50 protein-coding genes (2 of these 50 only partly in view) are annotated in these 56,854 nt (G+C 64.9%); 26 read left to right on the top strand and 24 right to left on the bottom strand.

The window, feature by feature from the left end; translation table 11 throughout:
• On the top strand, positions 1-1,507 hold the 3' portion of the coding sequence (locus tag ACN9M1_RS25860; protein WP_426399714.1) for a phospholipase D-like domain-containing protein. It extends 263 nt beyond the left edge of the window; 1,507 of the gene's 1,770 nt are visible here — the last part of the coding sequence; its start codon lies beyond the left edge, outside the window; its stop codon occupies positions 1,505-1,507.
• Between the two features lie 15 nt (positions 1,508-1,522).
• On the opposite strand, the gene ACN9M1_RS25865 is transcribed toward ACN9M1_RS25860, so the two are convergent.
• Positions 1,523-3,016 (bottom strand): acyl-CoA synthetase, encoded by a 1,494-nt coding sequence (locus tag ACN9M1_RS25865; RefSeq protein ID WP_426399715.1) that lies wholly within the window; start codon positions 3,014-3,016, stop codon positions 1,523-1,525.
• Positions 3,017-3,175: 159 nt separating this feature from the next.
• Positions 3,176-3,895 carry an IclR family transcriptional regulator gene (locus ACN9M1_RS25870; RefSeq protein WP_426399716.1) on the bottom strand — a complete coding sequence of 240 codons (720 nt, stop codon included), beginning with the start codon at positions 3,893-3,895 and terminating at the stop codon, positions 3,176-3,178.
• Positions 3,896-4,065: 170 nt separating this feature from the next.
• On the opposite strand from ACN9M1_RS25870, the gene ACN9M1_RS25875 reads away from it, so the two are divergent.
• The 7 genes from ACN9M1_RS25875 (at position 4,066) to ACN9M1_RS25905 (ending at position 11,832) form a co-directional block, all read left to right on the top strand.
• Positions 4,066-4,764, top strand: coding sequence for an RraA family protein (locus ACN9M1_RS25875; RefSeq protein ID WP_426399717.1), 699 nt, complete (start codon positions 4,066-4,068; stop codon positions 4,762-4,764).
• Entirely contained in the window at positions 4,764-5,711 is a 948-nt protein-coding gene (locus tag ACN9M1_RS25880) for a hydroxyacid dehydrogenase (protein WP_426399718.1), read from the top strand. Before ACN9M1_RS25875 ends, ACN9M1_RS25880 begins: the two co-directional genes overlap by 1 nt.
• A gap of 5 nt (positions 5,712-5,716) precedes the next feature.
• Positions 5,717-6,664, top strand: a complete 948-nt coding sequence (locus tag ACN9M1_RS25885) for an SMP-30/gluconolactonase/LRE family protein (RefSeq protein ID WP_426399719.1) — start codon at positions 5,717-5,719, stop codon at positions 6,662-6,664.
• Between the two features lie 50 nt (positions 6,665-6,714).
• Positions 6,715-8,094: an MFS transporter gene (locus ACN9M1_RS25890; RefSeq protein ID WP_426399720.1), complete on the top strand. Its 1,380-nt coding sequence runs from the start codon at positions 6,715-6,717 to the stop codon at positions 8,092-8,094.
• Positions 8,095-8,173: 79 nt separating this feature from the next.
• Positions 8,174-9,499 carry an MFS transporter gene (locus ACN9M1_RS25895; RefSeq protein ID WP_426399721.1) on the top strand — a complete coding sequence of 442 codons (1,326 nt, stop codon included), beginning with the start codon at positions 8,174-8,176 and terminating at the stop codon, positions 9,497-9,499.
• A gap of 2 nt (positions 9,500-9,501) precedes the next feature.
• Entirely contained in the window at positions 9,502-10,434 is a 933-nt protein-coding gene (locus tag ACN9M1_RS25900; protein WP_426399722.1) for an amidohydrolase family protein, read from the top strand.
• Positions 10,435-10,527: 93 nt separating this feature from the next.
• Entirely contained in the window at positions 10,528-11,832 is a 1,305-nt protein-coding gene (locus tag ACN9M1_RS25905; RefSeq protein ID WP_426399723.1) for an O-acetylhomoserine aminocarboxypropyltransferase/cysteine synthase family protein, read from the top strand.
• A gap of 19 nt (positions 11,833-11,851) precedes the next feature.
• Here ACN9M1_RS25905 and ACN9M1_RS25910 read toward each other — a convergent pair whose 3' ends face one another.
• The 5 genes from ACN9M1_RS25910 to ACN9M1_RS25930 all read right to left on the bottom strand — a co-directional run bounded on the left by ACN9M1_RS25910 (position 11,852) and on the right by ACN9M1_RS25930 (position 18,797).
• Complete coding sequence (locus tag ACN9M1_RS25910; RefSeq protein WP_426399724.1) at positions 11,852-13,228, bottom strand: amino acid permease; 1,377 nt, start codon at positions 13,226-13,228, stop codon at positions 11,852-11,854.
• Between the two features lie 128 nt (positions 13,229-13,356).
• Positions 13,357-13,848 carry a hypothetical protein gene (locus ACN9M1_RS25915; protein ID WP_426399725.1) on the bottom strand — a complete coding sequence of 164 codons (492 nt, stop codon included), beginning with the start codon at positions 13,846-13,848 and terminating at the stop codon, positions 13,357-13,359.
• A 22-nt stretch (positions 13,849-13,870) separates the two neighbouring features.
• The gene (locus ACN9M1_RS25920) at positions 13,871-15,835 is read right to left on the bottom strand and encodes a S8 family serine peptidase (RefSeq protein ID WP_426399726.1); all 1,965 of its coding nucleotides are present in this window, start codon (positions 15,833-15,835) and stop codon (positions 13,871-13,873) included.
• Between the two features lie 282 nt (positions 15,836-16,117).
• Complete coding sequence (locus ACN9M1_RS25925) at positions 16,118-17,134, bottom strand: helix-turn-helix domain-containing protein (RefSeq protein ID WP_426399727.1); 1,017 nt, start codon at positions 17,132-17,134, stop codon at positions 16,118-16,120.
• 145 nt (positions 17,135-17,279) lie between these two features.
• Positions 17,280-18,797 (bottom strand): sensor domain-containing diguanylate cyclase, encoded by a 1,518-nt coding sequence (locus ACN9M1_RS25930; protein ID WP_426399728.1) that lies wholly within the window; start codon positions 18,795-18,797, stop codon positions 17,280-17,282.
• Between the two features lie 267 nt (positions 18,798-19,064).
• On the opposite strand from ACN9M1_RS25930, the gene ACN9M1_RS25935 reads away from it, so the two are divergent.
• The 4 genes from ACN9M1_RS25935 (at position 19,065) to ACN9M1_RS25950 (ending at position 24,707) form a co-directional block, all read left to right on the top strand.
• A complete protein-coding gene (locus ACN9M1_RS25935; protein WP_426399729.1) occupies positions 19,065-19,253 on the top strand; it encodes a hypothetical protein in 189 nt (62 codons plus the stop codon).
• Positions 19,254-19,463: 210 nt separating this feature from the next.
• Entirely contained in the window at positions 19,464-22,097 is a 2,634-nt protein-coding gene (gene mprF / locus ACN9M1_RS25940; protein ID WP_426399730.1) for a bifunctional lysylphosphatidylglycerol flippase/synthetase MprF, read from the top strand.
• Entirely contained in the window at positions 22,094-23,866 is a 1,773-nt protein-coding gene (locus tag ACN9M1_RS25945; RefSeq protein WP_426399731.1) for a virulence factor family protein, read from the top strand. Before mprF ends, ACN9M1_RS25945 begins: the two co-directional genes overlap by 4 nt.
• A 121-nt stretch (positions 23,867-23,987) precedes the next feature.
• The gene (locus tag ACN9M1_RS25950) at positions 23,988-24,707 is read left to right on the top strand and encodes a glycine-rich domain-containing protein (protein ID WP_426399732.1); all 720 of its coding nucleotides are present in this window, start codon (positions 23,988-23,990) and stop codon (positions 24,705-24,707) included.
• Here ACN9M1_RS25950 and ACN9M1_RS25955 read toward each other — a convergent pair.
• The 4 genes from ACN9M1_RS25955 to ACN9M1_RS25970 form a co-directional block, all read right to left on the bottom strand.
• Entirely contained in the window at positions 24,704-26,419 is a 1,716-nt protein-coding gene (locus tag ACN9M1_RS25955; RefSeq protein WP_426399733.1) for a SulP family inorganic anion transporter, read from the bottom strand. The genes ACN9M1_RS25950 and ACN9M1_RS25955 overlap by 4 nt on opposite strands.
• Before the next feature lie 103 nt (positions 26,420-26,522).
• Positions 26,523-27,029: a signal peptide protein gene (locus tag ACN9M1_RS25960; RefSeq protein WP_426399734.1), complete on the bottom strand. Its 507-nt coding sequence runs from the start codon at positions 27,027-27,029 to the stop codon at positions 26,523-26,525.
• A gap of 240 nt (positions 27,030-27,269) precedes the next feature.
• Positions 27,270-28,478 carry an NHL repeat-containing protein gene (locus ACN9M1_RS25965; protein ID WP_426399735.1) on the bottom strand — a complete coding sequence of 403 codons (1,209 nt, stop codon included), beginning with the start codon at positions 28,476-28,478 and terminating at the stop codon, positions 27,270-27,272.
• A gap of 483 nt (positions 28,479-28,961) precedes the next feature.
• Positions 28,962-29,885, bottom strand: a complete 924-nt coding sequence (locus tag ACN9M1_RS25970) for a LysR family transcriptional regulator (RefSeq protein WP_426399736.1) — start codon at positions 29,883-29,885, stop codon at positions 28,962-28,964.
• A 123-nt stretch (positions 29,886-30,008) separates the two neighbouring features.
• Here ACN9M1_RS25970 and ACN9M1_RS25975 point away from each other — a divergent pair, with 123 nt between their 5' ends.
• Positions 30,009-30,758: an SDR family oxidoreductase gene (locus ACN9M1_RS25975; protein WP_426399737.1), complete on the top strand. Its 750-nt coding sequence runs from the start codon at positions 30,009-30,011 to the stop codon at positions 30,756-30,758.
• 35 nt (positions 30,759-30,793) lie between these two features.
• On the opposite strand, the gene ACN9M1_RS25980 is transcribed toward ACN9M1_RS25975, so the two are convergent.
• The 3 genes from ACN9M1_RS25980 to ACN9M1_RS25990 all read right to left on the bottom strand — a co-directional run bounded on the left by ACN9M1_RS25980 (position 30,794) and on the right by ACN9M1_RS25990 (position 35,897).
• Positions 30,794-33,010, bottom strand: coding sequence for a TonB-dependent siderophore receptor (locus ACN9M1_RS25980; RefSeq protein ID WP_426399738.1), 2,217 nt, complete (start codon positions 33,008-33,010; stop codon positions 30,794-30,796).
• A gap of 553 nt (positions 33,011-33,563) precedes the next feature.
• A complete protein-coding gene (locus tag ACN9M1_RS25985) occupies positions 33,564-34,370 on the bottom strand; it encodes an oxidoreductase (RefSeq protein ID WP_426399739.1) in 807 nt (268 codons plus the stop codon).
• A gap of 66 nt (positions 34,371-34,436) precedes the next feature.
• On the bottom strand, positions 34,437-35,897 hold the full coding sequence (locus ACN9M1_RS25990) for an efflux transporter outer membrane subunit (RefSeq protein WP_426399740.1): 1,461 nt from the start codon (positions 35,895-35,897) through the stop codon (positions 34,437-34,439).
• A 97-nt stretch (positions 35,898-35,994) separates the two neighbouring features.
• On the opposite strand from ACN9M1_RS25990, the gene ACN9M1_RS25995 reads away from it, so the two are divergent.
• From ACN9M1_RS25995 to ACN9M1_RS26025, 7 genes are all read left to right on the top strand, one after another.
• Positions 35,995-36,609, top strand: coding sequence for a TetR/AcrR family transcriptional regulator (locus ACN9M1_RS25995; RefSeq protein ID WP_426400739.1), 615 nt, complete (start codon positions 35,995-35,997; stop codon positions 36,607-36,609).
• Positions 36,610-36,697: 88 nt separating this feature from the next.
• Positions 36,698-37,813 carry an efflux RND transporter periplasmic adaptor subunit gene (locus ACN9M1_RS26000; protein ID WP_426399741.1) on the top strand — a complete coding sequence of 372 codons (1,116 nt, stop codon included), beginning with the start codon at positions 36,698-36,700 and terminating at the stop codon, positions 37,811-37,813.
• Positions 37,810-40,932 carry an efflux RND transporter permease subunit gene (locus ACN9M1_RS26005; RefSeq protein ID WP_426399742.1) on the top strand — a complete coding sequence of 1,041 codons (3,123 nt, stop codon included), beginning with the start codon at positions 37,810-37,812 and terminating at the stop codon, positions 40,930-40,932. The genes ACN9M1_RS26000 and ACN9M1_RS26005 overlap by 4 nt, the downstream gene beginning before the upstream one ends.
• Before the next feature lie 145 nt (positions 40,933-41,077).
• Entirely contained in the window at positions 41,078-41,722 is a 645-nt protein-coding gene (locus tag ACN9M1_RS26010; RefSeq protein WP_426399743.1) for a helix-turn-helix transcriptional regulator, read from the top strand.
• An 8-nt stretch (positions 41,723-41,730) separates the two neighbouring features.
• A complete protein-coding gene (locus ACN9M1_RS26015) occupies positions 41,731-42,699 on the top strand; it encodes a threo-3-hydroxy-L-aspartate ammonia-lyase (RefSeq protein ID WP_426399744.1) in 969 nt (322 codons plus the stop codon).
• Positions 42,696-43,085 carry a RidA family protein gene (locus tag ACN9M1_RS26020; RefSeq protein WP_426399745.1) on the top strand — a complete coding sequence of 130 codons (390 nt, stop codon included), beginning with the start codon at positions 42,696-42,698 and terminating at the stop codon, positions 43,083-43,085. Before ACN9M1_RS26015 ends, ACN9M1_RS26020 begins: the two co-directional genes overlap by 4 nt.
• A 144-nt stretch (positions 43,086-43,229) precedes the next feature.
• On the top strand, positions 43,230-44,102 hold the full coding sequence (locus ACN9M1_RS26025) for a flagellar brake protein (RefSeq protein WP_426399746.1): 873 nt from the start codon (positions 43,230-43,232) through the stop codon (positions 44,100-44,102).
• A gap of 14 nt (positions 44,103-44,116) precedes the next feature.
• Here the strand turns inward: ACN9M1_RS26025 and ACN9M1_RS26030 are convergent, their stop codons facing one another.
• Positions 44,117-45,007, bottom strand: coding sequence for a LysR family transcriptional regulator (locus tag ACN9M1_RS26030; RefSeq protein WP_426399747.1), 891 nt, complete (start codon positions 45,005-45,007; stop codon positions 44,117-44,119).
• A gap of 114 nt (positions 45,008-45,121) precedes the next feature.
• Here ACN9M1_RS26030 and ACN9M1_RS26035 point away from each other — a divergent pair, with 114 nt between their 5' ends.
• Positions 45,122-45,559: a multidrug/biocide efflux PACE transporter gene (locus ACN9M1_RS26035; RefSeq protein ID WP_426399748.1), complete on the top strand. Its 438-nt coding sequence runs from the start codon at positions 45,122-45,124 to the stop codon at positions 45,557-45,559.
• Positions 45,560-45,682: 123 nt separating this feature from the next.
• A complete protein-coding gene (locus tag ACN9M1_RS26040) occupies positions 45,683-46,321 on the top strand; it encodes a response regulator transcription factor (protein WP_426399749.1) in 639 nt (212 codons plus the stop codon).
• Position 46,322: 1 nt separating this feature from the next.
• Here ACN9M1_RS26040 and ACN9M1_RS26045 read toward each other — a convergent pair whose 3' ends face one another.
• From ACN9M1_RS26045 to ACN9M1_RS26075, 7 genes are all read right to left on the bottom strand, one after another.
• Positions 46,323-46,541 carry a DUF1059 domain-containing protein gene (locus ACN9M1_RS26045; protein ID WP_426399750.1) on the bottom strand — a complete coding sequence of 73 codons (219 nt, stop codon included), beginning with the start codon at positions 46,539-46,541 and terminating at the stop codon, positions 46,323-46,325.
• 126 nt (positions 46,542-46,667) lie between these two features.
• Positions 46,668-47,198: a DUF3455 domain-containing protein gene (locus tag ACN9M1_RS26050; RefSeq protein WP_426399751.1), complete on the bottom strand. Its 531-nt coding sequence runs from the start codon at positions 47,196-47,198 to the stop codon at positions 46,668-46,670.
• Positions 47,199-47,250: 52 nt separating this feature from the next.
• The gene (locus ACN9M1_RS26055) at positions 47,251-47,649 is read right to left on the bottom strand and encodes a DUF488 domain-containing protein (RefSeq protein ID WP_426399752.1); all 399 of its coding nucleotides are present in this window, start codon (positions 47,647-47,649) and stop codon (positions 47,251-47,253) included.
• A gap of 40 nt (positions 47,650-47,689) precedes the next feature.
• On the bottom strand, positions 47,690-48,718 hold the full coding sequence (locus ACN9M1_RS26060) for an ABC transporter substrate-binding protein (RefSeq protein ID WP_426399753.1): 1,029 nt from the start codon (positions 48,716-48,718) through the stop codon (positions 47,690-47,692).
• A gap of 290 nt (positions 48,719-49,008) precedes the next feature.
• A complete protein-coding gene (locus ACN9M1_RS26065; RefSeq protein ID WP_426399754.1) occupies positions 49,009-49,902 on the bottom strand; it encodes an ABC transporter permease in 894 nt (297 codons plus the stop codon).
• On the bottom strand, positions 49,892-50,677 hold the full coding sequence (locus ACN9M1_RS26070) for an ABC transporter ATP-binding protein (protein WP_426399755.1): 786 nt from the start codon (positions 50,675-50,677) through the stop codon (positions 49,892-49,894). Before ACN9M1_RS26070 ends, ACN9M1_RS26065 begins: the two co-directional genes overlap by 11 nt.
• 54 nt (positions 50,678-50,731) lie before the next feature.
• Entirely contained in the window at positions 50,732-51,454 is a 723-nt protein-coding gene (locus tag ACN9M1_RS26075; RefSeq protein ID WP_426399756.1) for a GntR family transcriptional regulator, read from the bottom strand.
• 222 nt (positions 51,455-51,676) lie between these two features.
• Between ACN9M1_RS26075 and ACN9M1_RS26080 the strand changes: the two genes are divergently transcribed.
• Genes ACN9M1_RS26080 through ACN9M1_RS26095 form a run of 4 tightly spaced genes read left to right on the top strand, consistent with a single transcriptional unit; the run spans position 51,677 to position 55,395 of the window.
• Complete coding sequence (locus ACN9M1_RS26080) at positions 51,677-52,726, top strand: ABC transporter substrate-binding protein (RefSeq protein WP_426399757.1); 1,050 nt, start codon at positions 51,677-51,679, stop codon at positions 52,724-52,726.
• An 11-nt stretch (positions 52,727-52,737) separates the two neighbouring features.
• A complete protein-coding gene (locus ACN9M1_RS26085; protein WP_426399758.1) occupies positions 52,738-53,652 on the top strand; it encodes an ABC transporter ATP-binding protein in 915 nt (304 codons plus the stop codon).
• Complete coding sequence (locus ACN9M1_RS26090; RefSeq protein WP_426399759.1) at positions 53,649-54,437, top strand: ABC transporter permease; 789 nt, start codon at positions 53,649-53,651, stop codon at positions 54,435-54,437. The genes ACN9M1_RS26085 and ACN9M1_RS26090 overlap by 4 nt, the downstream gene beginning before the upstream one ends.
• Positions 54,430-55,395, top strand: coding sequence for an ABC transporter substrate-binding protein (locus ACN9M1_RS26095; protein WP_426399760.1), 966 nt, complete (start codon positions 54,430-54,432; stop codon positions 55,393-55,395). The genes ACN9M1_RS26090 and ACN9M1_RS26095 overlap by 8 nt, the downstream gene beginning before the upstream one ends.
• A 187-nt stretch (positions 55,396-55,582) precedes the next feature.
• Here ACN9M1_RS26095 and ACN9M1_RS26100 read toward each other — a convergent pair whose 3' ends face one another.
• The gene (locus ACN9M1_RS26100; RefSeq protein WP_426399761.1) at positions 55,583-56,227 is read right to left on the bottom strand and encodes a methionine ABC transporter permease; all 645 of its coding nucleotides are present in this window, start codon (positions 56,225-56,227) and stop codon (positions 55,583-55,585) included.
• Positions 56,220-56,854, bottom strand: the 3' portion of a protein-coding gene (locus ACN9M1_RS26105) for a methionine ABC transporter ATP-binding protein (RefSeq protein ID WP_426400740.1). Its footprint extends 247 nt past the window's final position; the window shows 635 of its 882 coding nt (coding positions 248-882); the start codon falls outside the window, past its right edge; it ends in the stop codon at positions 56,220-56,222. Before ACN9M1_RS26105 ends, ACN9M1_RS26100 begins: the two co-directional genes overlap by 8 nt.

Consider the following 56,854-nt stretch of genomic DNA (forward strand, 5'->3'; position numbering starts at 1 on the left):
GCCGCACGCGGCCGGGCAATATACCTACACCGTGCATGCGCGCTACTTTGCGTCCACCAACCCCGTGCAGCTGGAAACGCGCGCCACACGCAGCATCAACGTGACGCTGCAGCAGCCGATGAGCGACTGGGCCACGGTGGGCATGGTGCGCGGCTATGTGTCGTCGCAGGCGTTCATTGACCACTACGGCGGTAACACGGCACTGGCGCCGGACAAGCGCGCGCTGACCAAATCGCCGCTGTTGTATGACACCCAGCCGTATCAGAACAAGTACGCCTACCTGGGGGCCACCGGCCGCCGCCTCATCATCGATCTGCTCAGCCAGTGCAAGGCGTCCGATGGTTATGGCATCGACGTGCTGGCCTATGACCTGGACGAACCGGACATCATCCGTGCCATCGCGTGGCTGGCGCAGAACGGTCGCAAGGTGCGCGTCATTCAGGACAACTACATCGGCACTGGTGCACACCCGACGGGCCACGGCACGCCCGATGCATTCGAGACGCAGGCTACGAGCTACTTCGAGCAGGCCGGCGCGGAAGTCCGCCGCACGCACCTCGCACGTTTCCAGCACCACAAGGCGATCTTGCTGCGCGATGCCGCGGGCAAGCCGGTCCGCGTGCTGGCCGGCTCGGCCAATTTCTCACTGCGTGGGCTGTATGTGCAAGCCAACAGCGTGCTGGTGTTCGAGCAGGCTGCCGCGCAGCTTTACGCGCAGGTGTTCGAGCGCATGTGGGGCCTGATCGGCCAGTACGGTGAGGATTCCGCCGGCAGCCGCAAGGTGGCCACGGCCTTCCGCGCCGATCCGTTGTCCGCCAACTGGCAGCCCGTGCCGCAGGGCGGCACGCCGCGTGCGCGCTTCGCATTTTCTCCGCATCAGACCGACGCGCTGCTCGCTGAAGCGGCGGACCGGGTCAAGGGCGCGTTGTCTTCCGTGCTGTTCGCGGTGATGGCCACCGATGGCGGCGGCGAGATGGTCGACACGCTCGAACACATCGTGCCGCAGAAGGCCGGGCTGCTCTCACTGGGTGTGATCGACAAGGCCAATGGGGTGAGCGCCTTCGCGCTTGGCCGTGATGTGCCATCGCAAACCGTTTCGTTCGCGTATCTGAAGGACGAGGCACCCGCGCCGTTCAAGCAAGAGGTAGATGCCGGCACCGGCCAGCACATCCATCACAAGTTTGTCGTGTGCGATTTCAACGGGGATGAGCCGGTCGTGTTTTGCGGGTCGTCCAACCTGTCGAAGGGTGGCGAGGAGCAGAACGGCGATAGCCTGATCGCCATCTACGACCCGGCCATCGTTACGGCGTATGCGATCGAGGCTATCCGGCTGTTCGATCACTATCGCTTCCGTGCGAGCGAATCGAAGGCCACGGCGGCCAATCCGCTGGTGCTGAAGACGACCGGCGCGTGGGCGGACCCGTACTACGATCCGCAGAACATCAAGTTCACGGAGCGTACGCTGTTTGCGAAATCGGGCACGACCAAGGCGGTCGCGGTCGCTTGACGGAAAGCGCGGCGGCTACACGCGCCGCTGCCGATCTCCCCACCATGCATCGCGCAGGCGGCGCTTGGCGATCTTGCCGTTATCGTCGCGCGGCAGCGTGGTGGTGAATTCGATCTGGCGGGGGATCTTGTAGCCGGCAATCTGGCCGCGCAGCCAATCGATGACCGGCTCAGCTTGCAGGCCAGCGCGTTCGGTCTGCACCACGGCGATCAGCCGCTCGCCGTATTCATCATCGGGCACGCCGAAGACCGCGCAGTCCACCACGTCGGGATGGCGCAGCAGCGCATGTTCGATCTCGGCCGGGTAGATGTTCACGCCGCCCGAGATGACCATGTCTGACGCGCGATCGCACACATACAGATAGCCATCGGCATCGAGATACCCCATGTCGCCGAGCGTAACCAGGCCGTCGCGTTCGATCTTGCGGCGTGCTTCATCGTTGCCGCGGTAGGTGAAATCGGGGTAGGCCGGCTGCCGGCTGTAGATCAAGCCGACTTCGCCGGTGGCGCAGGGTGTGCCGTCTTCGCGCAGGATGCGCACCTGCGCGCCGCATACCGGGCGGCCGGCGCTGCCAGGGCGCGCTGCCGCGTCGCGTGGGTCCATCACCGTGATCATGCCGGACTCGCTCGATGCATACGTCTCGTAGATGACGGGGCCGAGCCAGTCGATCATGCGGCGCTTGATCTCGGGCGAGCATGGGGCACCGGTGGACGCCACAAAGCGTAACGACGACAGGTCGTAGCGGCTCCGTTCCTCTTCTGTCAGCTTGAGCAGGCGCACATACATGATCGGCACGAGGTAGACGGTGTCGATGCGGTAGCGCTCGATCTGCTCCAGCACGTGCAGCGGGTCAAAGCGCGCATGCAGCACCAGCACTTCTGCCATCTGCGCGGCCTGCTGCGCGAACAGGCTGGGCGCGCTGTGATAGAGCGGCGCCGGCAGCAGCGCACGGCAGCCCGGCACGATGCCGAAGGTGGCAGCGACGACGGCGCGCGCCTTGTGCAGATGCGCGTCGAGTTGGTCCAGCGGCACCGCCTGGCGGACGACGCCCTTGGGTCGGCCCGTGGTGCCAGAGGTGTAGGCCATATGCCCGCGAGGCGACACCACCGGGCCGTCGTACGGCGTTTGCAGTGCGAGCCAGTTGGCGTAACCATCTGCACGGTCGGTGCCTTCGGCATCCACGCGCAGCAGTTGCACGTGGGGCGGCAGCAGCGGCTCCACGGCGTCCACCAGGTCACGATGGCCAATCAGTACCTTGGCACCCGAATCGCGCACGAGAAACTCCACCTCAGCCGGCGTGAAGTGCCAGTTGATCGGGCAGAAGTGGCAGCCCGCGATGCGGCACGCATGCATCACGTCAATGTACGCGGGTGCGTTGCGCAGTAGTACGCCGATCACGTCGCCTTCGTGCACGCCCATGCGGCGCAGCCCACCCGCCAGGGCGGCACCGCGTGCGAGCAGGGTGTCGGCGTCGGTGGCGTGGTCTTCAAAGATGAGGTCGGCGGGCATGCGTGTCTCCGGCGGGGGTGTCGTTATTGGACTGCGACTCAGATCAGTCTATGCAGCATGCCGGATCGGATTGCGCTGAACAATCTGCGTGCGATTGCGCACACTGTTGAATGCCGTTGGACAGCGCCGCGTGGAGCCGTCCCTGCCTTAAGTGCACGTTCAGCCCGCCACAACCCCATAAAGCCGCTCACACAACCCCGCACTGGCGCCGAGTTTGCGAGACAGATCGGATGCCGCTTGCAGCTGCTTCATGACGCAATCCCCAGAGGTGCGCGCCGCTTCAAGCCGGGACGCCGCGCCCGATAGCGTCAACGCAGCCATGAACTTGTCGCCCGAGCCGAACACGGGCGTAGCAAATGCGGCGGTGTGCTGATCGCGCGCGCCCGAGGTGAAGAGCGGCAGCGCTGGCGCTTCGTCATACAGCGCTTCCCCCAGACCCCAGTAGCGCAGCACGTGGCTGATGGCGGTGTCATCCAGCGGCAGCGACGTGCCGGGCAGACGCGTCTCGCGTAGGCCTTCTGACGGCTCGGCGCGGAACAGGCAAAGCCGCCGGCCGTGATCGATGACGTAGTACGATGCGCTCTCCCGCGTGGCCGCCGCCAGCGCATGCAGCACCGGTTCCACCACCGTCGATAGGTGGAACGACTGCTCGTAGAGCTTGCCGAGATACAGCAGGCGCGGCCCGAGCGAATACACGCCCGACTCCGAGCGAATGACATAGCTCATGCGCTCCAGCGAGTTCATCAGCCGGTACACCGTGGTCTTGTGCATGCCCGAGGCTTGCGCCAGGGCCGCCAGGGTTAGCGCTTCCGCCCCCGGCTTGAAGCAATCCAGCAAGGCCAACGCCTTTTCTACCGCGGCAACGCCGTCGTTTCCCATTCCCAACTCCCTGAACTGATGGACGGCATGATTGTACTGTGTACAACGCGGTTGTATATGGCGGACGGGTAAACGCTAGTGGATGGCTTCGGTTGCTCTGGCTATAGTGGTTTCACTGAGTACACCACTGTTGTACATAGTACAACTATAAAGACTGAGGCACGATTCCCATGAGTACCCCTTCGCATACCACTTCCACCATCGTTCGCGACATCGAGCGCGTTTCCCCCCACCTCGTCGAGGCCGCTGCCCGCTTCCAGGCCGCCATCCTGGCCGACGTGGCTGGCCGCCGCGGCACATTGAATGGCCGCGTCAAACCGCTCGCACCGACCATGAAAGTGGCGGGCCCCGCCGTGACGGTGGAAGTCCGCCCCGGTGACAACCTCGCCATCCACGCGGCCATCGCCGTCGCCAAACCCGGAGATGTGATCGTGGTGGACGGCAAGGGCGACCAGAGCTGCGCGCTCATCGGCGAGATCATGGCCACGCAGGCGCATGCGACGGGCATCGCCGGGTTTGTGATCGACGGCGCGGTGCGCGATTCGCACGAGTTGGCGCACGGCACGTTCCCGGTCTTTTCCGCCGGGCTTAACCCGTGCGGCCCGACCAAGAGCGTGGCGGGGCGTGTGAACCTGCCGGTGTCCGCTGCCGGCGCGACGGTGCACCCCGGTGACCTGGTGGTGGGCGATGCGGATGGCGTGGTCGTCATCCCGCGTGAAGACGTCGAGCGCATCCTTGTGCTCGCGCAGAAGAAGGTGGATGCGGAGGCCGCTCGCATCGCCGCCATTCGCAAGGGCGACACGCGCCCGGGTTGGCTGGAGAAGGAATTGCGCGCCGCCGGTATGCTGGCCGAAGGTGAGGCACTGTGATGAGCGTGTCTGCACACAAGCCCGTCGTACTGGTGACGGGTAACGACTTGGCGCCCCAGGCGCTCGACATGCTGGCTGACTTCGAGATCGTGTTTGCCGGCAAGCAGCCCACCGAGGAAGACCTCGTCACGCTCTGTACGCGGCACAAGCCGGTGGCGATCATCGTGCGCTACGGCAAGGTCAACGCCCGCATCATGGATGCGGCCGGCAACCTGCAGGTGATTTCCAAGCATGGCAGCGGGATCGACGTCATCGATCAGGACGCCGCCGCCGCGCGTGGCATTGCAGTGCGTGCTGCTGTGGGTGCCAATGCGGCAGCTGTGGCCGAGCACGCCTGGGCGCTGATCCTCGCATGCGCCAAGGCCGTGCCGCGGCTTGATGCACGCATGCATGCCGGCCATTGGGATAAGGCTGTTCACAAGTCGGTCGAGCTGGATGGCCGCACGTTGGGTCTGGTCGGCCTGGGCGCGATCGGGCGCCGCGCGGCCGCCATCGGCGTCGCGTTCGGCATGAACGTCATCGCGTTTGACCCATATGCCAAAGAGGCACCGGCCGGCGTGAAGCTGGTCAGCCTGGGTGAGCTGTACGCCCAGTCAGACGTGGTCTCGCTGCACTGCCCCCTGACCGCCGAGAACCGCAAGATGCTGAACCGCGATGCGTTCAGTTGTTTCAAGCCGGGCGCGATTCTCGTCAACACGGCACGCGGTGGGCTCATTGACGAGCCAGCGCTAGTTGAAGCGCTGGCAAGTGGCCGCTTGCGCGCGGCCGGGCTGGACAGCTTTGATGTGGAGCCGATGACTACGCCGCATCCGTTTCAGGGCATTGCGAACGTCATCCTGTCACCGCACATCGGTGGCGTGAGCGACGCGGCTTACGTCAACATGGGTAAGGGCGCGGCGGCCAACGTGCTCGCGGTGATCGAAGAACGCGCGCGCACCGCGGCGTGATGCCTATGTTCCTGCTCTCGCCACCCGTGGTGCGTGAAGCCGTAGTCTTCACGCGCATGCCGGCTAAGTTTCGCAAGCCTGACGTCCAGACGGACTGGGCACGCGCCAATCGCGGCGGCCAGGCCACCGATTCCTTCCTCGAAGGGCCGGTGTGGAGCCCGGACGGTCGCGGACACGGCCATCTGTACGTGACAGATATTCCGCATGGCCGGATCTTTCGTATCTCGGCTGCGGGCGACTGGGAACTGGTGGCCGAGTACGACGGCGAGCCCAACGGCATGAAGCTGGTCGACGATGCGCATCTGCTCATCACCGACTACCGCAACGGGCTGATGCTGCTCGACATCCCGCGTGGGGAAGTCACGCCTTATCTGGAGCGGCGCAATTCGGAGCGCTTCAAGGGCGTGAACGATCTGACGTTCGATTCCAAGGGCAACCTGTTCTTCACCGATCAGGGGCAAACCGGGCTGCATGATCCGACGGGCCGCGTCTATCGCCTGTCGGTGGGCGGCAAGCTCGACATGCTGCTCGGCAACTGCCCCAGCCCGAACGGGCTTGTGCTGTCGCCTGACGAGAAGGTCTTGTACGTCGCCATGACGCGCGGTAACTGCGTGTGGCGCGTGCCGCTGCAGGCCGATGGCTCCGTCAGCAAGGTGGGGCAGTTCTTCACCTCGTACGGCCCGAGCGGGCCCGATGGTTTGACGATCGATACGGCAGGGCGGCTGTTCGTGGCCAACCCCGGCCTCGGCCGTGCGTGGGTGCTGAACCATCGCGCGGAGCCCGAGGTGATTCTGACCAGCCCCGAAGGCGCTTCGCTCACGAACCTGTGCTTTGGCGGCGCTGAAATGAAGACGCTCTTCATGACGGAGTCGGTGTCCGGCACCGTGCTGAAAGCCGAGATGGACATCGCCGGCCCGCTGCCGCATCGGGCAAAGCCCACGCACCAGCACTAGATCATCGATACGCAACCCCTAGCGCTCACAGAAGCGCGATGGAGGAGACCATGCAAATGTCACACACCTTAGGCACGGTGAATGCCACCACGCCACCGCCTGGCGCGGATGTGCGCGCCGCGGCCACGTTGCCGGATGCGGATTACCAGGCGAGCGAACGCACACTCGGCAAGGCGTTCCGTCGCATCCTGCCGTTCATCTTCGCTTGCTATGTGATCAGCTATCTCGATCGCACCAACGTGGGTTTTGCCGCGCTCACCATGAACAAGGACATCGGCCTGACCGCCGAGCAGTTCGGGTTCGGGGCAGGGCTGTTCTTCATCGGCTACTTCCTGTTCGAGATTCCGAGCAACCTGATCATGCAGAAGGTAGGTGCGCGCATCTGGATCGCGCGGATCATGATCACGTGGGGCATCTTCTCGATGGCCACGGCGTTTGTGGTCGGGCCCAAAAGTTTTGCCGCTGCGCGGTTTCTGCTGGGGCTGGCCGAGGCGGGCTTCACGCCGGGCATCTACCTGTATTTCACGCACTGGTTTCCCGGCAAGTGGCGCGCCAAGGTGACGGCGGCATTTCTGGTGGGCATTCCGGTCGCGAACATGATCGGCTCGCCGATTTCCGGGGCGCTGCTGGAACTTGGTGGGCTGCATGGCTTGCGCAGCTGGCAATGGCTGCTGCTGATCGAGGGGCTGCCTGCCGTGGTGCTTGGTATCGCGTGCTTGTTTGTGCTGGCGGACCGGCCCGAGAAAGCCACGTGGCTGACCGACGAGGAGAAAGCCGTGCTCGCGCGCCGCCTGGCCATGGAACAGCGCGATATCGCCAGCAAGCACGGCGCCACCCTGCGCGATGCAATGACCAACTGGCGCGTGTTCGTGCTGGCGTTCATCAACTTCTGCGGCATCGTTGGCTCGATCGGCGTGGGGCTGTGGATGCCGCAGATCATCAAGCAGTTTGGTGTCGAGCATGCGGTGGTCGGCTGGCTGACGGCCATTCCCTACGCGATTGGCGCCGTGGTCATGCTGTGGTGGGCGCGGATGGCAAATCGCGCGCAGAACCGCATTCCGTATGTAGCCACCGCGCTGGTGGTTGCAGCGGTAGCGCTGGCGGCCAGCACGGCGCTGGATGCGCCCGCACTCAAACTCGCGGCGCTGTGCCTGACGGTGAGCGGCATCCTCGCCTTCCAGGCCACGTACTGGGCCATTCCGTCGAGCTTTCTGACCGGCCGTGCGGCGGCCGGCGGCTTGGCGCTGATCGTGTCGGTGGGCAACCTGGGTGGCTTTGTCGGGCCGTCGATGATTGGCGCGATCAAACAGTTCTCACACAGCTTCACGGCGCCGCTGATGGCGGTGTCTGCGGTGCTGCTCATCGGTGCGCTGTCGATCGCCTGGTTGGGCGATCCAGGCGCGGATGCTGGAGAAGCGGCCACCCATTGACCCGCCAATCGCAGTACCTTTCTTCGTAGACACCCCATACCTATAGCGCTGCGGCACACGACGGCGCCAGGAGACACACATGCAAGTGACGAGCCGTACCGGTGTCACCGATCTCGAACAGCGGACCCTGCGCAAGGTGGTCTGGCGGCTCGTGCCTTTTCTCATGGTCTGCTACCTGTTGGCCTTCATCGACCGGGGCAACGTGGGCATGGCCTCGCTGCAGATGAACCATGACCTCGGGCTGACAGCCAGTGTGTTTGGGTTCGGCAGCAGCCTGTTCTTCGTGTCGTACTTCTTCTTCGAGGTGCCGAGCAATCTCGCGCTGCAGCGCTACGGCGCACGCATCTGGATCGCCCGGATCATGATCACCTGGGGGCTGGTCTCGGCCGCCACGGCGCTGGTGAGCGGGCCGGCCTCGTTCTACACGTTGCGCTTCCTGCTGGGCGCGGCAGAAGCGGGGTTCTTCCCGGGTGTGCTGCTGTATCTCTCGTACTGGATTCCGGCAACGCACCGTGCGCGCATCGTGGCGACGTTCATGGTGGCGATTCCGGCGGCGAGCTTTATCGGCTCGCCCATCTCCGCAGCGCTGCTCCAAATGGATGGCTTTGCCGGATTGCGAGGCTGGCACTGGCTGTTCATTCTCGAAGGCATTCCGACTGTGCTGCTCGGCATCGCTTGCCTGGGCCTGCTGACCAACCGCCCGGAAGAAGCCAAGTGGCTGTCGACCGAAGAGCGCAATTGGCTGACGAACACGCTGGCCGGTGAAGCACGCGGGCCGAAGAAGGTTGCGCAGATGTCGCTTGGCAAGCTGTTCTGCAACCGCTACGTGCTGTGCCTGGCGCTGGTGGATGTATGCGCATCAGCCGCCGGCAGCACGCTGTCGGTATGGCAGCCGCAACTGCTCAAATCGTTCGGGCTGACCGTTATGCAGACGGGGCTGCTCAACTCGGTGCCCTATGCCGTGGCATCGGTGCTGATGGTGATCTGGGGCCGCCGGTCGGATCGGCTCAACGAGCGTCGCTGGCACACCGCCATTCCCATGCTGCTGATCGGCCTGGGCTTGTTCGGCACGTCGCTCAGCGGGTCGTTGATGCCCACCATGGTGATGCTGTGCGCGGTGCTGGTGGGGGCGTATTCGTTCAAGGGGCCATTCTGGGCGTTGGCGTCGGGCATGCTGTCGAACAGCGCGGCGGCGGCCGGGCTGGCGACGATCAATGCGATTGCCAACCTGATCGGTGGTGGCTTGATGGTGAACGTGTACGGCTGGGTCAAGCAGGCAACCGGTAGCTACGCGCTGGCGCTCATGCCGCTGGCTGTGCTGACGCTGGTGAGCGTGGCGACGCTCCTGCTGTTGAGTCGTGGCAAGCCGGAAGGGCAACTGCTCAGCAAGACGGAAACGGCTTGAGCATGCGCGCGTTCAACAGAAGGCAGTTCCTGCAACTCGCCGGCGCAGGTGCCGTGGTTGCGGCCGTGCCGGCGTTTTCAGACGCCGAAGAGGTGTGGTCCAGCGGCAGCGATGCGCCGGCATTCAAGCTGCCGGCCGGCGCGGTGGACTGCCATATGCACATCTACGACGATCGCTTCCCGAGTGCACCGGGCACCACGCTTCGGCCACCCAATGCCAGCATCGAGCAGTACCGCAACGTGCAGGTGCGCCTGGGCGTGCAGCGCAATGTCGTGGTCACGCCATCGACGTATGGCACGGACAACCGCTGCACGCTGGAGGCGCTCAAGCGTTTCGGGCACAACGCGCGCGGCGTTGCCGTGGTCGATACGTCCGTGACCGAGGCGCAACTCACGGAAATGCATGCAGCTGGCGTGCGTGCCATCCGCTTCAACTTGAGTTATCCCGGTGCCACCACCGTCGACATGCTCGCACCGCTGGCGGCGCGCATCAGCGCATTGGGGTGGCATATCGAACTGGTCGTGCAGGGCGCAAAGCTCCCGGCGCTGGAGCCGCAGTTGCTTGCGCTGCCATGCCCGCTTGTCATCGACCACATTGCGCATATCCCACAACCGGGCGGTATGCAGTCCGACGCGATGCGCAGCGCGCGACGGCTCGTGGACAAGGGCAACACGTGGATCACGCTGTCTGGTCCGTATGTGGATACGAAGAGCGGGGCGCCCGCCTATGCCGATGTCGAACCGGTGGCCAAGGCGTTCATCCACATGGCGCCGGAGCGGATGCTCTGGGGCACCGACTGGCCGCATCCGACGGAGAAGGCACACAAGCCTGACGATGCGTTGCTGCTCGACACGATCGCAGCATGGATCGGGCGGGCGGATTGGCAGGAGCGGATCTTTGTGACCAATCCGGCGCAGCTCTACCGGTTTGTCTGAAATCCGCAGCGCGAATAAGCAAAGACAAAAACGGTCGTTCGCCGCTCAAGTGGCTCGCCCTATGCTCGCCGGATCACCACCGGAGACGCAACCATGACGCAGACCACCCTGAGCACCACACCCGCCTGGAAACTCGACACCGTGGCCGTCCACGGTGGCTATAGCGCCGACCCGACTACGCGCGCGGTAGCGGTGCCGATCTACCAGACCGTCGCCTTTGCGTTTGACGACACGCAGCACGGCGCGGACCTGTTCGACCTCAAGGTGCCGGGCAACATCTACTCGCGCATCATGAACCCGACCAACGACGTGCTGGAGAAGCGCATCGCCGCGCTGGAGGGCGGCATCGGCGCGCTGGCGCTGGCCTCGGGGCAGGCAGCCGTCACCTATGCCATTCAGACGATTGCCGAGGCCGGCGACAACATCGTTTCGGCCAGCACGCTGTATGGCGGCACGTACAACCTGTTCGCGCACACCTTGCCGCTATCGGGCATCACCACGCGCTTTGCTGACCCGCGTGACCCGGCATCGTTCGAGGCGCTGATCGACGATCGCACCAAGGCCATCTTTGCCGAGACGGTGGGCAACCCGCTCGGCAACATCACCGACATTGAGGCGCTGGCGGAGATCGCGCACCGCCATGGTGTGCCGCTCATCGTCGACAACACGGTGCCGACGCCGTATCTGACGCGGCCCTTCGAACATGGCGCGGACATCGTCGTGCATTCGCTGACCAAGTATCTGGGTGGACATGGCACCAGCCTGGGCGGGGCGATTGTCGATTCGGGCAAGTTCCCGTGGGCGAAGCACAAGGCGCGCTTCAAGCGCCTGAACGAACCGGATGTGAGTTACCACGGCGTGGTCTATACGGAAGCGCTGGGCGATGCGGCGTACATCGGCCGCGCGCGCGTGGTGCCGCTGCGCAATACCGGTGCGGCGCTGTCGCCATTCAACGCGTTCCTGATCCTGCAGGGCATTGAGACGCTGGGCCTGCGCATTGACCGCATCACGCAGAACGCCACACGCATTGCGCGGCACCTGCGTGCTCACCCGAAGGTGGAGTGGGTCAACCACGCCAGCCTGGATGATCACCCCGACTACGCGCTCGCGCAGAAGTACCTGTCAGGCAAGGCGCCTGGGCTGCTGACGTTTGGCGTGAAGGGCGGGTTTGCGGCGGGTGCGCGTTTTCAGGATGCGCTGGCGTTGTTCACGCGGCTGGTGAACATTGGCGATGCGAAATCGCTGGCCACGCATCCGGCATCGACGACGCACCGGCAGTTGTCGGAGGCGGAGTTGGCCAAAGCCGGCGTGCGGCAGGAGACGATCCGCCTGTCGATCGGCATCGAGCATATCGACGACTTGCTGGCGGATCTGGATCAGGCGCTGGCGCAGGCGTAATTTCGGGGCGCGCCGGCGGCTACCGCTGGCTGCGCAGCCACCCGAACACACCCGCCATCAGCGCCAGAAATGGCACCCCCACCACCAGCGTCATCCGGAAATCCGCCATCCACGCCGTGCTGGCGATGACGACCACCATGGCGATGGCGCCGATGGTGGTGAGTACCGGGTAGCCCCACATGCGGAATTGCAGCGTGCGGCCTTCGCGTTCTGCCGCACGCCGAAAGCGCAGATGCGTGATGAAGATGACGAGCCACGTGAAGAGCGCGCCGAACATCGCCAGCGACATCATCAGCAGGAACGAGTGGCCGGGCAGCACCACGCTCAGCACCGCCGCGAGCGCCGCGCCGGAACTGGACACGGCCAGCGCCCGCAGCGGGACGCCACGTTGGCTGACGGCCCCGAGCGCTTGAGGTGCCTGCCCGCCACGCGCGAGGCTGAACAGCATGCGCGTCGACACATACAACTGCGCGTTCATCGACGACAGCGCCGCCGTGAGCACCACAAAGTTCATCACGCCCGCACCCCCGGCAATGCCGAGGATTTCCATCACCCGCACGAATGGGCTCTTGCCCGTGCCGGCCTGCTGCCACGGCACCACGGCCAGCATCAGCGCCAGCGTGCAGAGATAGAAGAACACCAGCCGGAACAGCGTGGAGCGGAACGCGCTGGTGGCCGCGGCTTCCGGCTCGCGGGCCTCGCCGGCCGCCACGGCAATCAGCTCGATGCCGAAAAAGCTGAAGATGCTGACCACCGCGCCAAACCATACGCCGTGCCACCCGTGTGGCAGGAAGCCACCCGCATCCACGTAGTTGTGAAAGCCGATCGGGCCACCTTCCGGCGCGCGATGGATGGCGTAGCTCGCCACCACCAGAAACGCGACGATGGCCACCACCTTGATCATCGAACACCAGTATTCCGCCACGCCAAACACGTCGACGCTGCTGGCGTTGATCCACACCAGCACGGCCGAAAACCCGACAATCCACACCCACGCCGGCACGCCCGGAAACCAGTACGCCATGTACACTGCTACGGCCGTCACTTCCGCGCCGATCACGAAGACGACCGCCGCCCAATACGCATAACGCACGAGAAACCCGGCCAGCGGGCTGACGTAATGCTCGGCATAGGCGCCAAATGAGCCGGTGGTCGGGTGGGCGACGACCATCTCGGCCAGGCAGCCCATCAGCAACAGGGCGATGGCCGCGCCAATGACATAACTGACGATGACGCCCGGGCCGGCCAACTGGATGGCTGCGCCGCTGCCCAGGAACAAGCCTGTGCCGATCGCGCTGCCGATGGCGATCATGGTGAGTTGCGCAGAAGAGAGGCGGTGCTGCAGGCCGCCTTCGCGTGCGGCCAGCGCTTCAAAGCTGCCGGTGGCCTTGTCCATGAGGAATTCCAGACGAAAGAAAAGGCCCGGATGATACGCCCTCGTACCAACGCAAGCGGCAAAACGCACCGCGTTAAATGGAAAACGCCCCGCCTGGGGCGGGGCATCCGGTGCAGCCGTGTTCCGGGTCAGCGCGCCGTGGGTCTGGCGTACTGGATGGGAACGTCCACGCGCGCTTGCGGCAGCGCCCTCATCAGTTGCGTGCGCGCATGCACGGCGTCCTGGAAGGAAGCGAAGCGCAGCGTGCTGATGTCCATATGGCCGTAGTACTGCGCCGATACAGGCGCGGCAGACAGCCCCGAGACCGCTTGTCGCACGCTGTCGACTGACACTTGCGATACCACCACCTCGTTACGGCTTTCACCCACCACGCCGCGCTCGTTGATGACCTGCGTGACAGCGCTCGACGTCGCGCCGCTCGCCTTGGTATGGATGCCGGTGGACAGCACCTTGAACGACTGCGTTTCGATCTGCACCGAAGGCGCGCTGGCATATTGAGACAGCTCTTGCGCGGACAACCGCTTGCCAACCGTAAGATCCGCAGAAGCCGCAGCGCACGCCGTGGCAACCGACACGAGCGTCACCAGGGCGATAGTTTTGAAAACAGAGGGATTGATCATCTTGAAAGGTCTCCAAACGGGATCACTGGGCGGCGATCACGCGGTACTCAATGGCCAGCGGCGTGGTGAGGGTCACGGACTTCGCGGCGCCCTGCGGCAGATAGGTGGAACAGGCCGTGGTCTGCACGCCCTGCATCGGCTGGTTCGGCACACCGCTCACGGCGTAGACCTCCCACGTGCCGGCGGCGCTCTCGCCATAGAAGGCGTAGCTGCCCAAACCGTAGTTCTGCGCGCTGCTCACGCCGTTGACGTAATAGCCGTTATAAGGCAGTGACAAGGCCGACACCGTGCCCGACGGTGATTTCACGAAGAACCCGACGCTGCCAATGCAGACCGAGCCCGTCACGCGCAATTGCAACGCATCGACCTTGTCAGTGCCCGTGACATTGAACTGCCCGAGCTTTTGCACCGAGCCGTAGTTGAGCTGGCTAACACTGGCAAACGCCTGCGTGAAGTTCGGCACCGTCAGGGCAGCGGCCTTGTAGGCGGTGTATGCCTTGGCCATCTTGACCGCGGCCGATGCGTCAACCAGCCCGAAGCCGTACCACGTGGAATACGCATAACCGGCGCCGTTGGTCTGCCAGCCGTAGTCCAGCCGGGCGGTCGTTGCACCGTCGACGAGGGCGCCGCTGGTGTCGGCCGTCAGTGTGCCGCTGACCAGATCGACCTTGGCGTTGCGGTTGTCGCGGCTACCGTAGTTCCGGTCGATCTGTTTGGCGGTGGCGCGCAGGATTTCACGCACATCGCGCCAGGTCAGATTCGGATTGGCCGAGAGCATCAGCGCGACCACACCGGACAGCGTGGGCGTGGCCGCCGACGTGCCGTTCATGCTTGAGTAGTCGCACTTGGCGTTGTCTTTGGCGTTGGTGTCGGTGCCCGGCACCGCGAAGTCGTAGGTGTCGTCCGTGCCAGCGCGGCTATAACCGCGCGCGCAGCCGGTCAAGTCGGTGGAGAACACCTTGGGGCCGCTGCCGGTTTCACCGTATTTACCGCCGTCGCCGCCTTCGCCACCCAGGCCCGTGATCCAGTTGACGGCGCCCGCATTGGAATAGCTGGCCTTGACGCCGAGCGCGTTGGCCGCGCCCACCACGATGACACCCGGCTCCAGTGCCTCGGTATCGTTGGCCGGGTTTTCGCAACTGATCAGCCCAGACTGGCCGCCAATCGTCGGGCACGTGCGGGTCACGACGCCGTTTTCAACGAAGTTCACGTACTCGTTGCCCGAAGCCTTGAGCATGACCAGGCCGCGCCCATTGCGCAGGCTAGGGAACGCACGCACAGCGGCCAGCGGGGATGCGGCGGTGTCGTATTCCGGCGGGGCGAGCGGGTTTGAACCATAAGACGCGTTGATGATGTGGCCGTTCTTGGACCACGCTGCGCCGCCGTAGGCCGCGGTGGTGTCCGGGTTGGCCGCACCAAGATAGCGCGCACCGCCCAGCGTTGCCCGCGGCGCGATTCCCATCACGCCCTTGCCGTTCTGCGCCGCTGCGATGATGCCGGCCACGTTGGTGCCATGCGCGTCCCGCACGTTGGCGGGAACGTCAGCCGGCGTGGGGTCTTTGGAGTTGTCGTCGAAGTTGTACGTCATGTCCGAGTTGGCATTGGCGTACAGGTCTTCGTTATGCACGTCGATGCCATCGTCCAGCACCAGCACGTTCACACCCTGGCCCTTGATACCGGCGGTGTGCGCCTCTTCCACGTTGATGTCGGTCGTGCCGTTGGCCACCAGGCCGAAGGCGGCGAAGAAGCTGGTGGCCTGCTTGAGTGCCCACTGGTAGGCGTACAGCGGTTCGGTGGCGCCCGTCTGGCAGGCGTACTTGGCGTCGACGCCGGTTTCTGTACAGCCGGATGTTGGCGTGGTGCCGCTGTTGGTGCCACTACCGCTATTGGTTGCGCTGGTGCTGGACGAATCCCCACCGCCGCAGGCGGCCAGGGCTGCTGCTGCGAGCAGCGTCAAGGCCAGCGTTTTTCCCGTCACGATCTTCACGAGACCCCCGTTTTGTCGTTGTGTGTGTGCAGCGGACGGTGTGTCCGCCTGCCCTTCGACCTGGCGACGAAGAGAGCGCACGAGGGCCGTGCACGCCGCCGGCGCATCGGCGCCAATCAGGTCGGGCCGGATGCTCGCACGCACACTGTGGAGGTTTCAACGAAGAATGCGCGGCCAGCCGCGTATCGGTGCGGTTGTCGCGTGAACCTGTCCGCGCGTCTCAGGTGGCACGGGTGGAGGCGATGGGGGAGAGCGTGCTGACGTGGACGGAATGCCGCAGCATTACCGCATCTGCATCACCCAACTGCGCCAATCCTTGTGCTGCACGAAAGGCAGGGCGGCCGCGCGGCCTTCCAGGGCCAGCATGCGGGTTTCGCGCGGCGACATGCCCGATGCCCGGCGGTAGGCACGCGTGAAGTTGGACGCATCGGAGAAACCGTACGTCAGCGCAATCTCGGCCACCGAGCGATGGGTCTGCGAGCGGTCCGCCAGGATGGCGTGGCATTGACGCAGGCGTTGTGCGCGCACGTAATTGACGAAGCCGCCCTCTTGCTCGAACAGGCGGTACAGCGTGGCGCGCGAGATGCCGAAGTGCACCGCCACCCCTTCGGGCGACAGTGCCAGGTCGGCCAGGTTGTCGCGGATATGGCGACAGATGGCGGCGAAGAGGCTTTCGCGCACGGCGGGTGCGTTGGCTTCGGTCACCTGGCAGTTGATGGCCGCAGCGGCCAGTTGCAGCGTGCCGGGCATGACGGCCTGGACCTGCGCGGTCGTCAATTGCCCGGCCGATCGGTATAGCGAGCACAAGTGATCGCGCAGCAGGCCAATCATCGGGTTCTCGCCGCGCAGCACGCGCATGCTGAGTTCGTCGGGCGAGCGCAGCAGGGGCGCCAACAGGCGTCGCGGCACGGCCAGGCTCAAGAACTGGCTGTCAGTGGTGCTGGTGGCCAGCGGTTGCGCGGCATCCACGATGAACAGATCGCCCGGGCGCGTAGCGGTGCCGGTGGCGCCGTCACGTTGGCCGCAACTGCCGGCCAGGTAGTACTGCAGGATGAAGACGTCTACCCCATCGCGGCCAAGCTTGGAGCGCGAGCGGTCGTAGTGCTGCGCTTGGGTGTGGATCATGCCGATGCCCGTCTCTCCGCAGAGATACGCATCCACGCTGGCCCGGAAACCCTGCCCCTCTGGCTTGGCGGCGCGAATGTCGAACAGCACGTTGATGGCCTCTCGCCACGCCGCAAACTGCTGCTCGCGCGGCACGGCACGCGTATCGAAATGAGAGTGGGGCGTTTTGCTCACGATGGGTTCCGGAAGACCGCCGTCATTGTGCAGAAGCCGCGTGACAGTACGGCATGCCCCGGAAGAGGGGATCGCCACGCGGTGTGAGAGGTGCGGGTGGGAAGGCTTTGCATTGGTGCCGGTGCCGCCATGTTGGTGGCCGCGCTTACACCACCGCCAGCTTGGGCCGCTCCTGCCGGGGGATGACCGTGTTGCGTCCGGCGGCCTTGGCTTCATACAGACGCCCATCGGCCAGCCGTATCAGGTCTTGCGGGGTATCGTCCGGCGCGGTGGTGCCGGAATGCACGGCCACGCCAATACTTACCGTCAGCTTGCCGTGCGCGCTGCCCGCATTGGGTTCATCGCTGGCGAGCACGGCGGCGCGGATGCTTTCGGCCACGCGTATCGCGCCGGGCAGGTCCGTATTGGGCAGCAGGGCACAGAACTCTTCGCCGCCGTAGCGGCCGGCAAAGTCGCCGGGGCGCTTGATGCTCTCGTTCACGCAGCGCGCGACATTGCGCAGCGCGGTGTCGCCGGCAGCGTGGCCGTAGCGGTCGTTGTAGTGCTTGAAGTCGTCGACATCGATCATCAGCACGGCCAGCGGCATGCGCGTGCGGTTGGCGCGTCGCCATTCCACATCCAGCGCGGCGTCCAGCGCGCGGCGTGTGCCAAGGCCCGTCAGACCATCGGTATTGGCCAGCCAGTGCAGTTGCTGCTCGATCTCCAGCCGCTTGCGCAACTGCCCGGCAAACAGAATCGACAGCACGATGAACACCGCATCGAGCACCAGCACGATGCCGCCAATCACCCACGTGCGTTGCCACCATTCGGCGTAGATGTCTTGCGTGGCCAGGCCCACCGACACGATCAACCGGTGCTGGGCAATATGGCGGAAGCTGAACAAGCGTTCGACCCCGTCAATGGCCCCGAGGTCGATGTACGAGCCCTCAGGCGTCAGCAGCCGCTTCTGAAAGGCGGGGCTGTCGGCCACGCTTCGGCCGATGAGCTGTTCGTCGTACGGGCGGCGCATGAGCAGGGTGCCGTCAGAGCGCGCCAGCGTCACCGCGGCATGCGGCCCCAGATTGATGCCCTCGAATAACCGGTGGAAGTAGTTCAGCCGCAGCGTGCCGACCACGATGCCGTTGAACTCGCCATGCGGCCCGTTCAGACGGCGGCTCAGCCCGATTGACGTGTCCCCACCGTTGATGCGCGGCGAAAAGGGCTCGCTGATGTACAGGCCGACATCCGAGGCGCCTTGGTGCACCTGAAAGTAATCCCGGTCGCCCACATGAATATGCCGCGCTGGCACCGAGCGCGAATCGACAATCACATCGCCCTTGCTGTCTACCACCAGCAGCGAGCCGACGTCGCGCGCGGTGGTGGATCGGTCGAACAGCACGAACTGCCGGATCTGCGGCGGCAGCGCGACGATGTTCGGGTCCTGCATGCCATCGGTCACGGCTTGCAGCGACAGGTCGTACAGCTCGATGTTGCGGGCAATGTCGCGCTGCAGGATCAGCGAGAGGTTGTCGGCGGCGTCGCGCGCGCGGTCCATGGCGTCGGTGCGCATCTCCCAGAGCGACAGCGCCGTCAGCGCGGCCAGCAACAGCGACAGTACCGACGCACCGACAATCAACAGGGAAGGGTTTCGCAAGAAAGCGCCGCTGGCGCGCTGTAAAGGCATGCGCGTAATTGTGAAAAGATTGAAAACTGCCCGCCTAGACTGTGTACCGGACTCCACCTGCCTATGCAATGAAGCCGGGGGTTTTGTCGGATTCGCAATCGTTTGCGTGTTGGGATTCCGCCGACTGGGCGCACGGCTTGCTGAGAACGGGCTGAGTGGCGCCTACGTTGCACACGACGCGCAAGCCAAAGCAGCACCGGCCCGTGCCACCCTAGCGGACGCGCTTGCCTATGCTGGTCCAGCACCCCTCGGAGATTGGAGAACGCCATGCCTGACGACCGTATTTCGCCCACCCCGGCGCCCGCCAACCCGCATCCGCCGGTGCCGGATTCGCACGACGAAGCGCTGCTGGACGAGGGATTGGAAGAAACTTTCCCGGCCAGCGACCCTGTGTCCGTGGATACCGGCAAGCCCGATGTGGCGCCAAAAGCGCCGGAGGCCGCGCCTAAACCGTAAAATGCAACGGTGTGTCAACTAAACGGCTGCCTTGGCCGTATTACGTCACACCTAAACAACGTGCCGATCCAGCACGTCAATCGTTGGGGGAAAGCCGGTGCGCCAGCCTGTGGCATGCCGCTGCCATCGCGTGCTGGATCTTGCCCTTCTTCCGTTTGACCACGCTGGATGGTGCGCCCCGCCCAGACCAGCCGGACCTTGTTTTGCACCATGTCTGACGCAGCGTCCAACGACGCCAGTCCCGATTCCCGCCGACCACCGGCCAGCCCGGCCAGTGCCGCGCCTGCCAACCCACCACGCGCCGAGTCCGGCTTCGGTCCAGGAGGCTGGTCGCTGATTGGCGTTGTGTTGGTTCTGGGCGCGCTGGTGTTCGACAGCCTGTACGCGCTGCTGGACCACGTGCACTACGCCGATATGGTCGCGGCACTGCAGGCCACATCGCCTGTGCATGTGTGGCTGGCCATTCTGGCCACCGGGCTGAGTTATGCCGCCCTGACCGGCTACGACGCTTCCGGCCTGCGCTATGCCGGGGCACAGGTGGCCCGCGGCACGGTGGCTACCACGTCGTTCATTGCGTATGCACTGGGCAACACCGTGGGACTTGGTGCATTTACCGCCGGTGCGGTGCGCACGCGCCTATATGCGGCAGCCGGCGTCGATGCCGCCCGCGTGACGGAGGCCGTGACCTTTGATGCCGGTGCGCTGGGCGTGTCCACCACTGCATTTGGCGCGGTCGGGCTGCTGTGGGGCGCGCCGCATATCGCCGCCATCACGCATTTGCCGGCTGCGCTGCTGGAGTCGATTGCGCTGCTGGTGCTGGCGGGCGTGGTCGTGCTGCTGGCGCTGTGCATGCGCCGCCGGCACGTCACGGTGCTGGGGCGGTGGGAGATCCGCCTGCCGCCGCCGGGTTTGGCTGCGCGGCAGTTCGTGATTTCCGCAGCGGATCTGAGTGCCGCAGCGGCAGCGTTGTGGGTGCTCATGCCCGCTGGCGCGGTGGATCTGCCGACCTTTGTGGCGTTCTACGCGCTGGCGGTCTCGTTGGGGGTGCTGAGTCAGAGCCCGGGTGGCCTGGGCGTGTTCGAGGCCGTTATCCTGCTCGGCTGCAGCGGCCAGGCACCGCCTGCGGAGGTGCTGGCTGCGCTGCTGCTCTACCGGGCGATCTACTTTGTCCTGCCGCTGGTGGTCGCGGCTGCCATGTTGGGTGTGTTTGAGCTGCGCTCCGGCGCAGGCGCCCCGTTCGGCCGGGCGGCGGTCAAGCTGTCGCCGGGGTTGCTGGCCGCGTTGACGATGGTGGCAGGCGTGATGCTGCTGGTCTCCGGTGTGACGCCAGCGAGTGACGAGGCCGAAGACCTGCTGCGCATGCATGTGCCGCTGTTTGTGGTGGAAGCCTCCCACATGATCGGCAGCGTGGCGGGGCTCATCATGCTGTTCGTCGCGCGCGGGCTGCTGCACCGGCTGGATGCCGCGTGGTGGGCGGCGTTGGTGCTGTCGCTGCTGACCGGTGTGCTGGCGCTGCCCAAGGGCATTGCCGTGTCCGAGATGGTGGTGCTGGTGACGCTGGCGGTGCTGCTGGTGATCTCCCGGCGGCAGTTTGATCGGCCGTCGTCGTTGTTCTCGCAGCGGCTGGAACCGGGCTGGATGATCGCCATGGTGTGCGTGTTTGCCGCCTGCGTGTGGATCCTCTTCTTTGCGTATCGCGAGGTGGCCTACGCCAACCAGCTCTGGTGGCAGTTCACGTTTGACGGCGATGCGCCGCGCTCCATCCGCGCGCTGATGGCGGTGGCCGTTACGGGCCTTGGCTGCGGCATGTGGCAGCTCTTTCGCAAGGAGCCGGGCGCAACGACGTTCCCGAGCGACGAAGAACTCACCCGCGCCGCCGAGATCGTCCGCAAACAGCCCGCCGCCGATGCCGCGCTTGCGCTGATGGGCGACAAGAGCCTGCTGTTCTCGCCCTCGGGTAACGCTTTCATCATGTATGCGAAGCAGGGGCGCTCTTGGGTGGCGTTGTCCGACCCGGTGGGCGCGCAACAGGAATGGCCGGAACTGATCTGGCGCTTTATCGAGATGGCCGATGCACATGGCGGCCGCGCGGCGTTCTACAAGACGCGCCCGCAAACGCTGCCGCTGTATCTCGATGCCGGCCTGCGCGCCTACAAACTGGGCGAAGAGGCCTACGTGTCGCTGCCCGAATTCAGCTTGAAGGGATCACGCCGCGCCAATCTGCGCCATGGCGTGACGCGCGGCGAGCGCGAGGGCTTGTCGTTCGAGATCGTGCCGGTGGAAGGCGTGCCAGCCGTGCTGGATGAACTGCGCGCCATCTCCGATGCATGGCTGCGCAACCAGAACGCGCGCGAGAAGGGCTTCTCGCTCGGCGCGTTTGAAGACCGCTATGTGCGCAGCCAGCCCGTGGCCGTGGTGCGCCGCGAGGGCAGCATCCTCGCCTTTGCCACATTGATGTGCCCCGATGTGCTGCGCATTGAGGCGAGCGTGGACTTGATGCGCCAGCGCGCCAATGTGCCGCCGGGCACGATGGATTTCCTCTTCGGCAAGCTGATCCTCCACTTTCAGGCGGAGGGGTATCAGCGTTTCGGGCTAGGCATGGCGCCGATGTCGGGCATGGTCGAGCATCAGCTTGCACCGCGCTGGCATCGGTTCGGACGGATGATGTTCCGCCACGGTGCGCGCTTCTACAATTTCAGAGGGCTGCGCAGTTTCAAGGACAAGTTCGAGCCGGTGTGGGAACCCCGCTATCTGCTCGCACGCGGCGGGTTGGCGCCGCTATTTACATTGACGGACGTTGCCGCGCTGATCGGCGGCGGGCTGAAGGGAGTGATCTCCAAATGAGTGGGCAAGCACCGCGCACGCCAGAGGCGCGGCTCAGGGGAGTATGCATTGGCGCGCAGAATGCGCAGCGCAAGGGTTGGCGCTGGGCTGCGCATGCCAGCGCGATTGGGTTGGTACTGGTCACGGCATGGGCTATGGCCGCCGATGCGCCCAAGGCTGCGCCGGTGCAGGGGCCTGTGCTGGTGCCGCCGGTCGGCATGACCGGCGCCAGCGGCGTGATGGCAGCGCCCGCGCAAGGCGATGCTCCGCTCCGCGTGCAGATGGGCGCCGCCGCCGTCACCGCCAACAAGGCCGCCAACGGCGGTGTGCTGTCGCTGCCTGTGGTGGCCCCGGCAACCGCTACCGCCGCACCCGGCGCGGTGGAGTTCGTCACGCACGGCCGTTTTCGCGATGTGCCGGTCTACAAGCCCAAAGGCGAGATCCGCTCGGTCGTGCTCATGCTGTCGGGTGACCAGGGCTGGACGCCCGCCACATCGCGCATGGCGCAGGCGTTGGCGGAGCAAGGCGCGCTCGTGGCCGGGCTGTCGACCCCCGCGCTGTTCTCCAGCCTGGAAGCCGATTTTGGCGACTGCGCCTTCCCCGATGGTGACCTCGAAAACTTCAGCCGCTTCCTGCAGGCCTATGAAAAGGTGCAGGGCTACTACCCGCCCATCCTTGTGGGGGACAACGAAGGCGGTGCGCTGGCCTACGCCATGATTGCCCAGGCGCGGCCGAACATTTTTGCCGGCGCCATGTCGATGGAGTTCTGCCCCGTGCTGGAGCTGCGCAAGCCGTTGTGCAAGGGCGAGGGCATCCACTTCAGCCGCCGCCAGAGCGAGAGCCGCACCACGGCCAAACGCACCAAGCCGCCGGAAAACGCCGGCGTGGTGCTGCTGCCGGCCACCAAGCTGTCGGCGCCGTGGGTGGCGCTGCAATCGGGCACGTTGACATCGTTTGCACGCCGCTCGGGCCCGCTGTGCGAGGGCCGGGCCACGCAAACCTTCATCGATACGATTTCGGGGGCGCAGTCGGTGGTGTTGCCGCCGGCAGCAGGTGCTAACGCACCGCCTGTCACGGCAAGCGAGCCGTTCAAGGCCGCTTTTGCCAAGCTGGTGGCACAGCGCAAGCCGTTGCCGCCGCCACCGCCTGCCGCCGTGTCGGACTTGCCGATCATCGAAGTGCCTGCGCAGCCGGGCACGTCTTCCGAGTTCTTTGCCGTGCTGCTGTCGGGCGACGGTGGCTGGGCCGGCCTCGACAAGGAGGTGGCGGCGGCGCTGTCCAAGTCGGGCGTGCCGGTGGTCGGCATCGATTCGCTGCGCTATTTCTGGACGCCGCGTACGCCGGCTTCCGCCGCGGCGGACATGGACCGCCTGGTGCGCTTCTACGCCGCGCGCTGGAAGAAGCCCAAGGCGCTGCTGATCGGCTATTCGCAGGGCGCGGATGTGCTGCCCTTCATCGTCAACCGTCTGCCGGCCGCATCGCGCGAGCACGTTGCACTGGCCGTGATGATGGGCCTGGGCAAGCGCGCGGACTTTGAATTCCATATGACCAACTGGGTGTCGAGCAGCAGCGCCGGGCTGCTGATCCTGCCCGAGATGCAGAAGCTGCCCACAGGGCTCGGCATGTGCATCTACGGCAAGGAAGAGAAAGACACCAATTGCCCGGGCCTCGACCCGAAGCAGATCCAGCTCGTCAAACTGCCGGGCGGCCATCACTTTGATGGCGACTACGCCAAGCTGGCGCGCATCATCCTCGACGGTGCGCGTGTGGCGGGTAACGCCTCGCGCTGAGGTCAGCTGACCCCATCTGACCCTCGCCGTGCCCGGTGTTATGGCAGCGTAACGTCGGGCACCCGATGACGCGGCATAATGCCAGCGCCAAATAACACGGTCGGGGGATCGGATGGCAGTCTTGGGGACGTTTTTCGGGCTGGCTGCCGCAGTGATTGCGGTGCTGGTCTTGGCGACGATGCTGGGTAGTGTCCGGCGCGGCCGGCGCGAAACCTATATCCGGAACTACGCCTGGCCGCCAGGACTGCTCGAGCGCTTCACCGAGAAGCATCCCACCTTGAGCACCGCAGAGCGCGAGCAAGTGGTGCGCGGGTTGCGCCAGTTCTTCATCGTCCACTTGCGCAGCGACTGTGACTACGTGTCGATGCCCTCACGCGTCGTCGATGACCTGTGGCACGAGTTCATTCTCTACACGCGCGAATACCGCGATTTCTGCAGCCGTGCGTTCGGCAAGTTTCTGCATCACCTGCCGTCGGCGGCATTGTCGCCGGTGCGCAAGCAATCCAACGTCGGGTTGCGGCGGACCTGGTGGTGGGCTTGCAAGGATGAGTCGATCAATCCACGTAAGCCCACGCGCCTGCCGCTGCTGTTTGCGATCGACCACCAGCTCGCCATTCCCAAAGGCTTCTACTACGTGCCCGATTGCGCCACGATCCTGCCCGGCGGCGAGGTCATGCAGTGCGGGGCGGATTTCGCCAGCCGCCGCATCGATGGCAGTACCGAGGGCTTCGGCACCGCCACCAAGCGCCGCAGCAGCGGTTGCAGTAGTTGTTCAGGTGGTTCGAGTTGCTCGAGCTGCTCCAGTTGCAGTAGCTGTAGCGGTGGGGGCGGCGGCGATTAGGCAGGCTGTGCACTGTCTGCCAGCGACTGCACACACTCGTCCACGCTCAACTCGTGCAGCATGGCGGGCTGCAGGGTCTCGTCGGTGGCGCGTTGCAGGGCGGAGAGCGCGCGCGGCTTGAGCCGCACGAACATCAACCGCAAACCGCGCGCCGCACATTCGGCGGCAAAGATGCGTAGCGCTTCGATGGCGGAGCCGTCCACGTCGGGCGTTTCCTCCAGGCTCAGCATGATGGTGTGCAGCGGCGGTTCAGGCTGCGCCTTCAGCAGCGCGCGCACCTGACCCAGCACGCGCTCCGTGTTGGCGAAGAACAAGGGCACTTCGGGCCGTGCGATCAGCACACCGGGCAGCGGTTTGGCTTCGGGGTGCAAGGACACATCGACAAAGTCGTGGCTGTTGCGCAGGCGGCCGAGCACGCTCACGTTGGGTTCAGACAGCTTGCGCAGCGTCAGCAGCAGGCTCACGCCAATCGCAGCCAGCAAGCCATGCAGCACGCCCAGTACCAGCACGGCCAGCAGCGCGGCGATCACGACCAGCCGATCCCGATGCCACGTCCAGTACGGCTTGAACACGCTCGGATGCAGTGAGTGGCTGACGGCAAAGATGACGATGGCCGCTAGCACCGGCTCGGGAATGCGCGCGAGCTGCGGCAGAAACAACCACACGATCAGCGCCACTACGGCCGCCGCGCACAGCCCGGCCAGGCGTGATTGCGCACCGGCCGCCTCGTTGGCGGAGGTGGCGGAATACCCCGCGCCCACCGGCATGCCGTGCAGCAGACCCGACAGCAGGTTGGCGCAGCCCAGGGCGACAAGGTCGCGGTTGGCGGAAATGCTGTCGCCGTGCTTGAGCGCGAAGTTGCGGATCGAGCCATACGACTCGGCATAGAGAATCAGCATCAGCGCAAAGCCGAGCTCCGCGCTCTGCATCCATTGCGCGCGGTTGAGATCGGGCACGCCCACGCTGATGTTCTGCAAATCGATATGGCCGACCACGGCGATGCCATAGGCGTGCCAGTCAACCCAGTAGCCGCCGGCAATGGCCAACACGATGACGACCAGCGTCGCCGGAATGCGGCCGCCCCAGCGCGCGAGGCCGAACAGCAGCGCGAGTGCCGCCGCCCCCAGCGCCGTGCTGTAGCGGTTGGCGTTGGCGGCGCTGGTGATGAGCTCCAGTGCAATGCGTGGCGTGTCGCTGTGGTGTACCGCCACGTCGAGAATCTTCGGGAGCTGCTTGACGGCAATCGTCAACGCCAGCCCAAACGTGAAGCCGCGCAGCACGGGTCGGGCGATGAAATCCGACATGCCGCCCAGCCGTGCCGCGCCCGCCAGGATGAAGAGCACGCCCGTTGCGATGATGAGGGCGGCTGCCAGCGTGAGTGCGGTCGCGCCATTGGTGCCGGGCTCGGACAGCACCGTCGCAAACAGCACCGCCGCCGATGAGGATGTGGCCGAGACGATTGCAAACCGGCTCGTGCCAACCAGCGAATACACCACCAGGCCGCACAGCAGCGCGATCAACCCGGCTTGCGGCGGCAGGCTGGCGATGCCTGCATAGGCCACCGCTTCGGGCAGCAGCAGGCCCGCAATCGAGAAGCCGGCAATGATGTCGCGCAGCACGCGTTGCTGGGTTGGCAGGGGCGGGGTGCCCAGCGGGGCAAAGCGGTCGGGGTGTTGCAGCGCGGTGGCGGGGTGTTCGTAGCGGGGTGGCATGCAGTGCGGCGGTCGGGCAATGAAACCGTGATACGGACAGCAGAAAAGGAAGACGCCGCGACCCAACCGGGCCGCGGCGTGCGAGCTGGCTTGCCGGCGTGGCTTACTTGGCGCAGCCCTTGCCGTGGCTCGGGCGCATGCCCTGGGCCTTGGCGTCGGCCTCGCTCAGGTATTCGCCCTGCTTGGTCTTGCCGTAGTAGCGGTCGCCCGGGCAGTGGTAGACCTTGGTGGCGGCGTTGGCCCACACCTTGTCAGGGCCGCCACCAGGGGCGACGGTGGCCGCTGCGCCTGCTGCCGGCTTGGCGGGGGCAGCTGCTGCGGGTTTGGCCGGTGCGGCGGGTGCCGGGGCTGGGGCCGCTGCTGGAGCGGCAGCCGGTGCGGCTGCGGTCGCGGCCGGAGCGCTGCCCGCGCTGGCTTTCTTGTCGACGCCGCCGTGGCCACGGCAGGCGCCCTTGAGCGTCGCGCCGCTGTATGGCGTGCCGTCCTTGCAGACGGCGTGGACGGCAGCCGGTGCCGCCGCTGGTGCGGTGGCTGGCGCGGCCGTGCCCTGTGCAAACGCCGAACCCATCATCAGCGCACCCACCGAAAACATCAACGCAGACAGTTTCATATCGAGACCCTCAACGAGGCACGGAATACGTGCGTGATCGAATAACGCCAGCCGGCAGCGCGCGTTGACCAAACCGAGGGTTTGTCTGGGGACAAACCACTCGGCATAAGGTGTGGCGTTAACGATTGCGCAACAGTTCGGGCGTTTCTAGCCAATGCACGCGCACGGCGTGCGGCGCAAGCGTCATCCAGCATAGGCGAGATCACTCCGCAGGGCGAACCAGAGCCGCTTACGGGGCTTTTACGGGTTCGGTACGACCTTGCGAATGAGGTTGTTGGCTCGTTCTGCGACATACAGGTTGCCGTTTGCATCGACGGTGATGCCGGACGGCTCATTGAACGTCGCGGTACTGCCGTCGCCGTCGTTGCTGCCGGACCAGCCCGAGCCAGCCAACGTGGCGACCACGCCGGCCGGCGTCACCATGCGGACCATGTTGTTGCCGTCATCGGCGACATAGAGCACGCCGTTGGTGCCGATCGTCATCTCGGCCGGCGCCAGGAACGTGGCCGCTGCGCCAACACCGTCGTCACTGCCGCAAGCGCCGGAGCCGGCCAGTGTGGTGACGACGCCCGCGGCGGAGATCTGCCGAACATCGCAGTTGAACCACTCTGCCACGTACAGCGTGCCCGACGGCGCGAGTGCGATGCCCGAAGGGCCGTTGAAGGTAGCGAGCGCTGCAGCGCCGTTGTCCATGCCTGCGGTGGTTGAGCCGGCCAGCGTGGTGACCACGCCGGCGGGCGTGATCTTGCGGATCATGTTGTTGCTGTAATCGGCCACATAGACGTTTTCGTTTGCATCCACCGCAATACCAAACGGGTTGTTGAACGAAGCGCCTGCGCCGATACCGTCGGTGCTGCCGGCGGTTGCCGAACCCGCAAGCGTGGTCACGATGCCGCCGGGCGTGATCTTGCGAATGTCGTTGCCGTAAAACTCCGTCACGTAGACGTTCCCGCTGGCCGCCACGGCAATGCCGGTGGGGGTCAAGAACTTGGCGCTGTTCGCCATGCCATCGACATGGCCCGGGCTGCCCGTGCCGGCCAGGGTCGTGACGACGCCACTCGGCGTGATTTTGCGAACGACATGGTTGCCGTAGTCCGCCACGTAGAGGTTGCCCGAGGCATCCCGCGCGATACCGCTCGGCTGCCGGAACGAGGCGACCGATCCGGTGCCGTTGAGAAAGCCTGCCGTGGTGGACCCAGCGAGGGTCGACACCGTCGACGGCGCGACGGTACACGTCACGCTGACGTTGCTGACGTTGCTGACGTTGCCACTGGCCAGCCCGCTGCCGTTTGCAACGGAGCACGACTGCCAGAGCGGTTTGGCGTTGATCGAGACCGCATACGCACCGCCCGCCGCTACGGGTGCAGAAAAGCTGAAGGTGCCGTCGGCGGCTTGAACGACCGGATCGGTACCGTTGTTGACCAACGTGAGGCTTCCATAATCGAACAAGCCCGCGACCGTGCCCGCAATCGTGTAACTAGACGGAGTTGCGGGAGGAGTGGAGGGAGGAGCCGTAGGGGGTGTGGTAGGCGTCCCTGGGCCAGTCGGTGTTCCGACAGGCGTCGTGGGTTGCGCCGCACCAGGCGGCACATCACTGGTGGTGTCACCGCCGCCACCGCATGCGGCAAGGGTCAGGCAAATCGGAATCACTTTCAGAAGCCGAGCGCGCGCGGAAGTCATGGAGAGGTAGCGGAAAAAATCAGAGGGAGTCTCGGCTGCTCTACCCGCTGCCGCATGGCGCGATGATGCAACGCCACTTCAGGCGATTTAAAGCAAACGTTTAATCGCTTTTGTGCGTGAATCGTTTTGCGGGGAATACAAGACCTGGCAATCAATCGGCGCGGGATGCGCGATCTGTAGCCTTCTCTTTAAAAGAAAACGTTTGCATGCGGGTTTCTTCCCAAGCCGCGTAGAGGGCGCAGGGCGAAACCTTCAGACGAAGCTGTCCAGGCCCCGCACCAGGCGTGTAGCCAGGCGAGGTTGTCGCAGTTGTTCGAGCCACCATTGGAGTGCGCGGCCTTCGCCGTCTGCGCTGCGGCGCCAGCCGACATAGAGCAGATTGGGCTCGCGTGGGTCCGTGGTGTGCTTTTCCACCAATTCACCGCGAGCCAGTAGCGACGCCACGCGATGCTTCGGTAGCCAACCCACGCCAAGCCCGTCGCGCTGGGCGAGCGTCTTGGCGCGCATGCTGGGCACGGCCAGCGTTGGCTGTCCGCTGAGCATGCCGTAGGCGCGGCCTGCTGTGGCCCGTGCCGAATCGGCGACCACCACGGCGCGATGTCGGGCAATGTCCTCGCGCGTGAGCGGCGCTTGAATGGCTGCCAGTGGATGCCGTGGTGACACGGCAAACACCCACTCCACCACGCCCAACTCGAACCACCCGAGGTTGGGGATGGAAGGCGGTTCATTGGTTGCCCCGATGACGAGATCGGCGCGCCCATCGCGCAGCGCCTCCCACGTGCCGGCCAGCACTTCGTGCGTTACCCGCAGCGTCACGCCGGATTGCAGCGCATCGAACGCATGCATCACAGGCATCAGCGATTCGAATTCCAGCAGTTCGTCCGTCACGATCCAGAGCCGGTCTTCCCAGCCGTTGGCCACCTGCCGCACACGCTGCGTGATGCGCGACACGTCCTGCGCCAGCCGTGCCGCTTCTTCGGTGAGGAGCAGCCCGGCGCGCGTGAGTTGCAACCGATAGCGGCGCCGATCAAAGAGCAGGGCATCGAAGCGTTGCTCCAGTTGCCGCGCTGCGTACGACACGGTGGAGGGTGCCTTGCCCAATTGCGCGGCTGCGCGCGACAGGCTGCCCGTCTGGCGGATGGCTTCCAGCAGCGCCAATTCTTCGTCCGTCAACATGTGCAATTCCTTCGAACATGTTCATCGTGCGCATCGTATGGCAAACCGCTTGCCCGCGTCCACACTGCAGTCACGCGATTGTTCAAGTTCAATTTTCGCGAATTTTCCAACCCAGAGGACATCATGAATCGCTTCGAAGGCAAGACCGTTCTGGTCACTGGCGGCAACAGCGGCATCGGCCTGGCAGCCGCCCAGGCATTCGCCAAGGAAGGCGCCCGCGTGGTCATCACCGGGCGCGATGCTGCGGCGCTGGAAACGACACGCGCCACACTCGGCGCCAGCGCTCTCGCCATCCGCAATGAAACGGGCACCGTGGCCGCCGCGCGCGAGCTGACACGTCAATTGCAAGAGGCCGACGTGCGCCTGGATGCCGTGTTCATCAACGCCGGCATGGCCAAGCTTGCGCCGTTCCCGGAGATCGACGAGGCGTTGTGGGATGCAACGTTCAACGCCAATGTGAAGGGTGCGTACTTCCAGATTCAGGCGCTGCTGCCCCTGCTCAACAAGGGCACGTCGATCGTGCTGAACGGCTCCATCAACGCACACATCGGCATGCCGAATTCATCGGTGTATGCAGCGAGCAAGGCGGCGCTGATCTCGCTGGCGAAGACGCTGTCGGGTGAGCTGCTTGGCTCGGGCATCCGCGTGAACGTGGTGAGCCCCGGCCCCGTGACGACACCGCTGTACGGCAAGCTCGGCATGGACGCCGACACGCTGGCCGCCACCGCCGCGCACATTCAGAGTCAGGTGCCGCTGGGTCGCTTTGGCCGCTCGGAAGAAATCGCCTCGACGGTGCTGCATCTGTCGGCGCCTGAATCGGCGTTCATCGTTGGCACGGAGATCATTGCCGATGGCGGCATGAGCCAGCTTTAAACCGATCCGTTGGCGCACGGCCGGAGCGGCGGAAATCAGAAGCTGTGTGTGACGCGCACGGCCACCGTGCGGCCCGCCTGAACGGGGATGAAGTTGCCGGACTGCGCGTTGCCGTACGCGTGGATATTGAAGAGGTTGCGCGCAAAGAGATCGACGCTCCAGGCCTTCTGATGCCAGAAGAGGCTGGCGTCGACGCGCACGAAGCCGGGCATGTGGAATGGGGTGTCGCCATAACACGGGGCGCTGCGCTGCCCGGTTACGCCGAGTCCAACGCCTGTGCCTTTCCACTGGCCGGCCTGCGTGGTGTAGGTCGCCCACAGCGACCCGTTCAGGAGGGGCGTCTGCGGCAGGAACCCTGTGCTCAGCGTGCCGGATACGCGAGACAAGGCCACCCACATCGATGTGTCCAAGCCCGGCAGCACGGTGCCCTGCATCGAAGCTTCCAGCCCTTCGCTGCTCTGTTGCGTGATTTGTGTGTCGAAGCCGGGGGGCGCGACATCTACCAGCCTTACGTTGTGCGCATCGATGCGATACAGCGCTGCCTGCATCGTCAGCGCGCGGTTGGCATCTGCCCAGCGCAGCCCGGTCTCCAGTTGGCGACTCCGCTCGGGTTGCAGGGCCTCGCCCGTGTCAAAGTAGCCAGTGTTGATGCGGAAACCGCGCGCGTAGTCGGCAAACCATGCGGTATGCGGCGTCAGCTTGTAGAGCAGGCCCAGGGACGGCGTCCACGCAGAGCCCTGAAGCTGTGCGTGCGGCAGTTTGGCGACGTAGTTGTTCACGTACAGAGCGCCGGACACTTCCCAGCGGGCGCCAATCGCAACTTGGTCGCGCATGCGAAACACGGATTGCCGTATCGATTGCGAGACCTGAATGCCCGGCACAAACGTGGCCGGTGGCAGTGGGACTGGTGCGAACGGGTTCTGAGGCATTACCATCGGCGCCGCGGCCATGGCCATATCCTGCCGCTCGTGGAACTCATCCCAACCGAGTGTCAACGCGTGCTCGAACGGCCCATGTGCGAACTTGCCCGTCAGTTCGTTCGAGATGGCCCACGCGGTGTTGTCACTGCGGTCGCCCAGATTGAACGTCAACGTGGGTGCCGTGTTGTTGGCCACCGGCACCAGATGCCAAAGCACAGATTCCTCAGTGAGCGTTTCGTACATGCCACGCGAGTGCACGGCCCAATCGCCTGTCAGATCGCGCGATAGCTTGTAGTAGGTGCGAGTCCCGCGGGCGTGCACGTTGTCGTCGGCGTTGCCCAGCGGGCTTTGCATGGGCAGGCGGACGGGTGCGCCATCGAGTGCAAACGTAGCCGGCGGTATGGGCCGGCGGCCCTCGGCGGATTCCAGCCCGACCGTGACTTCGGTGGCGGCATCGTGCCATCCGAGTGCCGCAAGCCCGTAGGTCTTGCGGCGACCGGCGTATCCCGAATCGCTGTTGGCCGTGGTGTCCTCCAGCGCCACCGCCCTGTAGGAGAGGTCGGTCGACCCGATCGGCCCGGCCAGATCTGCCACGGCCTTGCGCTCGGCATGCGAGCCGATCTCCACAGACACGGTTCCCCGAGGCGTCACCGTCGGGGCTCGCAGATTGGCATTGATGGCGCCCACGGCAGTCGGCACACCGCCAATGTCAGCATGCGTGCCCTTGATCACGGAAACATCTTCCACGGCCTCCATAGGCCGCAGCGACGCGATTTTGTCCGGTTGACCATCGACCAAGGTCTGCCCTGTCATGAAACCCCGTGTCGCGTACCGTGGGTTGGCCGTCGGGTCGAGCGACATGGACGTGACACCGGCCAGCGACAGCGCATCACCAATCGAGGGCGCATTCTGGCTGACGAGCAAATCTCTGGGGAGTGTGCTGACGGCGTGGGGCACCGTCGTAATGGGCATCTCGACGTGCTTGATCGAGGCCGTTGTGAAGACGGCAAAATCGCCGTTCGCCCGTGCATGCACCTCAGCTGGCGGGAGGGTTCCGAGGTCGTGCGGTCCGTCGGTTGCGCGCACGATGGTCAGCGTGTGGTCGGGCAACGTGGCGAGCTGCAGGCCGCTGTCTTTGAGTGCCAGTTGCGCCGCCTGTTGGGCCGACATGGTGCCCTCGATCGGGCCCGCCACCAAGCCGTTCGCGAGGCCGGAAGGAAACGACACGTGTTGGCCGGACACGCGGGTGATCTCCATCAAGACGTGCTCGAGCGGTGCGCGCTCGATGGAGAAATCCCAGGTGTCCGGCGGTGCAGCATGGACGGATTGCACCGCACGCACCGCGAATAGCGCGGCAAGCCCAAGTCGCCGCACCCGATGCAATACAGGGTGCGTGCGTGGACGCGAGCTGGCCGGCGCTGCAGGGCATGCGATGGCTCTAGGCAATCGCACAGTGGCAATGCAAGCGAAGACCTGGCCAATGCTGCGAGCGATGCAGCGGCACTGCGTATCCATCCCGCCCAACCGCTTAGAGAGCCGGGTTTGCGGTCGCCCTGGCGTGCAGGGTTCCGTCTCCGTCGTTGGCCCGGATGACGCGGGTCCGGTGGTGACCGCGCGGCGTTGTGTCCATTGCCGCGCGCATTCTTCCTGCCGGGCGGATTGCCCGTTTGTACTGCCCCTTCATGACGCGAGCCCCCCGACCTTTTTTGTTGGTACGTCGCATGGTTTGACGACGCATCGTGTCAGGCATCGCGGCAAACTTCAATGAACGGGGCGGGTTTGATGAGCTTTATTCAGGATGCTTGTTGGCCGTCACATCCGATGTGTTACCCGTCATGAGCTTTGTTGAGTTTTGGCCTGCAAGGTGCGTGCAGGCCAGTGCGCATTAGGCGAGTCCGAACGCCTTGCGCAGGTTCGCATCGACGGGGCTTGCAGGCATGAACCGGCGCAGCTTGCTCAGAAGCGAGGCTTCGCCTTTGGGCGTACGGCGCATCTTCCACGCACCCAGGGCGGCATCGACGATTGTGCTGGCAACGCCATCCGGGTCCGGTGCCTTTTGGATGCTCTTTTGAATGGCCTGCGAAACGACACCACGCTCGGCGTCGTAGGCCGCTACCTTGGAAGCTGCGTGGGGCGCATTGGCATCCAGGCTGGTCTTGGTGAATGAGGGCTCGACCAGCGACACGCGAATGCCGAACTTGCGCACCTCGTGATCCAACGTTTCCGACATGCCCTCCACCGCATGCTTGGATGCGGAATACAGGCCCATATACGGCGCCGGCAGAAAACCGAGCACCGAGCTGATGTTGATGATGCGCCCCGAGCGTTGCGCGCGCATGTGCGGCAATACGGCTTGTGTGGTGCGGAGGATGCCGAACACGTTGGTGTCGAACAGCGTCTGTGCTTCGGCAATCGATGTTTCTTCAATCGCGCCGAGCAGCCCCACGCCGGCGCTGTTGACCAGCACATCAATGCGTTTGGCTTGCGCGATGATGGTGTCGATTCCCTGCTGAACCGAGGCTTCATCGCGGATATCCATCTGGACCAGTTCCACACCGGCGATCGGCTGGGTTCGTGCGAGGTTGCGCACGGTGCCGAAGACGCGGCAGCCCTGCAGGGCAAACTTTGCAGCGGTGGCACGGCCGATGCCCGAGGACACGCCGGTAATCACGACAACTTTGGAATTCGACATGGCAGTTTCTTTCTGTATGGGTGAGTGGGACTTGCGGTGAATGGGGTCTTCAGTGCGCGCTCTTGGCTATTGGCTGGCAATGGCGGTTGATGTATCGGGCTGCCAGCCACCGCCCAGCGCCTTGAACGCCGCCACGGCGGCGCGTGCCGATTCGGTTTGCGCTTGCGCGCGGGCGTCCGATGCACGCAACAGGCTTTCGTCGGCTTGCAGCACTTCGATCAGGCTGACGACGCCTTTTTGGTACGCGGCAAACGATGCGTTCCGCGCGCGGCTGAGCGAATCGACGCCTTGCGTGAGCACGGCTGCTTGCTCCTCGCGTTTGACCAGCGCAGAGAACGCGTCTTCCACGTCTTCCGTGGCACGCAGCACGGCGAGCCGGTAGGCAGCCAGCATCTCCGCCTCTTGTCCCTTGGCCTGATCGATCTGCGCGTTGATGCGACCGAAGTCAAACAGACGCCAGCGCAGGCCGAGTACGCCAGCAAACTGACTGGCGCCACTGCCGAACAGGCTGCCGGCGCCCACCGACGTGGCACTGCCCAGCAAGCCGCTGAGCGAGAACTTCGGGTAGTACTCCGCAATGGCAACGCCGATGCGCGCGTTGGAAGCCGCCAGGCGACGTTCAGCAACGATGAGATCCGGCCGGCGCCTCAGCAATTCACCGGGCGATCCGTTGATGGCGATTTGCGGCGCGGCCGGAATGTCAGCGTCTTGTGCAAGCTCCGCCCGGTGCGTACCCGGCAGCGCGCCGAGCATCACGTCCAGCGCGTTCATCGCCGCATCGAGGCCCGTCTCAAGCTGCGGGATGGAAGCGCGCACCTGCGCGAGCGCGCCTTCGGCCTGCCGGACCTGAAGCTCAGCCGCCAGCCCCTTGCCGTAGAGCAGGTTGATGGTGGAGAGCAGTTCCTGCTGTGTCTGTACCTGATGGCGGGCCACTTTCAGGCGCGTCTGCAGGCCGCGGATGGCGATGTAGATATCGGCCGTCTGTGCGGCCACGGCCAGCCGCGTGGCGACGGCGCCCGCCTGCGAGGCCTGGTAATCGGCGAGTGCCGCTTCTCGGCCACGGCGCAGCCCGCCGAATACGTCCAGCTCCCAGCTTGCGTTGGCGTCGGCCTCAAACGCGTTGCCGTAGCGATCAAAGCCGGGCCTTGCATTCAACACGCGGCCTAGAGGCGTTTCAACGGACTGGTATGCACGCGCCGCTTGGCCCGTGACATTGCCGGACGGCAGCAACGCCGCATTGGCCGCACTCAGACCAGCGCGCGCTTGCGTGACGCGGGCGAAGGCCTGGGCGAGGTCCAGGTTCTGTTCCAGTGCGAGTTGGACGAAACGCGTGAGCTGCGGATCACCAAAGCCGGCCCACCATGCGGATAGATCCGCTGCGGCATGGACGGGCCGCTGCTTGACCGACGTCTGACCCAGGAATCGATCGGGAACCGGCGCATCGGGCTTCACATAGTCCGGGCCGACGGCGCACCCGGTGACCAGGCTGGCAACGAGAAGGGCCGCAAGGGAGTGTTTTGGCAACATGGTGACGTCCATCGAAAGATCATTGAAGTTTTGAGTGACTATAGTACAAATTGGTCACAAGTTGTTCAACTATCTCGACTGGCGTAAGCTGGAGCCCATGAAAACCACTCCTTACCCCGTTTCCGCCCGCGGCCCGGCGGACCATGACGTGCGAGACCAGATCGTCGCCGCCGCTACCGAGCACTTCAGCCGCTACGGCTATGAGAAGACCGCCGTGTCCGATCTGGCCAAGGCCATTGGTTTTTCCAAGGCCTACATCTACAAGTTCTTCGAGTCCAAACAGGCCATTGGCGAGATGATCTGCGCCAACTGCCTGCGCGAGATCGAGGCCGACGTGAATGCCGCCCTCGCCGAGGCCGGGTCCCCGCCGGAGAAGCTCCGCCGCATGTTCAAAGCCTTGACGGAGGCCAGTCTTCGGCTGTTTTCCCATGACCGGAAGCTGTACGAAATTGCCGCCTCGGCTGCGACTGAACGGTGGCAGTCGGTGATCGCCTATGAAGGCCGCATCCAGCAACTGCTGCGCGATGTGCTGCAAGAGGGCCGCGAGACCGGAGACTTCGAGCGCAAGACGCCGTTGGACGAAGCCACGGCGGCCATCTACCTGGTCATGCGCCCGTACATGAACCCGTTGCTTTTGCAGTACAGCTTCGACTACACGGAGGTGGCGCCGGGGCTGCTTTCCAGCCTCGTGCTCCGAAGCCTGTCCCCCTGACGCGCAGATTTTTTAATGTGTGACCATTGACTAAATTGGTCACATGAACAAGAATGAAAGCCCAGATCATCCTGTCGATGGGGCTTTCATGCTTTCGCGTCGCTTTATTTCCTCTACCGCTGTCCTTGCGTTGCCGCTGGCGTTGATCGCTTGCGGCGAAAAGGCCCCTACCGACCCGCGCACCGAGGCGCCCTTGGTGCGTGCTGCGTTCGTGCAGCCTGTGGTGTCGGCATCCCGGTCGTTCACGGGTGTCGTGGCTGCCCGGGTGCAGAGCGACCTCGGCTTCCGCGTGCCTGGCAAGGTGCTGGAGCGGCTGGTGGACGCCGGGCAGACCGTCAAGCGCGGGCAGCCGCTCATGCGCATTGACCCGGTTGATCTGAAGCTCGCCGCGCATGCGCAGCAGGAAGCCGTAGCGGCGGCCCGTGCACGCGCGCAGCAGACGGCGGAAGATGAAGCCCGCTACCGCGATCTGCGCGGGACAGGCGCGATTTCTGCCTCCGCCTACGACCAGGCCAAGGCCGCGGCGGACGCAGCAAAAGCGCAATTGAGCGCCGCTGAAGCGCAGGCGGATGTCGCGCGCAACGCCAGCCGTTATGCAGAACTCGTTGCCGACGGCGACGGCGTGGTCATGGAAACGCTGGCCGAGCCGGGCCAGGTCGTCAACGCAGGGCAGGCGGTGGTGCGCCTGGCGCATGCTGGCCGCCGTGAAGCGGTGGTCCAGTTGCCAGAAACGTTGCGCCCCGCCATCGGCTCGGTTGCGCAGGCCACGTTGTTCGGCAAGGAAAGCGACGGCACACCAGCCAAGCTGCGGCAGTTGTCGGATGCCGCCGATCGGCTGACCCGCACGTATGAAGCGCGCTATGTGCTGGATGGCGATCTGGCCAATGCACCGCTGGGCGCCACCGTTACGATTCAGATTCCCGATCGGTTGGCCGCTGCGCCGGGCGATCTGCAGGTGCCCCTGGGCGCAGTGTTCGATGCGGGCAAGGGCCCGGGCGTGTGGGTCATCCAAGGGGAGCCGGCCAAGGTGTCATGGCGCTCCATCAACATCGTGCGCTTGGGTGACGAAGGTGCCCGCATTGCCGGCCAGGTGAAGCAAGGCGACCGCATTGTCGCGCTGGGCGCCCAGCTGCTGCGCGAAGGCCAGCAAGTCCGCGTGGCGGGTCAGGGCGCCAGCACAGCCATCGCGGGGGTGCGACTGTGAGCCAAGGCCGCTTCAACCTATCGGCGCTCGCCGTGCGCGAGCGGGCCGTCACGCTGTTCCTCATCTGCCTGATCTCGCTGGCGGGCCTCATCGCTTTCTTCAAGCTGGGGCGCGCGGAAGACCCGGCATTTACGGTCAAGGTGATGAACATCATCACCGTGTGGCCCGGCGCCACTGCGCAGGAAATGCAGGACCAGGTGGCCGAGAAGATCGAGAAGCGCATGCAGGAGCTGCGCTGGTATGACCGTACGGAAACGTACACGCGCCCCGGTCTCGCATTCACCACGTTGACCCTGCTCGACAGCACGCCGCCGTCGGAAGTGCAGGAAGAGTTCTATCAAGCGCGGAAGAAGGTCGGCGACGAGGCGGGCAACCTGCCATCCGGGGTGATCGGGCCGATCGTCAATGACGAATATTCGGACGTGACTTTTGCGCTGTTTGCACTCAAGGCACAGGGCGAGCCGCAACGTGCGCTGGTGCGCGATGCGGAGACGCTGCGCCAGCGCCTGCTGCACGTGGCCGGCGTGAAGAAGGTCAACATCATCGGCGAGCAGTCGGAGCGTATCTACGTTGAGTTTTCGCATGACCGGCTCGCGACGCTGGGTGTGAGCCCGCAAGACGTGTTTGCCGCGCTCAACAGCCAGAATGCGCTGACGGCCGCCGGCTCGGTGGAGACGAAAGGGCCGCAGGTCTTCATCCGCCTGGACGGCGCATTCGACGAGCTGCAGAAGATTCGTGACACGCCCGTGGTATCGCAGGGCCGTACGTTGAAGCTGTCGGACATCGCCACCGTCAAGCGTGGTTATGAAGATCCGGCCACGTTCATGGTGCGCAATGGTGGGCAGCCTGCCTTGCTGCTGGGCATCGTGATGCGCGAGGGCTGGAATGGGCTGGACTTGGGCAAGGCGCTCGACAAGGAAGTCGGTGCCATCAATGCGGACATGCCACTGGGCATGAGCCTGACCAAGGTGACGGACCAGGCAGTCAACATCGCCGCGTCTGTTGATGAGTTCATGCTCAAGTTCTTTGCCGCGCTGCTGGTGGTGATGCTGGTGAGCTTCGTCAGCATGGGCTGGCGCGCAGGCCTGGTGGTGGCCGCTGCCGTGCCGCTCACGCTTGCCGTTATGTTTGTGGTGATGGCCGCGACAGGCAAGAACTTCGACCGCATCACGCTCGGGTCATTGATCTTGGCGCTGGGCCTGCTGGTGGACGACGCCATCATCGCCATCGAAATGATGGTGGTGAAGATGGAAGAGGGCTACAGCCGCGTGGCCGCTTCGGCCTATGCGTGGAGCCACACTGCCGCGCCCATGTTGTCGGGCACGCTGGTAACGGCCGTCGGCTTCATGCCTAACGGCTTCGCGCGCTCCACTGCGGGTGAATACACCAGCAACATGTTCTGGATCGTGGGCATTGCGCTGATTGCGTCGTGGGTGGTGGCGGTGGTGTTCACGCCGTACCTGGGCGTGAAGATGCTGCCCGACTTCAAAAAGGTCGAAGGCGGCCACGATGCGATTTACAACACGCCGCGCTACAACCGCTTCCGCCAGTTGCTCAGCCGCGTGATTGCACGCAAATGGCTGGTCGCGGGTGCGGTGGTGGGCCTCTTCGCCCTGGCGATTGCGGGCATGGCGGTGGTCAAGAAGCAGTTCTTCCCGATCTCGGATCGCCCCGAAGTGCTGGTCGAGGTGCAGATGCCTTACGGCACGTCGATCAACCAGACCGACGCGGCCACTGCCAAGCTCGAAGCCTGGCTCGCCAAGCAGAAGGAAGCCAAGATCGTGACGGCCTACATCGGCCAAGGTGCGCCGCGCTTCTATCTCGCGATGGGGCCGGAGTTGCCGGACCCGTCGTTCGCCAAGATCGTGATCCGCACCGACAGCCAGGAAGAGCGCGACGCGTTGAAGCTGCGCCTGCGCCACGCGGTGGCCGATGGTCTGGCCCCCGAGGCGCGCGTGCGGGTGACGCAGCTCGTGTTCGGCCCGTATTCGCCGTTCCCGGTGGCTTACCGCGTGTCCGGTCCAGATGCGGAAACGCTGCGCCGCATCGCCGCCGATGTTCAGCACGTCATGGATGCCAGTTCGATGATGCGCACCGTTAACACCGACTGGGGCACACGCGTCCCCACGCTGCACTTCACCTTGCAGCAAGACCGCCTGCAAGCCGTGGGGCTGACCTCCAGCGCTGTCGCGCAGCAACTGCAATTCCTGCTGAGCGGCATTCCAGTGACGGCGGTGCGCGAAGACATTCGCACCGTGCAGGTGACCGCGCGTTCCGCTGGCGACGTTCGGCTCGACCCCGCCAAGATCGGCGATTTCACGCTGGCCGGCGCCAATGGGCAACGCATCCCGCTCTCGCAGGTCGGCAAGATCGACGTGCGCATGGAAGAGCCCATCATCCGCCGGCGTGACCGCATGCCCACCATCACGGTGCGCGGCGATATTGCGGATGGTCTGCAGCCGCCCGATGTGTCGACCGCCATCAGCAAGCAGCTTCAGCCCATCATCGAGAAGCTCCCTGCCGGATACCGCATCGACCAAGCGGGCTCCATTGAAGAGTCGGGCAAGGCGACGAAGGCCATGCTGCCGCTGTTCCCGATCATGCTGGCCGTCACGCTGGTGATCCTCATCTTCCAGGTGCGGTCGATTCCGGCGATGGTCATGGTGTTCCTGACCAGCCCCCTCGGCCTGATTGGCGTGGTGCCCACGTTGATCCTGTTCGGGCAGCCGTTCGGCATCAATGCGCTGGTCGGGCTGATTGCGCTGTCGGGCATCCTGATGCGCAACACGCTCATCCTGATCGGGCAGATTCAGCACAACAAGGACGAAGGGCTGGACCCGTTCCGGGCCGTGGTGGAAGCCACCGTGCAGCGTGCGCGACCGGTGATCCTCACCGCGCTGGCCGCCATCCTGGCCTTTATCCCGCTAACGCATTCGGTGTTCTGGGGTGCGCTCGCCTACACGCTCATCGGCGGCACGTTTGCTGGGACGATCCTCACCCTGGTGTTCCTGCCGGCCATGTATTCCATCTGGTTCCGGATCCGCCCCGTCAGCGTGAGCGATACGCAGCGCGATCGGCATGAGACCGCGCAGCCTGCTGGGCAACTGCTGCCTGAGTGAGTTTTTACCCGCCTGCCCACGTTACCTCCGTTCTCTCTCGACCTTTGGGCAGGCGTTTTTCTTCCCGACTGGGCGTTGTGCGTGGCATGGGTGTACAGGCACATGGTGTTGACGAAATGTCAGTAATTGACGTATCGTCAGAAATATGAAGCCTGCCGAAGAAAATCACCTCCTGCTGCGCGAAGGTCGCAAGATCGTCGAAGCGCTGGGCAAGACGCTCGCGCCGCTGGTGGAGGTCGTGCTGCACGACCTGACCGACGCCGACCATTCCGTCGTCGCCATCGCCAACAATCTGTCGGGCCGACAGGTGGGCGACGCTGCCACCGAGATGGGCCTGGCACGCATGGCCGACCCGGCTTTCCCGGAAGTCATCGAGAACTACGCCAACCGCTTTCCCGACGGGCGGCCCGCCAAGAGCACGTCGATCGGCCTGAAGAACAGCCGTGGCGACTACGTGGCCGCCATCTGCCTGAACATGGATGTCTCCATGTTGAGCGCCGTGACCACGGGCCTCACGCAATTGATGCGCGTGGATGTGGCTGCGCCGCCGGTGCCCGAATCCCTTGCGCCACGCCGCGTGGAAGACGTGCGCACCGCCCTCGAACACTTTGCCGCCGCACGCAACACCACCCCCATGGCGATGACGCTCGACCAGCGCCGCGAAGCCATGCGCGAGCTGGCCGCCAGTGGCCTGCTGAACCTGCGCCGTGCGTTGTCGGAAGTCGCGCAAACGCTGGGCGTGGCGCGCTCCACCGTCTACACCTACCTCCCTGAAAACACCCCAACCTGAGTCCTGCCATGAGCTTGCCGATTTCCTACGACGACGTTGTTGCCGCCCACGCGCGCCTGCAAGGTGTGGCCCACAAGACGCCGGTGCTGACGTCCGCCACCGCCAACGCCATGACGGGCGCCGAGCTGTTCTTCAAGGCCGAGAGCTTCCAGCGCATGGGCGCGTTCAAGTTCCGCGGCGCGTACAACGCGCTGTCGCAGTTCTCGCCGGAGCAGCGCAAGGCGGGCGTGATCACGTTCTCGTCGGGCAACCATGCGCAGGGGATTGCGCTGTCGGCCAAGTTGCTCGGCATGCGTGCCGTCATCGTCATGCCCAAGGACGCGCCCGTCCTCAAGGTAGAAGCCACGCGCGGCTATGGCGGCGAGGTGGTGTTCTACGACCGCTATACCGAAGACCGCGAAGCCATCGGCCGCAAGTTGGCCGAAGAGCAGGGCCTCACGCTGATCCCGCCGTACGACCACCCGCACGTGATGGCCGGCCAGGGCACGGCCGCCAAGGAGTTGATCGAAGAGGTTGGCCAGTTGGACGTGGTGCTCGCCCCGCTGGGCGGTGGCGGTCTGCTCTCCGGTACCGCCACGGCGGTGCGTGGGCTGAACCCGGCATGCAAGATCATCGGTGTCGAACCCGAGGCCGGCAACGACGGCCAGCAGAGCTTCCGCAAGGGCGAGATCGTCCACATCGACACGCCCAAGACGATCGCCGACGGTGCGCAGACGCAGCATCTGGGCAACTACACGTTTGCCGTGATCCGCGAACTGGTCGACGACATCATCACCGTAAGCGATGCGGAACTGGTCAGCACCATGCAGTTCTTCGCTGGCCGCATGAAGGCGGTGGTCGAGCCTACGGGCTGCCTGGCGGCGGCCGCTGCGCTGACTGGCAAGGTGGATGTGCGCGGCAAGCGTGTCGGCGTGATCATCTCGGGCGGCAATGTGGACCTGCAACTGTTCGCCAAGCTGGTATTGGGTGCCGCATGAGCGAAGCGCGCTACTTGAACGCGCCCGACCTGCGCCCGCCTGCCGGTCACTACTCGCACGCGGCGTGCGCCAATGGTTTCGTGTTCGTGGCGGGGCAGATTCCCGTAACGCCCACGGGCGAGAAGCTCGTCGACGCGCCGTTTGAGGTGCAGGTGCGGCAGGTGCTGGCCAATGTCGACGCCGTGCTCGCTGCGGCCGGCACCGACCGTTCGCGCTTGGTGCAGGTGCGCGTGTACGTGACCGACATGGAAACCCACTGGCCCGCATTCGATGCGCTCTACCGCGCGTGGATCGGTGACCTGCGCCCCGCGCGTGCCGTGGTGCCCGTTCCGACGTTGCACTACGGCCTGGCGGTCGAGATCGAGGCGACGGCGCTCGCACGCTGACGCAAACGCTTGGGGTTGATGCGTGTCACACAAGGTGCCGCGCGGGTGCATGCGCGGCTACCGGTCGGTTGGTCGTTGTTGCAGAATGGATGCAGTTCCCTGCCAGGGCATGCGCCCGGCTTCCAACAACACAACATCGCGCCCATGAGCCAACCCTCGCGGCAACTCACGCAGGAAGATGTACCCATCGGGCAGCCGTTGCCCTTTGCACTGGCCGATGGCGTGGGCCGCCTGCTGTTGCCAGCTGGCACCGTTGTGCCGGTCGCGGAAGACGCCCGGCTGCTGTTTCACCACGGCCCCGTGCTGGCCGCCGACCCCTCCGGCGATGCCGCGGCCGGCCCGTCGCCCGTGCCGCCGGAAGGCAAACCGCGCCTGGGCGCAACCGGTCTGTCGATCGGCACGGTCCTGCAGGTACAGGAGAAATCCGCGCCGCTGCGCGCCGCGCTGCCTTGCCGCCTGATCGGCTATATCGAAGGCGAGGCGATTTTCATCACCCAACCTGCCGATACCAAGCGCACGCTGCGGCCAGAGGCGCGTGATGTGTTGTTGCTGCGCGGTTTCTCTGGGCGTGCGGTGGTCAGCATGCTGTGCAGCGTGGTGTCGACCGGTCAGTTTCCCGCGCCGTATGTCGTGCTGGCCATGCCCACCAAGGTGCACAAGGTGCAACTGCGCAAAGCGAAGCGCGTGCAGGTGCGCATTGGCGCCACGATGCGTGCGGAAGACGAAACGTCGTCTGGCGCCAACCGTGTTGCCGTTATCCGAGACATCTGCCTGAACGGTGCGCTGGTGCAGAGTGTCGATGCGTCGTTCCACCCTGGGGATCGACTGTGCCTCGATTTCAGCGCCTACGTGGATGGGCAGCAGGAGGACTTCTCCATCACGGGGCGGGTTGCCAGCGGCTCGCCGGCGCTGGGCATGACGACCTCGGCGTTTCCGTCATTCGGGGTGGAGTTTTCGCTGTCGAAAGAGCAGACCGCGCGGCTGTCGCGCTTGATCATCGAGCGGCTGGACGAGTAGCGCGTAAACGTGGCCTACGCCTCGCTTGCCAGCATGGTTTCGAGCAGCCATGCGCCCGCCTGGCCCAGCGTGCGTTTGCGTGACCACACCGCGTCCACCAGCACATGGCGTGGCCAGCCGCATGCACGCACCTCGTGCAGGCGATCTGCGGCGAAGTGGTCGACCAGCCAGCGCGGCAGCTCTGTCCAGCCGAAACCCAGCACGGCCATTTCCAGCAGCATCAGATAGCTCGGTGCGGACCACCGGCGCAAGCCGCACGCAGGTGTCCCATCTGTTCGTGGCCCAGCCGGGTCGACGAAGGTATTCAGCTTCAGTTCGCGCGCTTCGCGTAGTGCCGCGTGCGGGACTTCCTTGCTGCCGTATCGCGCCAGCGGATGCTGCCGCCCGACGAACAGGCCGATCTCCGAGCGCTCGGCGATGGTTGCCGCGCCAATGTCGGGCGGATATGCCGACTGCGCTGCCACCAGGCCCAACTGCGCGCGGCCCTGCTGAATGATGTCGACCACGTCTTCGTGCTCCGCGATCAGGCACTCGAGTTCCAGATCGGGAAAGCGCTGCTCCAGCGCGGCAAGCGTCTGCTCATAGCGATCGGACTGGTAGGTGTCGGACACCACCAGCGTCAGGCGCGCTTCCAGGCCGCCGGCCATTTGCGCGGCCAGGCGGTCCATGTGTTCGCTGGCATCGAGCACCCGGCGCACCTGCGTGAGCATGGCGCGGCCGGCTTCCGTCAGCGTCGGCTGCCGACTGCTGCGGTCGAACAGCGTCAGGCCGAGGTCAATTTCGAGGTTGCCGATGGCCTCGCTGATGGTCGATTGCCGCTTGCCTAGCTTGCGCGCGGCGGCAGAAAACGAACCCAGTGTGGCGGCCTCGGCAAAGGCCAGCAGCGCTTCGGGGGAGTGGCGCATTCGTTGCTCCATGTATCAGCAGAAGGGTTCAATATATCGGAAAAACCGATGCTAACGAACTGGTTAGATGCGCTTCTGCCGATGAAAATGACGCCCATTCATCGGAGTGTTGTCATGCAAATCCCCCGCAAAACCCCCCTCGAGCGCGTCTTTCATGCGCTGAGCTTTGAGTTGCTCGCCACCGTGCTCTGTGCCCCGCTGTTCAGTCGGATCATGGGTGTGTCGCTCGCGCACATGGGCGCGCTCACGCTCATGTTTGCCGGCGTGGCGATGGTGTGGAACATGGTCTTCAACACGCTTTTCGAGCGCGTGGAGCATCGTTACAAGCTGTCGCGCACACTGATCGTGCGGGTGGTGCATGCCTGCCTGTTCGAGGGCGGCCTAGTGGTGATGCTGGTGCCGCTGGGTGCGTGGTGGCTGAACGTGAGCCTGTGGGAAGCCTTCGTGCTGGACATCGGCATCATGCTGTTCTTCCTGCCGTACACGTTCTTCTTCAACCTGGCGTATGACACGCTGCGCGCCCGCTGGATGGCACGACGCGCGCTGGCTTGATCCGGAGATTGGCCTAGGGCAAAAGGGCCAGCGCGCGGGCAAGCGCGCTTTCTATAATTCAAATCCCTTTTTTCACGTCACGACGGGCGCACTGGCCACGAGCCGCTGCGCCCGTATGCCTTCATGTCGCCTCTTGCCGCCGTGCCTTTGCCCCGGGCACCCGTGCTGCGCCAGTGTTATGTGGCCGCCTGCGCGGGCGATGCCGTGGGTGTCATGGACGTGCTGCGCGACGTCTCGGGCGCCGACCATGCCGCCACGATGGTCCGCTGGCGTGTCGACGAGCGTTGGCATTGGGCGGCGTCACGTGGCGCACGCATGCTCGACATCCTGTGGCGTGGAGCACGCGGCAAGAGTGTGGCTGCGTGGCCCATGGCGGATGGGGAAGTGCGTGGCTCGGTGTGGTTGGATTACCGCACACGGGGCGTGCCCCTGTCGTCGCAACGGCATGCTGCGACGCTGGCGCTGTTACCGCATCTTGCCCAGGCATTGCCGCTGTGCTGGCAGCGCATGGCCGCCCATATGGGCACGGCGCCCGTGCAGCCGGCCAGCCTCTGGCTGACAGACGCATTCCACCTGACCCCGCGCGAGGCCGATGTGGCAGAACTCCTGGCGCGCGGGTCCGACCCCGCCTGTATTGCCCGCACGCTGGGCATCTCGCTCGATACAGTGCGCACGCACCTCAAGCATGTGTATCGCAAGACGAACACGCACAGCCAGTGCGACGTGGTGCGGTTGATGCTGGCGCTCGCTGCGCGCCGCTGATTCACGCCGTGGCCATCTTTGGCGGCTCAACGGTGGGTGTGCCTTCTTTGAAGAGGGTTTGCAGTTGCGCGCGCAACTCGGGCGAATCGGTGTGCTTGTGCACGGAAACAGCATGCTGCACGGCGGCTTCGAGCAACTCGGCATCGCTGTCGGCGCTGATGGCGACGGAACAGTTGGTGTCGCTGGGGAAGGCGCGGCAATCGATATAGCGGCGGCCCATGACGGTACTCCCGGAATGAGGGGCGCGCGGCGGAAGAATCCCGGCTGCGCGTACCGTCGTTATAGGCCTGCGGGGCTGCGATGGCGTCACCCAGATGGGGTAGGACGCAGGGGGGGCGGCGAGCTTTCAGTCGAGAAAAACGTACTGCGCCAGATACGGGCTGCGGCCTTCCTGGCCCTCTACCGCGCAAGGCTGCGTGGGCGCGATGCCGCCGTGGGTCTGCAGCCGTTGCACGTAGCGCACGGTGCTGAGCCACCCGGTGCTGCCTGCGCTGGTGGCTTGCAACAACAGCAGCGGTATGGCGCCGCCTTCTGCAGTGTTGGCGCTTTGCTGCAGAACCTTTCCGGTGATGCGGCTGCCGTCTGCTGCCTCCCAGCTTGGGCCGGCACCATGTTTGATCACGAGCTTGCCGGCTGCGTCATACAGATCCGCCTGCGGTGCCTTGAAAGCCCACGCCAGCGGCTTGTCGCCATCGCGCTTGCAAACGTAGATCTGCACGCCGGTTGCGGACAGTGCTGCGACGGTGTGGTGGGCGTCCGCCGGCTGTAGCGTGTCTGGCACGGTTTGCGCGAAGGCGGCCTGCGTTGCTGTCCAGGCCAATGCAACCATGGCGGCAGAAAGGATCGGTCGATGCGGTGAGCGTGGGCGGAGATGCATGGAGGCTCCTCGGGCGGAGTGGGACGGCGGGATGCGAGATACGCGAACGCATTTAGCCGACGACTTTAGCACCACGCTCCTTCAACAATTCGCGCAGCACCGAGCGGTGGCAATGCGCCTCGTCTTCGCAATAGCAGCCGATCGACAAGTTCGTCTGGTGCGACAGCGCGGCCAGCATGTCGAGCACGCGGGCAGCGTCGCCATCGCGCATTTCAGTACGGAAGTGACGCACGAAGGTTTGCCAGCCCTTTTCGTCGTGCTCGGCTTGCGCGGCCTGCGCTTGCTTGACGAGTTCGGGTGTGGGAGACAGCAGCGGCATCCACACGTCGTAGAAATCGCGGCTGGCGAATGCTTCCTTGGGCACGCCGCGCGGCGGGCGCCGCACGGTGCCGATGCGCAGGCCTTCATCGGGTTGGCGTGGCTCGCCGAGCCGGACGATGCGTAGTGCCATGAGGTGCCTCCGTGCGGATGCTGCTCGTTGTACTTCGGGCTTACGAACCCTGCCGGCTTTGCACCGTCGGGAAGAACAGGTCCTTCCACGACGCCGGCTTGTTCTTGAGCGTGCCCACGCGCTGCATGAACTCAGCATAGTGTGCCACCCCCACCGGCGTGGTCGTGAAGCGCGAGTCCGGATCGTCGAGGATCTTCTTCACCTCGTCTGGCGAACTCTTCACCTTCGATTGCGCGATGTAGATTTGCGCGGCCTTCGTCTTGTCCTTGGCGATGAGCGCGTTGGCTTCATCCAGCGCCGCCACGAATGCGGCCGACAGCTTCGGGTTGGCGTCGTAGAACTTCTTGGTCGTGTACGTCATGTCCAGCGTGATGTTGCCGAGTACGTCTACCGTGTTGAACACGCGGTGCAGGCCGGGTGCGGCGGCCTCGGTGTAGGAGAACGGCGGGGATGCCATGTGGCTGTTGATTTGGCTGCCGCCGGCCAGCATGACGGCGGTGGCGTCCGGGTGCGGCAGCGGGACGGTGATCGGGTCGAGCTTGTTGAACTGCTTGTCGCCGAAGGTTTTGGCGGCGGCCATTTGCAGCACGACGGCGGGCAGCGAGGTCTTGATGCCGGGGACGGCGATGCGGTCCTTGTCGGAGAAGTCGGCCAGCGTCTTCACGTTGGGGTTGCGGGTCATCAGGTACATCGATGACGAGCTGAGCGACGACAGGCCGCGGACTTCCATGGCGCTGCCGCGGGTTTTGTCCCACAGCGTGAGGAAGCCCGGTACGCCGAGGGAGGCGATGTCCAATGCGCCGGAGAGCATGGCGTCGTTGATGACGTTGCCGCCGTCGAGGATGCGGTAGCTGACTTTCACGTCACCGAGGCCAGCTGCCTTGGCTTGCTTCTCCAGCAGGTGCTCGCTGGCCATGACCATGATGGGCAGGTAGAGGATGCCGTAGCCGTGGGAGATGCGGACTTCTTTGGCTTCTGCGTGAGCGGTGGTGATGGCGCCTGCGCTGAGGGAGGCTGCCAGTGTGGCGGCCATGGTCACGCGGAGGATGGTGCGGCGGGGTTGTTGCATCTGTTGTCTCCTTGTTGTTTGTTGGTGGTGCATTCGGGGTTTCGTCCCCTGCCGGGGCCGACTCACTTTCTTTGTCTTGCCAAAGAAAGTAAGCAAAGAAAGGCGCGCCCGAGATGGCGAAAGACTCCTTGAATTTCCGTAACCGGGCGGAGACGGGGAAAACTCGCTTCGCTCAAACAGTTCCCCGTCTTTTTTCCGCCCGCTTACAAAAATTCAAGGCGCCATCAAGGGCAGGAACGTCAACGGCCAAACCATCACGGCGCATGTGTGGGCGCCGTGATGGTGGTGGCTTAGTTCTGCATGCCCCAGCGTTTGATGGTGCGGGCCTCCAGCGTGCGGAACACCAGGTTCTCCACCAGCAGGCCGATGATGATGACGGTGAGCAGGCCGGCGAATACTTCGGGGATCTGGAGCTGGTTCTTGTTTTCGTAGATGTACCAGCCTAGGCCGCCCTGGCCGGAGCTGACGCCAAACACCAGTTCCGATGCGATCAACGTGCGCCATGCGAATGCCCAGCCGATCTTCAGGCCGGTGAGGATGGAGGGGAACGCGGCCGGGATCAGGATCTTGGTCAGGTACCCCATCCCCGAGAGCCCGTAGTTGCGGCCGACCATGCGCAGCGTGTTCGAGACCGAGAGGAAGCCTGCGTGCGTGTTGAGCGATACGGCCCACACCACCGAGTGCACGATCACGAAGATCAGGCTACCGTTGCCCAGGCCGAACCACACCAGTGCAATCGGCAGCAGGGCGATGGCGGGCAGGGGGTTGAACATGGCGGTGAGCGTTTCCAGGAAGTCCTGGCCGAGCCGGTTGCTGATGCCGAGCACCACCAGTGCGCATGACAGCGCCAGGCCCAATGCATAGCCGGCAAGCAATGTCTCCATGGAGGTGCCGATGCGCGCGAACAGCGTGCCGCTGGCGAGGCCTGCCCAGAGGGCTTGCACGGTGTCGGAGAAGGTCGGCAGCAGCAGCGGGTTGTCGAGCCAGCGTGCGCCGCCTTCCCAGATGAGGGCGAGCGCGATGAGGATGACCAGCTTGCGCAGCCATACCTGTTCGTACAAACGCTCGGCAATCGATAGCGGTTTTTCCACCACGCCGATGCGCTCGAACGCGACGGGCGTGTTGTAGACGGGCGCGCGTTCGCTGACGTTGGTGGTGGGCATGGAAAGGGTTTCAGTCTGCATGGGTTTCCTCCACCGCGCGGGCGAACAGCATGTCGTGGATTTCGGCTTCGAGGGCCTTGAAGCGCTCGGGGTCTTCGTCGCCGCGCGTGAGGCTTGGCAGTTCGGCGCGCACCTGGCCGGGGTGCGGCGAGAGGATCAGGATGCGGCTGCCGCAGCGGATCGCTTCTGGAATCGAGTGCGTGACGAACAGGACCGTGAAGCGCGTCTCGTCCCACAGTTGCAGCAGTTCGTCCTGCATCTTGCGGCGCGTGAGTGCGTCGAGCGCAGCAAACGGCTCGTCCATCAGCAGCACGTCGGGCTCCATCGCCATGCCGCGGGCGATGGCCACGCGTTGCTTCATCCCGCCAGAGAGCATGTGCGGGTGGTGGTCGGCAAATTTGGTGAGGTTCACCTTGTTGATGTAGTGCAGCGCGCGTTCTTCGGCTTCGCGCGCACCGAGCTTGCCGGTGGCGAGCAGCGGAAACAGCACGTTCTCTTTCACCGTCTTCCACGGCAGGAGCTGGTCGAACTCCTGGAACACCATCATGCGATCCGGCCCGGGCTTGGTGACCGGCTGACCCTTCAAGCGGATCTCGCCTTCAGTGGGCGTGAGGTAGCCGCCGATGGCTTTGAGCAACGTCGATTTGCCGCAGCCTGATGGGCCGAGCAGGATATAGCGCTCGCCGGGGTAGACCTGGAAGTCGACGCGATAGGTTGCTGTGACCAGATGCTGGCGTGTCTTGTACTGCAGCGTCACGCCGCGTACGTCCAGCAACGGCGGTGAGGTTGCCTGCATGGTGTTGTCTCCTGTGTGTGTCTTGTAGGTATGGGTGTCCAGAGCCGAAGGGCGCTAGCGGATGTCGACGTGGTACCGGAAATGCGCCGCTGCGCCGCGCGAGCGCCGCCATTCGAGCGGTACGCGGTCGTAACCGCGCGCGATGCGTTCAATGACCATCACGGGGTCACCGGGCTGGATGCGCAGCAGGCGCGCGTAGGTGGCGTTAACGGCCTCGGCGGTGAGCGTTTCTTCGGCGCTCGCGATGATCTGGCCGCAGTGCGATTCGTACAGCGGGTAGAGCAGGTCGCCAAATTCGCTCAGGTCGAGCGTGGCGAGGTCGGCAAAGCGGTCGTGCGGCAGCCAGATTTCTTCGGCCAGCATGGGCTCGCCATCCAGCAGGCGCAGACGCGTCAGGCGAATGACCGGCGCGCCGGTCTCGATCTGCAGGCCGGCAGCGGGCGCGGACGGCGCATCGAGCACATCGCGCTTGAGGATGCGGCTCTCGGGAATGCGGCGCTCGCCGCTTTCGGTCTGAAAGCGGAAGAAGCGGAACAAGGAACTGGCAAAGCTGGCCCGCCGCACAAAGGTGCCACGCCCTTGAAAGCGCTCCAGCAGGCCTTCAGCCACGAGGACGTCCACCGCCTTACGGACGGTGCCAACGGCCACGTTGTACGTCTTGGCCAGCTCGGCTTCGGTGGGGATGGCGTCACCGGGGCGCCAGTGCTGCTGGGCGATCTGCGCGGCCAGGTCGTCGCGCAGTTGCTGGTAGCGGGGCAGGCGGAGATCGGCGGGCATGGTGTGCAGGGTAGTCAACTATTCATCTATATGACTGACCATTGTAGGGAGCTTGGGGGCGGCGGGCATTAGAGGAAAACCCGCGCCCAGAGATCAGACAGCGAACGTGCAACCGATATGGATGCGCGAAAAGCTTCGTTGTGATGTGGGAAGGCCTATCCAATACTAGGCTCCGCCCATGCTCTGGGCGCTTGCTGACTGTCCACCTTTGCGGAACGCCTGATGCCATCCAACGCCCTTTCTCCCAAGTCGCGCCGACAGGCGTTGAAACAGCTTGCAGCGCTTGCCGCAATGGGCAGCACGGGGCTCGGTCTGGTGGGCTGCTCGCGTGGCGACGGGCCGCAGGATGCCAAGGTTGCCGGCGGCCCCGCCGTCATCAAGAAGGCGGGCGACAAGGTCACGTTCAAGTATCCCGATAACCCGGCCTTCGACCTGATCTACCTGGCGGACCAGCTCGGCTATTTCGAAGGCACCAACACGCGGCCCAACTACATCGGCAAGGTGGCGGCGCCGCAAATCATTCCACTGGTGGGTACGGGTGAGATCGACTTCGGCTCGCGCATGGTGCCGTTGGTCATCTCCGCATATGCCAGCGGCGCCGATATCAAGGTGGTGGCCGCCGGCGGCAAGACGCTGGAAGAGGCGCCGCACATGAAGTACTTCGTGCGCAAGGATTCCGGCATCCGCCAGCCGAAGGACCTGGAAGGCAAGACCATCGGTTTCAACAGCTTTGGCGCGTGCGCGGAGTTTGTGACCAAGACCTTCCTGCGACAGAAGGGCGTGGACGTCAACAAGATCAACTTCGTGGTCATTCCCGACGACCAGGCCGAACAGACGCTGGTGTCGGGCAACACCGATCTGGCGATCATCCACGCGCCATTCTCCGGACGTGCCGATCACGCCAATAGCCTCGTGCGGTTGTGGAGCGACTACGACCTCGACGGCGGCCTGGGTGGCATGGCGCCGTACAGCGCGCACGGCAAGTTCATCCGCGAACAACCGGAAGCCGTGCGTGACGTGGTGACGGCATTGGCCAAGGCCGGGAACTGGGTCAACGCCAATCCGGAGGATGCGCGCAAGCTGGTCTCGCAGCGCATCAAGCTGGAGCTGCCGTTTGTCGATCGCTTCGCTTACGTAGATGACCTGGTTATCACCGAGCCGCCCATTCAGTACTACATCGACGTGCTGGAGCGCGAAGGCAAGCTGGCCAAGGGCAAGGTGGCCGCACGCGACATCTACACCAATCAGTTCAATCCGTACGCCAAGGCCTGAAGGACACGACGATGAGCAGCAAGATCGTGGCCCGCGGCGTGCGCATGGATTACACCGTGCGCAACGATGCCGGGCAGACGGAAGATGTGGCCGTCTTGCGGGATTTCGATTTGGACATTCGCGAGGGCGAGTTCCTCTCGGTGCTCGGGCCATCGGGCTGCGGCAAGTCGACTTTCCTGAGCATCCTGGCCGGACTCACGGAGCGCACCGGCGGCAGCATCCGCATTGATGGCCAGGCGCTCGCGGGTATCAACCCGCAGCAGGGCGTGGTGTTCCAGGGGTATGCGCTGTTTCCATGGCGCACCGTGCTGGAGAACATCGAAGTCGGGCTGGAGATTCGCGGCGTGCCCAAAGCGGAGCGCCGCCGCATCGCGCAGGAGCATCTGGAGCTGGTGGGCCTGACGGGTGCGGGTGCCCGCTATCCGCATGAAATTTCGGGCGGCATGAAGCAGCGTGTGGCGATTGCGCGCTCACTTGCCTACAAGCCCGACGTGCTGCTGATGGACGAACCGTTTGCCGCGCTCGACGCGCAAACGCGCGAGATCCTGCAGGGCGAGCTGCTGCGTATCTGGGAGCAATACCGCAAGACCATCGTCTTCATCACGCATAGCCTGGACGAAGCCATCTTCCTGTCAGACCGCATTGCGGTGATGACGCGCCGGCCCGGCACCGTCAAGCAGATCCTGGAGGTGCCGCTGCCACGCCCGCGCCTGCCGGAGCTGCGCAACTCCGAGGCCTTCGTCGCCTTGCGCCAGCAGGCGTGGGACATCCTCAAGGACGAAGTGCAGTTTGCCAGCACGAGCGCAGCGCCACGGCCGCTTGGGGTCACTGCTGACCCACGCGAGCGCGCCGAAGGCGACGCCGTACACCGTCCTGATCGGCACGATGCCGTCGGCCAGGCGGTCGTGCCGGAGGCCGCACGATGAGCACGCGCAAGCTTGCTGTCCGGCTGGGCGACCACGCATGGGGCTTGGCCGGTGTGGTGGGGTTTCTGCTGCTATGGGAACTCGTGCCGCGTCTGGGCATCGTGAGCGATGCCTACCTGAGCCCGCCGTCGCAGGTGGCCGAGGCTATCTGGCAACTGGCGCATAGCGGAGCGCTGCTCAAGCACGTGGCCGCGAGCCTGCAGCGCTCACTGTGGGGGCTGCTGCTGGCAATCGGGCTGGGCGTGACGCTTGGCTTGCTGATGGGCTGGTTCACGCGCTTCGAGGCGATTGTCGATCCGATCCTCCAGCTGTTCCGGCAGACCTCGGCGTTTGCGCTGTTTCCGGTGTTCATCCTCTTTTTGGGCATTGGCGAGCTGTCGAAGGTGGCGATCATCTTCTGGGCGTCTTTCTGGCCGGTGCTGCTGAGCACGATCGGCGGCGTGCGCCAGGTCGACAAGCTGCTGATCCACTCGGCCCGCTCGATGGGAGCGTCGAACCTGTTCGTGTTCCGCAAGGTGGTGTTGCCGGCCGCTACGCCGTCGATCTTCACCGGCATCCGCCTCGCAGGCACGTATTGCGTGACCGCGCTGGTGGCGGCGGAGATGATCGGCGCGCATTCCGGGCTGGGGTTCCTGACGCTGAATTCGCAGGAGGTGTTCCAGATCCCGACGATGTATGCGGGCATCCTGCTGCTTGCCCTGCTGGGGCTGGCGTTGAACACCATCCTGGCGTCCATCGAACGTCGCCTGACCCGCTGGCGCAAGGGTCTGACGCTCAATGCCTGAAGACGGTCAGGCATTGCGGGGCCCCGTGTCGCCGCTCGCGCCGGCATGGCGCAAGCCGCTGGCGGGGGCGCTGGGGATTGCCGTGGCGGGCGCGCTGGCATGGTTCGGTGTGCCTCACCTCGCCGCCTACGTACCGCATTGGCCCGAGCGTTGGCCGACCCGCGTGCAGGCCTGGTGGGCCCACCATCAGCCGGAACCCGACTGGACGGCGTTGCCGCTCGGCCCCGTGCTGCGTGAAGCCCAACGCAACGGTGAACTGGCAGTGGCCGTACGCGCCTATGCACGGCCCGCCCCGCCCGGTGTGCCGACCCCGCTTGAGCCCGACAACTTTGACGCCGAACTCGCGCACACGCTGGCACAGCACCTGCAACTCAAGCTGCGGCTGGTCAACCTGTCGGCGCAGGGCCAGCTTCCCCGCGGTGCCCGTGTCGACCTGATTCTGGCCGGAGCACAAGCGGTGCCGGCAGGGTGGCAGACCGTGCCGACGGCGTACACCGGTGGACGGGGCGCGCTGGTGGTGTTGCGCAATACCCCGTATCGCGCTGCCACGGATCTGCGCGCACACACGGTCTGCGTTGCGCAGGGCAGCCCTTATGCGAGTGGATTGGCCGCGCGTTACGGCGCCGAGCCCCTCCTCTATCCCTCGGCGATTCGCGCCATCTGGGGGTTCCTCTCCGGCGATTGCCAGGCACTGGCTGACGATGCCCAGGTATTGCAGCGGCTCATGCAATTGCCCGAATGGCGCTTCTACCGCACGCTGGACAACGACATCGCCCCGGACAATGCCACCGCCCAGATCGCCTTGCGCGGTGATGACCCCGTCTCGGCGGAGTACGTGGACCGCACGGTGCGTTTCTGGAAGACCGGCGGTCCGCTGACGCATGCGCGTGAGCAGCGCGCCGGAGACATCGCCTTCGAGGTGGGCCAGTTGCAGGATGGACTGGTCTGCCACAACTAGTCCGCTGAATCATTGAAATGGGAGGTGAAGGACATGCCATGCGGGATGCAGCGCTAGGCGCAAAGCGCAGCAATAGCTGGCTATTGCGAGCATTTGCAACGACGCGATGCGCCCGCATGGCGTGGCAGGCACCGACCAATTTCAGTGATTCAGTGGACTAGGCCTGCGGGATCATCCGCAGCGCCAGTCAGTGGCGATGGTCAAACCGGCGCGCCAGCCGTTCGCCGCCGAATTGCACGACCGTCACCAGTGCGATGAGGATGGCGATTACGTTGAACATGACCGCGGTTTCGTAACGCTCGTAGCCATAACGGATGGCCAGATCGCCCAGGCCGCCCGCACCCACGGCACCGGCCATGGCCGATGCGCCGATCATGGCGATGACTGTGACGGTGGCGCCGCCGATGAGCGCTGGCAGCGCTTCCGGCAACAGTACGTGGCGCACGATGTGCCAGCGGCGGCAGCCCATGGCGCGTGCCGCTTCCACCAGACCGCGATCCACCTCATTGAGCCCGACCTGCGAGACGCGCGCAAAGAAGGGGATCAGGTGCGCGCTCAACGGCACCACGGCGGCCCAGGTGCCCATGGTCGTGCCGACAATGAGGCGGGTCACGGGCAGCATCGCCACCAGCAGGATGATGAAGGGGATGGAGCGGAAGGTATTGACCAGCACCGACAGCGCGCGGTGCAGGCGTGGCCGGGGCCGCAAGCCGCCCGGCGCCGATGTGGTGAGCACGATGGCCAGCGCAAGCCCGACGATGAACACCACCAGGCATGCGCTGCTGACCATCAACAGCGTTTCGCCGAATGCGCGTGTGTATTTTTCAAGCATGGACGTAAGCGCGATCCGACGGATCGGCCAGGTTGGCCAAATTGGCAGCACTGGGTTTGGCGGGCGTGATGTCCGAGCGCTGGCCCGAGCGCTGGCGCAGCGGACGCAGCAGCGCCAGCGTGGCTTCTGCATGCGGATCGGCAAACACCTGGCCGACCGTGCCGTGCTCCACCACGCGGCCGTGATCGAGCACCAGCACACGATCGCAGGCATCGCGGATCACCGCCATGTCATGCGTCACCAGCACCACGGTCAGCCCCAGGCGGTGGTTGATGTCACCCAGCAGCGCGAGAATCTGTTCGGTGGTTTCCGGGTCCAGCGCGGAGGTGGCCTCGTCACACAGCAAGATCTCGGGACGATGCACCAGCGCACGGGCAATGCCGACACGCTGTTTTTGCCCGCCCGACAGCTTGGCCGGATACACGTGTGCCTTCTCCGACAGGCCGACCAGCGCAAGCAGCTCCGTCACGCGCGATGCGATGGCCTCGCGCGGCACGCCGGCCACGCGAAGCGGCAGCGCAACGTTTTCAAACACGGTCTTGGCCGACAGCAGGTTGAAGTGCTGGAAGATCATGCCGACACGGCGGCGTAGTGCGACCAAGCCATCTTCATCCAGCAGGCCGACAT

It is taken from the genome of Ralstonia sp. R-29 (assembly GCF_049913345.1).
In the GTDB taxonomy this organism is placed as follows: domain Bacteria; phylum Pseudomonadota; class Gammaproteobacteria; order Burkholderiales; family Burkholderiaceae; genus Ralstonia.

Bases quoted from the DNA above. Each gene is read 5' to 3' on its own strand.
- ACN9M1_RS25865 (WP_426399715.1), bottom strand. From the start codon at position 3,016: ATGCCCGCCGACCTCATCTTTGAAGACCACGCCACCGACGCCGACACC.
- ACN9M1_RS25870 (WP_426399716.1), bottom strand. From the start codon at position 3,895: ATGGGAAACGACGGCGTTGCCGCGGTAGAAAAGGCGTTGGCCTTGCTG.
- ACN9M1_RS25875 (WP_426399717.1), top strand. From the start codon at position 4,066: ATGAGTACCCCTTCGCATACCACTTCCACCATCGTTCGCGACATCGAG.
- ACN9M1_RS25880 (WP_426399718.1), top strand. From the start codon at position 4,764: ATGAGCGTGTCTGCACACAAGCCCGTCGTACTGGTGACGGGTAACGAC.
- ACN9M1_RS25885 (WP_426399719.1), top strand. From the start codon at position 5,717: ATGTTCCTGCTCTCGCCACCCGTGGTGCGTGAAGCCGTAGTCTTCACG.
- ACN9M1_RS25890 (WP_426399720.1), top strand. From the start codon at position 6,715: ATGCAAATGTCACACACCTTAGGCACGGTGAATGCCACCACGCCACCG.
- ACN9M1_RS25895 (WP_426399721.1), top strand. From the start codon at position 8,174: ATGCAAGTGACGAGCCGTACCGGTGTCACCGATCTCGAACAGCGGACC.
- ACN9M1_RS25900 (WP_426399722.1), top strand. From the start codon at position 9,502: ATGCGCGCGTTCAACAGAAGGCAGTTCCTGCAACTCGCCGGCGCAGGT.
- ACN9M1_RS25905 (WP_426399723.1), top strand. From the start codon at position 10,528: ATGACGCAGACCACCCTGAGCACCACACCCGCCTGGAAACTCGACACC.
- ACN9M1_RS25910 (WP_426399724.1), bottom strand. From the start codon at position 13,228: ATGGACAAGGCCACCGGCAGCTTTGAAGCGCTGGCCGCACGCGAAGGC.
- ACN9M1_RS25915 (WP_426399725.1), bottom strand. From the start codon at position 13,848: ATGATCAATCCCTCTGTTTTCAAAACTATCGCCCTGGTGACGCTCGTG.
- ACN9M1_RS25930 (WP_426399728.1), bottom strand. From the start codon at position 18,797: ATGCCTTTACAGCGCGCCAGCGGCGCTTTCTTGCGAAACCCTTCCCTG.
- ACN9M1_RS25935 (WP_426399729.1), top strand. From the start codon at position 19,065: ATGCCTGACGACCGTATTTCGCCCACCCCGGCGCCCGCCAACCCGCAT.
- mprF (WP_426399730.1), top strand. From the start codon at position 19,464: ATGTCTGACGCAGCGTCCAACGACGCCAGTCCCGATTCCCGCCGACCA.
- ACN9M1_RS25945 (WP_426399731.1), top strand. From the start codon at position 22,094: ATGAGTGGGCAAGCACCGCGCACGCCAGAGGCGCGGCTCAGGGGAGTA.
- ACN9M1_RS25955 (WP_426399733.1), bottom strand. From the start codon at position 26,419: ATGCCACCCCGCTACGAACACCCCGCCACCGCGCTGCAACACCCCGAC.
- ACN9M1_RS25960 (WP_426399734.1), bottom strand. From the start codon at position 27,029: ATGAAACTGTCTGCGTTGATGTTTTCGGTGGGTGCGCTGATGATGGGT.
- ACN9M1_RS25970 (WP_426399736.1), bottom strand. From the start codon at position 29,885: ATGTTGACGGACGAAGAATTGGCGCTGCTGGAAGCCATCCGCCAGACG.
- ACN9M1_RS25975 (WP_426399737.1), top strand. From the start codon at position 30,009: ATGAATCGCTTCGAAGGCAAGACCGTTCTGGTCACTGGCGGCAACAGC.
- ACN9M1_RS25985 (WP_426399739.1), bottom strand. From the start codon at position 34,370: ATGTCGAATTCCAAAGTTGTCGTGATTACCGGCGTGTCCTCGGGCATC.
- ACN9M1_RS25990 (WP_426399740.1), bottom strand. From the start codon at position 35,897: ATGTTGCCAAAACACTCCCTTGCGGCCCTTCTCGTTGCCAGCCTGGTC.
- ACN9M1_RS25995 (WP_426400739.1), top strand. From the start codon at position 35,995: ATGAAAACCACTCCTTACCCCGTTTCCGCCCGCGGCCCGGCGGACCAT.
- ACN9M1_RS26000 (WP_426399741.1), top strand. From the start codon at position 36,698: ATGCTTTCGCGTCGCTTTATTTCCTCTACCGCTGTCCTTGCGTTGCCG.
- ACN9M1_RS26010 (WP_426399743.1), top strand. From the start codon at position 41,078: ATGAAGCCTGCCGAAGAAAATCACCTCCTGCTGCGCGAAGGTCGCAAG.
- ACN9M1_RS26015 (WP_426399744.1), top strand. From the start codon at position 41,731: ATGAGCTTGCCGATTTCCTACGACGACGTTGTTGCCGCCCACGCGCGC.
- ACN9M1_RS26020 (WP_426399745.1), top strand. From the start codon at position 42,696: ATGAGCGAAGCGCGCTACTTGAACGCGCCCGACCTGCGCCCGCCTGCC.
- ACN9M1_RS26025 (WP_426399746.1), top strand. From the start codon at position 43,230: ATGAGCCAACCCTCGCGGCAACTCACGCAGGAAGATGTACCCATCGGG.
- ACN9M1_RS26030 (WP_426399747.1), bottom strand. From the start codon at position 45,007: ATGCGCCACTCCCCCGAAGCGCTGCTGGCCTTTGCCGAGGCCGCCACA.
- ACN9M1_RS26035 (WP_426399748.1), top strand. From the start codon at position 45,122: ATGCAAATCCCCCGCAAAACCCCCCTCGAGCGCGTCTTTCATGCGCTG.
- ACN9M1_RS26040 (WP_426399749.1), top strand. From the start codon at position 45,683: ATGTCGCCTCTTGCCGCCGTGCCTTTGCCCCGGGCACCCGTGCTGCGC.
- ACN9M1_RS26045 (WP_426399750.1), bottom strand. From the start codon at position 46,541: ATGGGCCGCCGCTATATCGATTGCCGCGCCTTCCCCAGCGACACCAAC.
- ACN9M1_RS26050 (WP_426399751.1), bottom strand. From the start codon at position 47,198: ATGCATCTCCGCCCACGCTCACCGCATCGACCGATCCTTTCTGCCGCC.
- ACN9M1_RS26055 (WP_426399752.1), bottom strand. From the start codon at position 47,649: ATGGCACTACGCATCGTCCGGCTCGGCGAGCCACGCCAACCCGATGAA.
- ACN9M1_RS26060 (WP_426399753.1), bottom strand. From the start codon at position 48,718: ATGCAACAACCCCGCCGCACCATCCTCCGCGTGACCATGGCCGCCACA.
- ACN9M1_RS26065 (WP_426399754.1), bottom strand. From the start codon at position 49,902: ATGCAGACTGAAACCCTTTCCATGCCCACCACCAACGTCAGCGAACGC.
- ACN9M1_RS26070 (WP_426399755.1), bottom strand. From the start codon at position 50,677: ATGCAGGCAACCTCACCGCCGTTGCTGGACGTACGCGGCGTGACGCTG.
- ACN9M1_RS26075 (WP_426399756.1), bottom strand. From the start codon at position 51,454: ATGCCCGCCGATCTCCGCCTGCCCCGCTACCAGCAACTGCGCGACGAC.
- ACN9M1_RS26080 (WP_426399757.1), top strand. From the start codon at position 51,677: ATGCCATCCAACGCCCTTTCTCCCAAGTCGCGCCGACAGGCGTTGAAA.
- ACN9M1_RS26085 (WP_426399758.1), top strand. From the start codon at position 52,738: ATGAGCAGCAAGATCGTGGCCCGCGGCGTGCGCATGGATTACACCGTG.
- ACN9M1_RS26090 (WP_426399759.1), top strand. From the start codon at position 53,649: ATGAGCACGCGCAAGCTTGCTGTCCGGCTGGGCGACCACGCATGGGGC.
- ACN9M1_RS26095 (WP_426399760.1), top strand. From the start codon at position 54,430: ATGCCTGAAGACGGTCAGGCATTGCGGGGCCCCGTGTCGCCGCTCGCG.
- ACN9M1_RS26100 (WP_426399761.1), bottom strand. From the start codon at position 56,227: ATGCTTGAAAAATACACACGCGCATTCGGCGAAACGCTGTTGATGGTC.